Below are 57,671 nucleotides of genomic sequence, written 5' to 3'. Positions count from 1 at the left end.
ATATGTACAAGGCTCTACCATAGAATCATCTGGAAGTGTTTATGTACAAGGGAAAGGTCAATATAATTCTAATATAAAATCATTAAATAATATAGAATTTACTAATGAAAATGCTGTTTGTAGAGGCGGTGTATTAACTGCGGGCTCTGAAATAAAAATAAAAACAGTAGGAAGCGAAGCTGGAATAATTACAGTTTTAAAAGTACCAGCAAAAGGACGTATAACAGCTGATGTAGCTTATAATAATACAGTTTTTTGTTTTGGGGAAAAGAAAATTGTTTTAGATGTTTCATCTAAAAATATAGAGGCTTATGTCGATGAATTTGATGAAATAACAATTGATAAATTTATTTTGTAGGAGGGTAAATAGTATGGCAAGTAATGACGTTAAGATGCTGATATTTGGATTGAATGGAGAACATTATGCAACAGATATAAAGGAAGTTGAAAGGATTTTAGGTTATCAAGAACCAACGATTCTTCCAGAATCACCTGTATTTGTAAAGGGAGTAATAAATTACGAGCAGAGTATACTACCAATAATAAGCTTATCAAGAAAATTTAAATTAGGTGAAGATAAGGAGGATGAAAATAGAAAAATTATAGTTATAAAGAGAGAAGAAAAGAAATTTGGTATTATTGTTGAAAATGTGTATGAAGTTAGAGATGTTAATAGTGATTCGATAGAAGTTACACCATCAATAACAAGTACAATAGAAAGAGAATATATTAATGGATTAATAAAATTAGAAGATAATATAGTTATATCATTAGATTTAGAAAAGATTTTATCTTCAGAGGATGAAGATAAAATCTTTTAGGGGGTAAAGGATGGTAGGTACAGAAATAAAAGTTGGAATAGCTGATTTGAATTTAGTGCTAGATCCAGGAACTATAATGACAATAGGTCTTGGTTCCTGTATAGGAATAGGATTATATGATAAAACCACTAAAGTAGCAGGACTAGCACATATAATGCTTCCTGATAGTACTCAATTTAAAGCCGCTACAAACCCTATGAAATTTGCAGATTTAGCAATTCCTATCTTGATCGAAAAAATGAGTAAGAAAGGATGTAATAAAAGAAATATAATAGCTAAAATTGCAGGTGGAGCATCAATGTTTAATTTTTCTGATAAGAGCATTATAAGTGATATTGGAAAAAGAAATAGTGAAGCAGTAAAGAAAGCGTTGAAAAATGAAGACATTCCAATAATAGCTGAAGAAACAGGTGGCAATAAAGGAAGAACTATGATTCTTAATGCTAGTGATGGAAAAGTAATTCTTAAAGTTGTAGGACAGGGAATTATTGAATTATAAAAGGGGTGATATGGATGGATAAAATTAAAATTATAGTGGTTGACGATTCGGCCTTTATGAGAAAAGCTATTTCGGATATGATTGAATCTGAAGAAGGTTTTGAAGTTGTAGCTAAATTTAGAGATGGACGAGAATTGATTGAGAAAGTAGATAAATATGATCCAGACCTTATCACATTAGATGTACAGATGAAGGATTTGGATGGGCTTTCAACACTTAAACAATTGAAAAGATTAGGTAAAAGTTATCCTGTAATTATGCTTAGTAGTGCAACAACTGAGGGGTCAGAGATTACGTTAGAGTGTTTGGATAACGGAGCTATTTCTTTTGTAACTAAGCCATCAGGAAGTATTTCATTAGATATAATAAAAGTCCAAAAAAATTTGATAGAACAAATAAAAAGTATAACAAATAGTGCGAAAATTAAACTAGCTACTAGTAAAACAAGGAATAATATGATATATGAAACTAGTTATAAAAATATAGACAAAGAGATTTATATAAGAAAAGAAGTTTCTATAGATATACCTAAGAATAAAAAGATAGATTCAGTTGTTATTGGAGCATCAACAGGAGGTCCTAAAGCACTTCAAGAAGTTTTGACTAAATTACCTGCAAATTTAGGGGTTCCGGTTTTTGTTGTGCAACATATGCCAGAGGGATTTACAAAAGTGTTTTCAGAAAGATTAAATAAGTCTTGTAATATGAGAGTAGTTGAAGCTGATGAGGGAATGAAAATATGTAAAGATACAATATATATTGCAAAAGGTGGAAGGCATATGATTGTTGGAACTAATAATTTAATTCATTTAAATCAAGAGCCAGCTATATGGGGAGTAAGACCAGCAGTAGATAAATTATTCAATTCAGCTACAACAGTTTATGGCGGAAATCTGCTATCTGTAATCCTAACAGGCATGGGAAAAGATGGTGCAGATGGTACTAAGAACATAAAAGATAATGGCGGGATAACAATTTCAGAAGATAAATCTACATGTACAATTTATGGCATGCCAAAAGCCGCATTCGAAACAGGAAAAGTAGATTTTGTAGTTCCGCTTGATCAAATAGCTAATAAAATAATACAGATAACAAAAGGGGTATAAGGAGGAAATATGGAGTTTAATGAATTTCATAAATGGGTACATAGAGAGCTTGGAATAAATTTATCAGCATATAAGCCTGAACAATTAAATAGGCGAATAAATAGCTTAATGACAAGAGTTGGAATAAAATCATTAGATGAATATACAAGGGTAATAAAGGCAGACTCAGAACAAAGACAAAAGTTTTTGGATTTCATAACAATAAATGTTACTGAATTCTTTAGAAACCCTGAATTATTCGTTGAATTAGAAAAGCAAATTCTAAAAGAATTATTGCCAAGTAATTCAAATTTAAAAATTTGGAGTGCAGCATGTTCAATTGGATGTGAGCCATATACTTTGGGAATAATATTAAATAAAATAGCACCATTAGGAAGACATACTATAATTGCAACTGATATAGATAATACTATACTTTCGAAGGCTAAAATTGGAGAATACACAAAAAATGAAATAAAAGGCATGTCAACTTCAGATTTGGGTAAATATTTTAGCGTAAGAGACGATAAGTATTATATAGACTCAAAGATAAAAAGTATGATAACATTTAAAAAACATGATTTAATATTAGATTCATATGATAATGGTTTTGATCTAATTGTATGTAGAAATGTAGTTATATATTTTAATAACGACACAAAAAATGAAATTTATAAAAAATTTAGTAATTCATTAAAAAAAGGTGGGCTTTTATTTGTAGGAGCTACAGAGAGCATTTATAATTATAGAGACTATGGATTTGAAAAAGCATCAACCTTTATTTATAAAAAACTATAAAGGAGGAAGAAAGATGGATACATCTCAATATATGTCAATGTTTTTAGAAGAGTCATTAGAGAATTTACAAACATTAAATGAATCACTTCTAGAATTAGAACAAAATCCAGAGGATACAGATAAAGTGAATGAAATATTCAGAGTTGCTCATACAATCAAAGGAATGGCAGCAACTATGGGGTTTACAGATCTTGCTGAACTTACACATAAAATGGAGGACGTATTAGCTGAGTTTAGAGAAGGAGAGTTAAAAGTAACTCAAGATGTAGTAACAGTATTATTTGATTGTCTAGACACATTAGAAAAGATGGTTGATAATGTTCAAGAAGGTTCAGATGAAAAAGTTGATATAGAAGGAATAATGGCAGCGTTAGCAGATATTAAGAATAATGGAAATAAACAAGCTGACAACAATGTTTCCGAGTCTACAACAGAAACTTCAGAAAATAATGTTATAGCAAATAAAGATTTAAGTTTAGAGTTAAATGAATATGATATATCAGTAATCAAACAGGCAGCACAAAAAGGATTTAATTCAATTGAATTAAAAATAACTTTAAGTGAAAATACTTTACTTAAATCGGCAAGAGCATTTTTAATTGTTAAAGATTTGGAGGATAATGGAGAAATATTAAAGTCAGATCCATCAACTGAAGACATTGAAAATGAAGAATTTGAATTTGAACTAAAATTTGTTTTAGTAACAAAAAACACTGTTGATGAAATAATATCTATTGCAAATGGCATTTCAGAAGTTGCCAAAGTAGAAGCTACATTGATTGAATTAGAAAGTGTAGAATTATCAGAAAAAGAAGCAGAGACAAAAGTTGAAGCAAAAGTAGTTCAAAATGAGCCTAAAGCATCTAAAGTTGAAGCAAAAAAGGCTGATACAAATAAAAAGCCATCCCAAAAGAAAGAAATGAAGAAAGCACATCAATCTGTAAGAGTTGATTTAGAAAGAATAGATAATTTAATGAACATGGTTTCTGAGCTTGTTATTTATAGAACAAGACTTGAACAAATAGTTACAGCTCAAAAATCACAAGAGTTAAATGAAACACTAGAACAGGTTGGAAGAACAACATCAGATTTACAAGACTTGGTAATGAAAATCAGAATGTTACCATTGGATACTGTATTTAATAGATTCCCTAGAATGATTAGAGATGTATCAGTAGAATTAAATAAAGAAATTAACTTTATAATAGAAGGCGCTGATACAGAACTTGATAGAACAGTTATAGATGAAATTGGTGAACCATTAATTCACTTATTAAGAAATGCAGCTGACCATGGAGTTGAATCTAAAGAAGAAAGAATTGCAGCTGGTAAATCACCTGTTGGTACAGTTAAATTAGTTGCATATCAAGAAGGTACTAAGGCGCTAATTAAGGTAATCGATGATGGTGCTGGAATAAATGTTGAAAGAGTAAAAGCAAAGGCTGAAGAAAGAGGAATAAATACAGAAGGTCTTTCTGATAGTGATATTAAGAATTTAATATTTGCACAAGGATTTAGTACTAATGAAGTAGTAACAGATATTTCAGGTAGAGGAGTTGGAATGGATGTTGTTAAGACAAAAATTGCAGCTTTAGGTGGTACTGTAGATTTAATCAGTGAAGAAGGTAAGGGATCAACATTTGTTATTAAACTTCCACTTACACTACAAATAATACAAGCATTACTTGTAAGAGTTGGTGAAGAAACACTTGCTATATCATTAGGCTTTATAGATAGAGTTATTGATTATAAAGAAGAACAGATAAAGAGAAGTAATGGAAAAGAAGTAATTATTTACAGAGATGATGTAATTCCATTAGTAAGATTAAATGAAACTTTAGATATAGAGGCTAGTAAAACAGATAAAAAATTTGTTATAATAGTTAACGTAGGAGATAAGACTATAGGATTATTAGTGGATTCATTACTTGGACAACAAGAAATTGTAATTAAGCCTTTAGGAAAAACATTAAAGAATTTAGATCAATATATTGGTGCAACAATACTTGGAAATGGTCTAGTAACATTAATATTAGATGTAGGAGCATTATTATAACTACGAACTATAAAGGAGGGGGTATAATGGAGTATTCTAGTTTAAGTGGAGTACAATTAGATGCACTTAAAGAAGTGTCTAACATAGGTGCTGGAAATGCAGCAACTGCTCTTTCTATGCTGCTAGGGAAAAAGGTAGATATGAGTGTACCAGCAGTAAATGTTATAAAATTAGAAGAGATACTAAGTTTGAATGGCGAACAGGAAGTGGCCGGTACTGTTGTTAGAGTACTTGGAGATATTGCAGGAAATATTTTGTTAGTATTTGAAAAAGGTACTGCTGAAAATATAATTGGAAAGTTAATGGGGGGCAAACAATCTCCTGAAAGTGAAATGGGAAAGTCTGTGCTATGTGAGATAGCTAATATAATATCAGCTTCCTATATGAATTCAATAGCACAATTAACTAATCTTGCTATTGCGCCTTCTGTACCAGCAGTTGCATACGATATGTTGGGAGCAATATTGACAACAACTTTTATAGAATCCAATCAATATGATGAATATATACTAGATATTGAAACTGTATTCTTAGATGATACAAGGGAGAATATAGGAGGGCATTTTTATTATATCCCAATGCCAGGGTCATTAGAAAAAATATTAAAATCAATAGGAATAAATTAATTTTGGAGGTAAAAAAACATGGCGAAAGTTTTAATTGTAGATGATGCAGCATTTATGAGAATGATGATAAAGGATATCTTAGAAAAGAATGATTTTGAAGTAGTAGGAGAAGCAAACAACGGTATAGTTGCAGTTGACCTTTATAAAAAAGAAAAACCAGATGTTGTTACAATGGATATAACAATGCCTGACATGGACGGGATTGAAGCAGTTAAGCAAATAAAAGCATTCGATCCAAATGCTAAAATAGTTATGTGTTCGGCAATGGGACAACAATCAATGGTAATGGATGCTATAAGAGCTGGAGCTAAAGATTTCATAGTAAAACCATTCCAAGCAGATAGAGTTTTAGAAGCAATTAAGAAGGTTATAGGTTAATCAATTTAGAATACACAATTCATAGATCAGAGGAAAATTCTTTTGAGTTTTTTAAATACATATTTTTAAATATTTTTATTAATAATTAAAAGTGGTATTGGTATTTAAAATTGATTTGGCAAGTTAGTTAACTAAATCATTAATTTACAGTTTGCAATATTTGTTAATGAAGTATTATCGTATTCGATTGTGAGAAATATACTAAATTAATTTATAATTGATTATTGTAAACTGTAAATTAAAAAGGGGGAGTAGAAGTGCAAATAGTAGTATTCAAATTGGGAGACGAGCATTTTGCAGTAGAAACGGATAGAGTTCAAAGCATCAATGATATAATGGGAATTACAAGGGTTCCTAAAGCACCAAGTTATATTAAAGGATTAATTAACTTACGTGGAAGCATTAAATCACTTGTTGATATAAACTTATTGCTAGATGTTATGCCTGGAACAGAACAAAATAACATAATTATATTGACTGTTGAAGATGAAGAAATAGGAATATCTGTTGATGAAGTTGAAGAAGTTTTAGATATAGATGAAAAAGATATACAAAAATTAGAAAAGGGTACTGAAAAGGATCAATCTTACATAAAGGGTATATTAAATTACGAAGAAAAGCTTTTAACAATAATAGATATTGATAAATTATTAAACTAAGTATTGAAATGAGGGAAGAATATGGCAGACGTTTTATCACAAAATGAAATAGATGCCTTGTTGTCTGCTTTATCTACAGGTGAATTAGAACCAGACGAATTAGGTAAGGATGACGAAAATCATAAAGTAAAACTTTATGATTTTAAAAGTCCTCAAAAATTCTCAAAAGAACATATAAGAACTCTTGAGTTGGTTCATGATAATTATGCGAGAATTATCTCTAATTATTTAACTGGACAAACAAGACAGAATATTAAGGTGAAAATTGAGACTGTAGAACAGATAACTTATGAGGAATTTATACATTCTGTACAAAACCCTACTATTATTACTATGTTTAGGATGCCACCACTATCGGGTTCAATAATATTTGAAACAAATCCTCAATTTTCACTTCAAGTGATAGATATTTTGCTTGGTGGAGATGGAACAAGGAAGGTGCAAACTAAAGAATTTTCAGATATAGACAAAAATATAATGAAGCAAATAACCAGTGGAATGATAAATAATTTAAAATTAGCATGGGAATCTATATTGGATGTTGAACCTGAAGTTGAAGGAATTGAAACAAATCCATCAATCAATCAAACTTTGGCACCAAATGATCCTGTGGCTTTAATTACTTTTTCGGTCGAAATGAACAAACGTAGTACTTTTATAAATATGTGCATTCCATATTTAAGTATAGAAAAAATCTTAGATAGATTAGTAGTGCAATATGCATTCCAAAATACAGATGAAAAGTTGATAGCTGAATCAAGACAGAAAATTGAAGATGGCATTAATAAGGTAGATGTTGATGTTATAGCTGAACTTGGAAGTACTAATTTAACTGTTGATGAATTCTTAAAATTAACAAAAGGTGATGTAATTAAGCTTAATAATAGGAGCTCATCCCCAATAAAAGTATATGTAGGAAACGAAGAATGTTATTATGCTAAACCAGGTATAATAGGAAAGAGTACAGGTGTTATGATATTAGATATAACGGATAAGGAAGTGAATGGGTATGAGCAATAACTTTTTATCTCAGGATGAAATAAATGCATTGCTTGCAGGAGAAAATGTTGAGAGTAATGAGGATAAAACAGAAGAAGCAGGAGATATAGTAACTGAAACAGATAAGGACTTACTTGGTGAAATAGGAAATATTTCCATGGGGTCTGCTTCTACAGCATTGTATCAATTAATTAATCAACAGGTAAATATAACTACACCAGTAGTTTCAGTGACAACTTTAAATGAAATAAAAAAAGGTTTTGAAACGCCGAATCTTGTTCTAGATATTCAATATATTGCTGGAATTGTAGGAAGAAATATATTAATTATAAAAAATGCGGATGGATTAGTTATATCTAATCTTATGATGGGTGGAGATGGCAATATATCACCTGATGATCATCAATTATCAGAAATAGAAATTAGTGCAGTATCTGAAGCGATGAATCAAATGATAGGATCCGCAGCTACATCAATGGCAACTATGTTTGGAAGAAAGGTAGATATATCGCCACCAACAGCTAGAGTGATTGAAAGTGAAGAAACACCAATTTCTGATTCAATACCAGAAGATCAACCAATAGTTAAAGTATCGTTTAGAATGACTATTGGAGACCTTGTTGATAGTAATATAATGCAAATTTTTCCAATAGAAACAGCCAAGAATATTGTTTCAATAATGACTGGGGAAGATAAAGAGAAAGAAGAGCCTAAAATAGAGCAAAATACAACTTATGATGAGCCTATTGTTAATAATATAACTGAGCAGCCAGTTAATACTTCACCAGTTACACCACAACAACAATATCAGTCACAACCTCAGCAGCAATACCAACAACAATATCAACAACCATCACAACAACAATATCAACAACCAGTAGAAGTTCATCAAGCTGCATTTGAACCTTTAATGCCACAAAATGATGTTCCCCCAATAAGAAATATAGATTTGATTTTAGATGTTCCATTAGATATATCTGTAGTTTTAGGTAGAACTAAAAAGAGCATTCAAGAAATATTGAATTTAGGAACAGGTTCGTTGATAGAATTAGATAAGCTTGCTGAAGAACCAGTAGAGATACTAGTTAATGGTAAGCAGATAGCTCTTGGAGAAGTTGTTGTAATTGATGAAAACTTTGGAGTGAGAATAACTAACATAGTCAGCGGTGCTGAAAGAATAAAGACATTGAGATAAGAAATTATTTTAAGTTTTGTGTATATAATAAAAGTATAAGGCACAATTAAATTTTTACTATGACTAATTAAAGAAAGTTTTGAAGGAGTTGTATCAAAATATAAATTTAGTATAATGTATTAATTGTTTTATGTTTTAAATTATCAATATATTATATTTAAAATTTATTTTGATACAGCTCCTTCTTTTTATAAAAATTATATTATAATAATTTTATAAATAAATCAAAGAACGTTATATAAATTATGAGAGAATAGTCTCTCTATTTTTTTTGTAGTAAAATAGTGTAAACTTAATTAATTAACATACGATAATAATAATAAGGAATGTGAATGTGGAGGAAAAAATATGAGTATTGAAAGAATAAATAGACAATCATATATAAATGCATATAATTCAAATAGTAAAAAAACAGTTGATAAAGTAAGCAAATCTAAAGAAGTTGATAGAATAGAAATATCAAGTCTTGGAAAAAGCATAAAAGACTATTGTTTAGATACAAATGTAGATAATACAAAAAAGATAGCAGATATTAAAAGTAAAATAGACAACGGCACATATAATGTAGATGCAAGATTAACTGCTAGAAGTATATTAAATGCAATGAAGGAGAATAAATCATAGTTATGGTAAATGAATTGATTGAATTAATAAAGATTCAAAGTGAAGATTTGAAGAAATTGTTAATGCTATTAGAGATTCAATACAAAATGATAATGAATAAAGATGTTTTTGGATTAGAAGGCTTGGTTGATAAAATGAATGAATGTGGCAAAAGAATTGCACAGGAAGAAGTTCAAAGAAGAGAATTAATAGGTAATGAAAGCATTAAAGAAATTGTTAGTAACTCTAATGATGAAGTGTTAAAAGAAGTGTATGGCAATATTAGAAAAATATTAGAAGAAGTGAAATTAAAAAAAGATACTAATGATATGCTGTTAAAACAAGAAATAGTTTTTAATAATAAAATGCTTGCTATAATGAATCCAAGCAAAGAGATTAAAACCTATAATTCATATGGAAGTTTATCTAGATAACTTTTATAGCTAATAATGAATAATTAAGTGATGAATTTTTCTTAAGATAATTGAATTAATAAGACACAAAATCTTCAAAAGAAGAGTTCGTATAGATATGGAAGTCAAAATATACACACACGGAAGTTGTAAAATCAGAGAGGCAGGATCAAAAAATATGTCGGGATTATTTGATACTTTTACGATAGCTAAAAGGGGATTAAATGTAAATCAAGGTGCAATAAATACAACGTCGCATAATATAGCAAATGCAAATACAGAAGGATATTCAAGACAAAGAGCAGTAGCAGAAACTACAAAACCTTTTGGGGGTATGTCAAGGTTTGATACTTGTTCAGTAGGACAAGTTGGTACAGGGGCAGAAATAACATCTATACAAAGGATTAGAGATTATTTTATAGATTACCAAGTAAGAAGTGAAACGGGAACTTCGGGATTTTATACACAGGCTAGTGAAACTTTATATAAAGTAGAGGATATTCTTGGAGAGCCATCTGATAAAGGGATACAGCAACTTACAAATAATTTTTTTAATGCATTTCAAGAAGTGTCTAAAAATGGGAATAAGGCAAATGTGAAAACAGTAGCTATTCAAAGTGCTGCATCACTTGCGGATGCTATAAATTATGCTTATAATCAATTGGAAAAAACTCGAGATGATAGTCAAAAGCTTTTGCAAACTAATGTTATAGATGTTAATAGCTATTTAAATCAAATTAATGAATTAAATAAGCAAATAAAAGGTATTTCAGCAGTAGGACAAGTTCCGAATGATTTGATGGATAAAAGAGATCTTCTTGTAGATAAATTAAGTAACAAGTTTGGAATAAAGCTTGATAGAGATAGTTTTGAAACAATAAATCTTTCATCAACAGAATATCCAAATGCGTCTTTAGTTAAATCAGATCCAAATGATATTAATTATAATAGATTATCATATGTTAAAGGTGCAAAAGTGGAAAGTGATGGAGGTGCCTTTAAACTTACAGTAGAATATTATCCACTTGGAAATGAGCAAGCAGCAGTAAAAAGTTTTACTGTCAAAGGTACTAATAAAAGTGATTTAGATGAAATTAAAGATAGTATGCTACAAAATAGAATTTTACTAGCGGATAAAGATGGAAATGCAATGACAGAAACAGTAGCAACTAAAGCAACTTCAACAACTCCTGGAAGATCAATTGTGGAAATTCCTGCTTTAGCAGATGGTTCACATACAGTGGATACTAAGGTAACCGAAGATGGTGCGATAGCAATAACGATAGGGTCATCAACAATAAGTAGAGATAAAGATGGAGTTATAACAAATTCAACTAGTTATAGTGTTACAAATAATTCAGATGGTACAATGTATATAAAACTAAATTCTGATTTGACAATTAAAGTTGAAAAAGATGGTTCAATAGCAGTGCCGGCAGAAAGTTTTACAGCAGATATATCAACAAATGCACAGGCAAAATTAAGTTTAAAAAAAGCTATATTTCAAACTTACAAATATGATAGTGATAGAGACTCAGAAGGAAATACTGTTAATAGTGTAGACAATAAGAATGTAAAAGGAGATATAGCTGCTAATCAGTCAGTGCAAGATAATATAAAAGAATATATGGATAATTTAGATAGACTTGCAGCAGGGTTAGCTTATTCTGTTAATGCAATTCAAACAGGTAGTATTAAAGGAACAGATGCTTCAGGAAATGTTATTACCTCACAAGGATTATCAGGAAATCTTATATTTGTTACATATGATGAATCTACTCAAAAAAATAAAAGTATAGACGATGGAATTACAGCTAAAAATATAAGAATTAACAAGGATTTAATAACAGATCCTCAAAAGTTAAATTGTAGCACAACTTCTACTAGTGGTGAAGGTGATGCACTTAGAGCAAAAGCAATTGCTAACTTAAATATTTTGAAAATGAATTTAAGTAGCGTAGCTAACACAGAAGATCTAAGCACGTGGGATAGAGAAAAATTCTTGAAGCAAATAGGTATAAATACAACTTCAACAGCATCTGGATTTACAGATTCTACTTGTTTAAGTTTAAATACAGGAACTGATGGATCAACAGTAGATTCTTATTATAAAACTATGGTTAATAACATTGGAGTAATTAAACAGGAATCTGATAGAATAGCGGCTAACCAAGAGACTATATTAGCGAACCTACAAGAACAAAAATCAGAAGTTTCAGGAGTTTCGTTAGATGAAGAAATGACTAATTTAATACAGTTTCAACACGCATATCAAGCAAATGCAAAAATTATATCAACAGTGAATGAACTGTTGGATGTAGTAATAAATGGATTGAAGAGATAAGAGGTGATTATATGCCAAGTAGAATAACAAGTAATGTGTTAACTTCTAATTATTTAAGAAATATGAAAAGAAATTTAACTAATATGAAAACATTGCAAAATCAGTTAGCGTCAGGAAAGGAAATCAATAAGATTTCAGATAATCCTTTTAAAGCATCAAGAAGTATGCAGCTACATACTGAGATTTCTTATAATAAACAGTATAATGAAAATATAAAGGATGTATCAAATTGGCTTGATACAACAGATACAGCGCTATCACAAATGGGAAATGTTTTTGGAAGAATAGAGACTTTGTTAGTAAGTGCAGGAAACGCATCATATGAGAAAGATGAGCGAACTGCGATACAAGATGAAATAAAAGAAAAAGTTAATGAGTTATCACAAATTTTTAATACAAGCTTTGATGGATCTTATATATTTGGAGGAACAAAAACTGATTCGAAACCAACAACTGTTGTAAATGGTGTCTTAGAATATGCTGATAGATCAGGAAGTGGAGTTGCGATTACTGCATATAAGGATTCAACTGGAAAAATTATAAATGAGACTGGTGCTCCAACTAATACGCTTGTTACACCTACACCTACACTAACTGATGCAGATAAAAAAACATTAATTGATGAACGAAATCTTTCAACTACAAGTGTGGAGAGAAAAGAAGATATAACAAAAGTATTACAGGAAAATGCAAAAACACCACCAGGAATTTTGTATCAAGATACATCAGTAGTACCATCTAAGTATACTTCGGAACCTTATACAGGAAAAACTACAATTAATTTAAATGCGACAGATATAACTAATCTTCAAAATGAATTAAAAGGTTTAGATTATACTGATTCAACTAATACTGGAAGAATAAATGAAATAAATAGCTTATTATATAATACTAATACAGCCACAGGAGGATTGGCACTTTCCGATATAGAAAGTTATCAACAAAAAGTAAAGTTAGGAACAGCAACAAAACCTGAAATTGATGCTTTAAATAAATCAAGTAAGGTAACACAAGTTAATCAAATTAATTCAGAGCTTAAGGCTGATATATCTCAAGGAGTTCTTAACACATATAATAAAACAGCGGTAGAAGTTATGGAGTTTACGGATAAGAATGGGAAAATGATAGATGTATCAAAACTTTTAACTAATATAATAGCTGATTTGGGGCAAAATGGAAATATTAACAATTTAACTACTGTTCATTTAAAAGATATACAATCTGTAACGGCTAATTTATTGAAACAGAGATCAGAAGTTGGAACATATCAAAATAGAATGGAAGCAGCACAGACAAATAATGAAACTCAGAATTATAATATGACAGACATCTTATCTAAAACAGAAGATATAGATCTTGCAGAAAAGACGATGGATTATTCTATGATGCAGACGGTATATACAGCAGCACTACAAACTAGTGCTAAAATATTACCAATGACGATATTAACTTATTTAAATTAGGAGAGTATATGGTATGAAATTTTTATCTAAAGTTCACGGGGAAATGCAATATGAAGAAAATAATGTAATTACATTTGCTAAAGGGATTCCAGGTTTTGATGAATTGAAAAAATTTATTCTTATAAATTTAGAAGAATATGAACCTTTTAAATTAATGCAATCTTTAGAAGATGATGATATTTCGCTAATAGTAACTTCACCATATGAATTTTTTGGAGATTATGAGATTAAATTAAGTGATGAAACAACAAAAAATCTAGAAATCAAGCATCCAGAGGAAGTAATGGTACTAACAACAATAACATTGAATTCAGATGTGCAAAAAATTACTACTAACTTGCAAGGACCTATAATAATAAATACTTCTAATAATTTTGGGGAACAAATAATATTAGATAATTCTAAATATAGAGTTAAAAGTCCTTTAATGTAAGGAGGTAGAAGATGCTAATTATAACTAGAAAAAAAGGCGAATCTCTTATGATTGGAGAGGACATTGAAATTGTTGTGAGTAAAATAGACGATGGAAGTGTTAAAATTGGAATAAATGCTCCTAAAAATATGTCGATATTAAGAAAAGAATTATATGATGAAGTGGAAAAAGAAAATAAAGCAGCAACAAAAATTGATATTTGTGCTTTAAGTAAGTTAAAGAAAAAATAAGCTTGCGTTAGCTTAGATTAATGACTTGATACGAAACTAAATTATAAAGTTGAGAGCCCCTTAAAATGTAAAATTAAGATAATTTGGTTGTTTTTTTAAATTGAAAATTAAGTTGGAATTTTTATATTATTCTATGATATAGAAAAACAAGGAGGTAACAGAGACATGGATGTTAATAATATAGGACAAAGTTCAGTTAATCTAAATTCATATAGTGCAAATGTATCAGAATATACACAAAAAAATACTGAGGTGGCAGTTCCTAAAATTCAAGAGGTTACAACTCAAATTAAAGATGAAAAAGATAATAAAAATCAAGAGTATACAACAAAAGAGCTAGATAATGCAATGAAAAAAATTAATAATTTTTTAAAAGATGAAAAAACACGAGCAGAATATTCTTTCCATAAAGATTTTGGAACTTTAATGATAAAGATAATTGATGAGGATACCAATGAAGTTATATTAGAAACACCACCAAAAAAGATTTTAGATATGGTTGCTAGTATGTGCAGGCAAGTTGGTTTATTTGATAGAAAAGCTTAATTGATGAAAAATTAAAGGAGGCATTTTTATTGGAATTTAAGTTAAATAAGATTGATACTGATATTAGATTGAAGATGCAAGAAGAAATCAAAGATGATAAAGTTCATGCTGGAAAAAGTATTAGTGTTAAAAAAGATATAAAAGAAGAAAAAAGTAACGAGCAAATAAAAAGAGATGCTACAGAGGAAGAAAATAAAAGATATATTACTATTGATGGGGTGAAAGAAAGTCAAGAAAATATAAGCGTTGAAGCAGAGAAAATAGAAAAAATAAATTATGAAAATTCAAAAGGAAGAATTTTGGATAAGAAAAAATAGGAGGGTTTACAAATGAATTCCAATGGGTATAATGTATATAAAAATAATTCAGTAAATTATGCACCAAAAGAACAGTTGTTGTTAATGTTGGCAGAAGGAGCAGTTAAATTTTGCAAGATAGCTAGACAAGCTATAGTAGATAATGATATAAAAAAATCTCATGATGCATTGACTAGAACACAAGATATATTTACAGAATTAATGGTGAGTTTAGATACAACAGCAGGTGAGTGGGCTGTGCAATTATTCAGAGTATATGAGTTCATTAAGCAAAGGCTATTTGATGCGAATATGAGCAAAAATATAGAAATTGTAGATGAAATTCTACCTTTAATTGAGGATATCAATGAAACGTGGAAGGAAGCCTATAAGAGATCTAAAGTATAAAGATTAGTTTTATATAAAAATTGAAATTAAATAATTAGAAAATAAAATGAAAGTAAATGAGGTGTTAAAAATGAGTAGTAGTAGTGTAGCAGCAGCGAGTAGTAATTCAGGAGGACAAAAGTTAAGAATAACAGGGATGGCTTCAGGCCTTGATGTAGATGGAACAGTAAAAAAAATGATATCTGGTGAACAGGCTAAAGTTGATAAAGCACAGCAGGATCAACAAATAATTAAATGGAGACAAGAAGCTTATCAAGATATAATCAAAGATGTTAAAGATTTACAAAGTGCTTTTTTTGATTCTACAAGCGCAGATAAAAATATTTTATCTTCTACTAATTATTCGGCTTTTGACGTTACAGGTGGTACTAGTTCTGTAGCAACGATAACGGCAGGAGTTGGAGCTAAAGCTGGAACTTATAAAGTTAGTGTATCATCAGGGAATTTAGCATCAAAGGCATCAGTAACAGGTTCAAATATTGTTCGGGATACAAGTAATGGATATTCTGCTGGAAGTTGGTCGGGCGAAGGGATAGGATTTAGTATTAATGGTGGTACAGCTGTAAAAATAACTCTAACCACAGATACGACTATGTCTATGGCTGATAGAGTGAATGATATAAATAACCAAATAAATTCAAATAGTAATTTAAAAGGAAAAGTGCAAGCTGTAGCTTCAGGCGGGAATATACAATTTCAAGCATTAAGCGATAGTAGCGTTAAAATAGATAGCGCAAATACGACAGTAAATGGTGAATTGGATAATTTAAAAGATAGAGTAATAAATCCGAGTACTTCAACAACATTAGGTGATTTAGGACTATCAGATACTACTGATTCTTTTGATATAACTTTTAATGGAACAACAAAAACAATATCTGTTAAAAATACTGATAAGTTAAGTGATGTTATTAGTAATATTTCAACAGCAACAGGTGGATCGGTAACAGCTTCATTTAGCCAATTAACAGGAAAATTTACTATTGAAAGTGCAAATTCAGGAAGTTCACAAAGTATTTTAATTGCAAAAGGTACAGGTACAGGAAACACTCTTAATGCATTAGGAATAACAGATGGAACTAGTAAAACAGGTACTGATGCAACAGTAACTGTTACTCCACCAGGTGGAAGTCCAACAACTGTTACTAAATCAACAAATAATTTCGCTATAGATGGGGTGAGTTACAATTTAACAGGAGAAGGAGACTCAACTGTAACAGTGGCAACCACTAACACTGATAAAGTTTATGATAAAATAAAAACTTTTATAGATAAATACAATGCTATAGTTGATAAAATTCAAACAAAACTAACAGAAAAACAAAGTAGTACTTCTGCTTACAAGCCTTTAACGGATTCACAGAAGGAATCAATGACGGATTCTCAAATTACTAGTTGGGAAACTAAGGCTAAAGTTGGTCTTCTTAGAAATGATGAAAATCTTCAAAATATGCTTAGTAGTCTACAATCTGCGTTTACTACAGCAGTTAGTGGAGTTGGGTTGACAATGGGTAAGTATGGAAGTGGAAGTATAGGGTTAGATATGTCTGTTGATTATAGTAAACCGGCCCATGTAGATATAACGGATGCTTCGAAATTAAAGGCAGCTATAACTTCTAATGGAGAACAAATTTTAAAAATGTTTACCAATGTATCGACTTATACAGATACAGATGCAGAGAAACAAAAAAGTGTTAAATATAGTCAAAATGGTATTTTTGCTAGGATAAAAGGTATTTTTGAAGATAATGTTGGTTTTACTAATACTACGCTTAATAGTGCTACACTAACAAAATATGCAAACAAACAGGATGATTTCAGTAGTACTGGTAGTACAGGAACGAATACTTTACCGAATCAAATATATCAGAAACAATTATTAATAGATAAATTAAAACAAACTTTAAGCGATAAGTCTGAAGCTTATTATGAGAAGTTTTCTAAATTAGAAACTGCTATGAATACTTTAAATTCTCAACAATCGTATATATCACAAATGATGGGATAATTAAGAATTGCCTTTAAAGGCAATTGAGTGGAGAAATAGAATGGATGAAGAATTACAAAAATATTTAGAGTGCTTAAAAAAATATACTGTACAAATGATTTTTGCTTTAAAAAATGATAATATAGATGATTTTGAAATTAATTTGAATAAAAGAACGCAAACAATTAATGAAATACGAAGTTTTGATTTTGAGAAAAGTGAATTTAAAAAAAAGTGTGAGGAATTAGATATAATAAGTATTAATAATGAATTGAGCAAAATAACAAATGAAAAGAGAGAAGAAGTAAAAGTTAAAATATTAGAATTAAAAAAAGCTCAAAATGCTAATAATGCATATCAAACAAATTTTAATGTGAGTAATATATTTAGTAAGAAAGTTTAAAGAAGCATAAAGATTTAAAATTAATCATCAGGATTAATTTTATGTTGTGTGAATTATATATACATAATTCTATATTTATTTTATTAAAACCATGTATATTACAAAAAATGAAAAATGTAATTGGTATGAAAATTATACATGGGTAGTTTTTATTATGATTTATATTGTAATAAAAAAATAAAAAAATTATGAAAAAAGTATAAAGTATATATATTAAACAACGATAAATAAAACATAAGGGTTGAATAGTAAAAAAATAATGAATATATGATTGTACAATCGAGTGAATTAAAATTTCTATTAACTCTAAATAATAAGGTTAGTGAGCTTAATAAGCTTAGCTATAAATAAAAAATAGTGGACAAGGATGGCCACTTTAAAAATCAAGGAGGAATTTTTATGATAATTAATCACAATATGAATGCTATGAACGCTCATAGAAACATGGCTGCTAACACTGCAGCATCAGCAAAGTCAATGGAAAAATTAAGTTCTGGTTTAAGAATCAACAGAGCAGGAGATGATGCGGCTGGTCTTGCAATCTCTGAAAAAATGAGAGGACAAATCAGAGGATTAGATCAAGCTTCAAGAAATGGACAAGATTCTATATCGCTTATTCAAACAGCTGAAGGCGGTTTAAATGAAACTCACAGCATTCTTCAAAGAATGAGAGAACTTTCGGTTCAATCATCAAATGATACTAACACTACAACTGATAGAACAGCTATACAAAGTGAAGTTAATCAATTAACTAGTGAAATAAATAGAATAGCTAATACTACAGAATTTAATACTAAGAAGTTATTAAATGGAGATTTAGTTGGTGTACAAGGTGCACAAGGTGGAACTTTAACAACAGCTGGAACTTTTGGAAATGGAAATGTTGCTATATCGACTGCGACTAATTTCTCAACTGCTGTGAATACTGATGTTATAAGAGTAAATGTTGTAAATGTAAGTGGATCAGCTTATGTTACTAATGGTAATTTATCAAATATGACATTATCTATTACTACTGTATTAGGAAATATTGTAACAAACGGTATTTTAATTTCTGGTAATAACATTGTTATATCTGGTGGAGGAAGTGATGGAGCAGCTTCTTATGATTTGACTTTACAAATACAAAATGCAGTTGCAATAAATTCAGGTGACACAATAACATTAAATGTTCAAAAGCAACAAGCAGCTCAAACAGATTCATCTAAGCAAATAAGAGCTCAAATTGGAGCTAATGATGGTCAAGAGTTAGGAATAGGAATAAATAGAATGGATTCAGTAGGTTTAGGAATTCAAACAACTGGTGGGGCAGCACTAGATGTTACTTCTCAATCTAAAGCATCAGGAGCAATATCGCTTATAAATAGTGCGATAGAAAAAGTTTCAAGTGAAAGATCAAAACTTGGTGCATTCCAAAATAGATTAGAACATACAATTAATAACTTAAATACTTCAAGTGAAAACTTACAAGCTTCAGAATCAAGAGTTAGAGATGTAGATATGGCTAAGGAAATGACAAATTATTCTAAGAACAATATCTTAACTCAAGCTGCACAAGCTATGCTTGCACAAGCTAAATCAGCTCCAGAAGCAGTATTACAATTATTGAGATAGTATAAAATGATCTAAAAATGATTATAATAAATAATGTGGCTGATCTTAAAATGATCAGCCATATTTAATATATATTATATTTTAATGAGGTGAAGATATGAGTAGTACTAAAATTTTCAGCAAAAATTTGGAGTCTTTGAGTAAATTTAATTTTGCAATTTATCCTTATATAAACGAATTAGATTTTGATAATATTAAAGATATATATGAAGAAAAAACAAAAAACAATTTAACAACTATTAGTTTTAAGAGAAATGAAAAAAAGTATTTGTTACATAGTAAGTATGATCCAATTCAAGAAGCGGAAAGGCTTGTTAAAAATGTTGATTTTGAAAGAGATAGCTTAATTGTAGTTTTTGGAATAGGATTAGGATATCATTTGTCTGAAATAAAAAAAAGAATATCTGAAGATACAAGAGTTTTTATTATAGAACATAACATTGATGTGTTAAAGTATGCACTTAAAAATGTTGATTTTTCTGAAATTTTTAATACACCTCAGTTTTTTTTAATTTTTGGCAATGAAGATGTGATGAAACAACAAATATTAACGCAAGTAAGAGCAAATTTCTATAATATGAGTTTAAATACGCAATATATGTTGTTGCCAAATTATCATATATATGGAAAAGCAAATGTAATGGCTATGAAGCAAATAGCTGAAAGATTGAGTAATAATATAACGATGTTTGGAAACTCTATACAAGATATGTTTAATGGATTTGCACATAATTATTTAAATATAGATGCTATAATGAAAAGTAATTGTCTGGATGAAATTAAAGACAAATATAAAAATAAACCGGCTATAATAGTAGCATCAGGACCTTCATTACAAAAAAATATTCAGTATTTAAAAGATGCAGAAGGTAATGCACTTATTATTGCATGTGATGCAAGTTTAAATGCTTGTAAATTGCATGGAATTAAGCCAGATGCGATTGCTAGTATTGAAAGAGATGAACCGACATATGAACTTTATTATAAAGACCAAGAAATTGACAAAGATATTGTTTTACTAGGGCCAGGATTGTTGTGGCCTAAAATATTAGAAGAATACAATGGTAAAACAATTATTATGTCTAAAATGCATGATGGTGTTGAAAATTGGTGGCATAGTCATTTTGAAAATATTAGATACACAAATCAAGGACATTCATGTGCTACAGTTGCATTTGCAGTTGCAAAAGAAGCAGGGTGTAATCCTATTATACTAATAGGTCAAGATTTAGCATATACAAATGGGAAAAAACATAGTGATATTACTCATAATGTAGAGTATGAAGGTGAGAATGATGATAGGGAAGCTGAAGATGGAAATGAGGTATATCTTGAAGATTATGAGGGAAATCTTTTAAGGTCGCATTGGGCATATCAGATATTTAAAACTTGGTATGAATATCAAATAATTTATTATCCTAATATTGAAGTAATAGATGCAACAGAAGGTGGAGCATATATTAAAGGATCTAAAGTTATGACTTTAAAAGAAGCCGTTAATAAATATTGTAATGAACCAATTGGTGAAAAAATGGTAGAGCATTTAAAGAATGTTACTGTTAGCCAAAAAGATAAAATGATAAAATATAATGAAATTATTAAAGATACACATAGTGAAATTAAAAAACTAAAAGATATTAAAGAAATGGCTAATAAACATTACGATATATTAAAGAAAATAGATAAAGAATATAATTTTGATAATTGTAGTGATGATCAACTAGAGAAAATTATTTTAAAAATGCAACCAGGTGATAAAATAATTCAAAAAATATTGCATTCGGAAGATTCAATCAAAACTTTTTATTTGCAGATTATTACGCAGACAATTATATTTGTAAAACAAATAGGGAATTTAATAACAATTGAAAATGTAAAAAGAAATTATGAACTTCAATTAAATCTTATGTATATTATAGCAGAAAGTACAGAATACATTATTGATGAATATAAAAAGTTATTAGACTTCATAAATAGTAAACATGATCAGTTAAAGGAGGAAATGTATGAAGATTAATATTTTAGATAACGTATTTGAATTTGATAACACAATTGAAGATGTTGAAATAAATTTAAAAAAAGTTGACGAAATTATAGATTTATCACAATTAAGGTTAAGTTATATAACTATTAATAAAGTTCAATGTTATGATAATTTTTATGAAAATATAATTAATAATTTAAAAGAAATAGAAACAATTAATATAGTTTTAAAATCAGAAGAAGAGATAATAAATGAAGTATGTCAATCAATATTTAACTATTTAAAAAGTGGAATACCACAATTAGAAGAGTTGATTGATGCCTTTTATTTGAAAGATGGAGCAGAGTTGTGGAACAGATTTGTGACTTTTTTAGATGGTTTGGAGTCAATTGTAGAAAAAGTTCACTTTTTGCTAGAAAATTTTAGGGAGAGTTCTGCTTTTAAAATTCTTGGAGAAACTGAAACATTTCTTTCGAGTTATATAAAAGAGTTAGGAAAAGCAATTGAAATAGATGATAGAGTTTTTATAAGTGATTTGATTATGTATGAAATTAAACCAATATTAGAAAATTTATATAATGAATTAAAAATAACATTTTCAGAATAATTATATCAAATAGTTTGATTTTTTATGTTATACATTAAATAAACAATTTAGTAAAGTAGGTGTATCTAGTGATTAATAACAAGAGGATTTGTGCTACTATTGAAGCAAGAATGACTTCATCAAGGCTTCCTGGTAAAGTACTTATGGAGTTTTGTGGTAAACCGAATTTACAGCATATAATAGAAAGATTAAAAAGAAGTGAATTTTTAGATGAAGTAGTTGTTGCGACTACAGTAAATAAAGAAGATGATGAAATTGTTCAGTTATGTGAAAGAATTGGTTGCAGATATTACAGAGGTAGTGAGGAAGATGTTTTGTTAAGAGTGTTAGATTCGGCAAAATCTATTGAGGCAGATATTATTGTTGAAATAACAGGTGATTGCCCAGTTATTGATTGGAGACATGTGGATGAAGTTATACAAATATTTTTTTCTGGGCAATATGATTATGCAGCAAATGTAATTGAAAGAAGTTTTCCAAGGGGATTTGATACTCAAGTATTTCCAGTAAGTGTTTTAGAAGAAGTAAATGAAATTACTAAATCTCCAGTAGACCATGAACATGTATCGTTATATATTTATACACATCCTGAAAAATATAAATTAATTAATTTGAGAGCTAAAGAAAAAATGTATCATCCAGAATTAGAAATTACTCTTGATACAAAAGAAGATTATGATTTTATAAAAATTATATATGAAAATCTTTATTCTATAAATCCAGAATTCTCAGGAGAGGATGTAGTAGAATTTATTTTAAAAAATAAGCAATTAACCAATATATTAACTGATACTCATAGAAAAAATCCTTTTCAGGAGCAGAAAGAATGGAACGAGAACAATGGGAAAAAGTTATAATGTATTAATTATAGGTGCCGGAAACATAGGAGCTTTTTTTGATATGCCATACTCTAAAAATGTATTAACACATGCTCACGCTTTTTCAAAAGTAGAAGGATTTAATTTATTGGGGTTTGTTGATGTGGATAATAAAAAAGCAATCGAGGCAGCAAATATTTGGAATGCAAAAGCTTTTGAAAGTATAGAAGAAGCTTTTACCAATAATACTATAGATATTGTAAGTATATGTGTACCAGATGAATACCATTATAAAATATTGGACGAAATATCGATTTTTTCGGTGAAAGTAGTATTTACAGAAAAGCCTTTAACTAAAAATTTAATAGAGGCAAAAAAAATAATTCAATTATATAATGAAAATAATATAAAGTGTATGATAAATTATTCAAGAAGATTTGTGTCACAATTTGAACAGATAAAGAATGAAATTGAAGAAGGAAAATATGGAGAACTTTTGTGTGGTAGCGGATATTATGGAAAAGGTATCTTGCATAATGGCTCTCATTTAATAGATTTGTTAAGATATATTTATGGAGAAATTAAATCAACTCAGACTTTGAGTTATAATTATGATTATTATAAAGATGATGCTAGTGTTTCAGCAATTTTAACATTTAACAATAACAGTAATTTTGTTATTCAAAATATACCAGCTAGCAATTATACAATTTTTGAAATAGATTTATTATTTGAAAAGAAAAGAATTAGGATAACAGATTCTGGTTTTAAAATTGAAATACAGGAAGTGTTAGATAGTAATGTGTTTAAAGGCTATAAAAATATAGTTAAAACTTCAGAAAGAAAGACGGAATTAGGAGAAGCTTTAGAAAATGCAGTTTTGAATATTTATAATCATTTGAAATATGGAGAAAAATTAAAATGTAATATTCATGATGCTTATGAAGTAATAAAAATATGTGAAAATTTACAAAGTGGAAGACGATTATAAAATAATAAAATAGTTTTTAAATAAATTTAATTAAAAAATAGGTTAAAAGATTTGCTTGAAATATAGCAAGTTGCAATCGAAAAGGGAGGGGCTTTATGTCAAAATTAGCAATAAAGGGTGGGAGTAAAGTAAGAGAAAAATTATTTCCAGCATATAATCCTATTGGAGAAGAAGAAAAAATAGCAGTTGAGAAAGTTCTTGAAAAAGGTAAACTTTCAAGATTTTTAGGAAGTTGGCATGAAGATTTTTATGGTGGTGAGGAAGTAAGAGCTTTGGAAAAAGAATGGGCTGAAAAGTTTAATGTAAAGCATGCTATATCAGTAAATTCGGCTACTTCAGGTTTATATTGTGCTGTTGGAGCGACAGGAGTAGGTCCTGGAGATGAGGTAATAGTATCACCTTATACAATGGCTGCATCAGCAACAGCACCATTGATTTATAATGCTATACCTGTTTTTGCTGATATTGAGGAAGATTATTTTTGTTTAGATCCAAAATCAATAGAAGAAAAAATAACTGAAAGAACTAAAGCAATAATTGTTGTAGATATTTTTGGGCAACCTTATGATGTGGATACGATTAATGAGATAGCAAGAAAACACAATCTTATTGTTATTGAAGATGCTGCACAGGCACCAGGTGCCATGTATAAAGAAAAATATACTGGAACTTTGGGAGATATAGGGATTTTTTCTTTAAATTATCATAAACATATTCATTCAGGAGAAGGAGGCATTATTGTAACAGATAATGATGAATTAGCTGATAAATTAAGGTTAATAAGGAATCATGCTGAAGCAGTAGTTGAAGCGAAAGGATATAATAGCCTCGTTAATATGCTAGGATTTAACTATAGAATGACAGAAATAGAAGCTGCTATTGCTAGAGAACAGTTAAAGAAATTAGATAATTTAAATGAAATTAGATTCGAAAATGTAAAATACCTATCAGAAGGATTAAAAAAATTGCCTTGCATAGAATTGTCGAAGGTGAGAGAAAATTGTATACATGGTTATTATATACATTCATTTAAATTTAAAGAAGAAATAGCAGGGGTATCTAGAGAAAGATTTATTAATGCAGTTAAAGCAGAATTGCCTTCTTTTGAAATGAGAGAAAATGAAGGCGTTAAACTATCGTTTGGATATGTTAGACCTATTTATCTTCAACCATTATTTCAACAACAAATTGCTTATGGTGAAGCAGGATGTCCATTTAAGTGTCCAAGGTATAACGGACATCTAAACTATGATAAAGGCACTTGTCCGGTTTGTGAAAAAATGCATTTCGAAGAATTAGTAATTAATGAATTCATGCTTCCATCAATGTCGAAAGATGATATAGATGATGTAATAAATGCTTTTAATAAAGTTTGGAAGAATATTAACGATATAAAAAATGAGTAGAATTTTTTAATAATATTAGGAACAAGTGGTGGTTATATGTTAAAAAAAAGGTTAATACCTGTATTACTTTTAAAAGATGGTCTTTTGGTGAGAAGTGAAAACTTTTCAATACATCAGATTATAGGGAATCCTATACATGAAGTTGAGAGATTTAATGAATGGAATGTTGATGAATTAATTTATTTGGATATAAGTGATAGAGATTCTGATTATAATCAACGATTAGATACTAAGGTAAAAAAGCAAAATGATATTTTAGATATTATTGAACAAATATCTAAAACTTGTTTTATGCCATTAAGTTTTGGTGGCAGAATAAGGACAATTGACGATATAAGAGAACGGATTAAAAGAGGGGCAGATAAGGTAGTTATTAATACAGCAGCTTTTGAAACTCCTGAATTAATAACGAAAGCAGCCGAGATGTTTGGAAGCCAATGTATTGTTATTTCTGTTGATGTTAGAAAAAAGTCTGATGGAAATTATGAGGTTTTTTATGATCACGGTAGGAGATCTACAGGATTAAACCCAGTAGATTGTGTGAAGAAAATGGAGGAATTAGGAGCAGGTGAGATTTTTTTACATGCTATAGATAGAGATGGTATGGCTGAAGGATATGATATTGACTTAATAGAATTAGTATGTAAGTCGACTAAACTCCCGGTAATTGCTTGCGGGGGAGTTGGTCGAATGGAGGATTATGCACCAGCAATAATTAAAGGTGGAGCTTCAGCGGTAGCGGCTGCGAATATTTTTCATTTTAGTGAGTTAACTGATAGACGTGGAAAGCGAGCGCTCAAAAGAGCAGGAGTAAATGTTAGATTATAATTTTTATATGAGGTGATTTTTATGCAATACTGTACAAAATGTGTTTATCCAGCGGTTTCTGCAACTCCGCTTACATTTGATGAGAATGGAGTTTGTTCTGGTTGCAGAACTGCAGAGGAAAGAAAAAAAATTAATTGGGAAGAAAGAGCAAAAAAACTAGGAGAATTGTTTGAACAGTATCGTTCTAAAGGGAGTAATTATGATTGTATAATTCCAGTGAGTGGCGGTAAGGATAGCTATTTTCAAACTCATGTTGCAACTAAGATTTATGGATTAAAACCATTACTTGTAACATATTATCATGATAATTTTCTTCCAGAAGCTGAAAGAAATTTATTTAGAATGAGAGAAGTATTTGATGTAGATCATATTATTTTTAGACCAAGTAAAAGTACTTTGCAAAAATTAAATAGATTATGTTTTAAAAAAATGGGAGACATGAATTGGAATTATCACACAGGAATATATACATATCCAGTTAGAATTGCATATGAACATAAAATTCCATTAATATTATGGGGAGAACATGGGTTTATGGATCTTGGTGGTATGTATAGTTATAAAGATTTTATTGAAATGACTGCAAAATTTAGATTGGAACATGCACAACGTGGTTATGACTGGTATGATATGATTGATGAAAAAGAGGGAATAACTGAAAAAGATTTATTATGGGCAAAGTATCCAACAGATGAAGAATTAGATGAAGTAGAAATAAGAGGAATATATCTAAGTAATTATTATAATTGGGAAGCAAATGATCATACAAAGCTTATGATTGACTTGTATGGTTGGGAAGTAGCTCATGATCCATTTGAAAGAACTTATAGAAATTTTTCTAATCTTGATGATATTTACGAAAATGGAATTAAAGATTATTTGAAATATGTGAAATTTGGATATGGAAGAGCCACAGACCATGCGTGTAAGGATATTAGAGCAGGAATAATGACCCGAGAAGAGGGCATAGAGATGGTAAAGAAATATGACCATGTAAAATCTAGTGATATTTATAAATGGTTACAATACTCAGGAATGACTGAGTATGAATTTGATAAAATTGCAGATACATTTAGAGATCCAAGAGTTTGGAGTAAAGATGAAAATGGAAATTGGGTAAAGGAAAATATTTGGGATGAAAAGCATGCAAGAAAATAAGATTTGTATAATTGATTATGGAATGGGTAATTTAATGTCTGTTTTTAGGGCTTTTGAAATGCTTGGTGAAAAGCCAATAATATCAAATAAAAAGGAAGAAATTTTAAATTCAAATAAGATTATACTACCTGGAGTTGGAGCATTTTCAGTAGCTATGAATAATTTATGTGATTTAGATTTAATTGATACTCTTAGTGAAAAGGTAATTAAGCAAAAAACACCTTTTCTTGGCATCTGTCTTGGAATGCAGCTTATTGCGGAAGAAAGTTATGAGTTTGGACATCATAAGGGACTAGGTTGGATACCAGCAACGGTAAGGCCCTTTGAAATTTCAGAAGATTTAAGAATTCCGCATATGGGTTGGAATGATATAGAACCTATTAGCAAAAATAGTTCGCTTTTTCAAGGATTAAGTGGTGATTTATCATATTATTTTGTTCATAGTTATCATGTAGAATGCAATGATAGTAAATATATTGGTTCAACTTGTGAGTATGGTGAAAAATTTGTATCAAGTATACAATATGAAAATATTTATGCGACTCAATTTCATCCAGAAAAAAGTCAAAAAAACGGAATACAATTGTTAAGAAACTTTATTAGTGTTTAGTTTAGGAGGGCTAGGATGAGGAATGATGGTACTCATATACAATCCAACATACAAACTGAAACTATAGTAAATCGAATTCAACGGATATATCTTAGAATAAGGACTGAATTTTATACTTTTTGGAATAAGAGACGTTTTTATAAAGTAGGAAAAAATTTTAAATCATCAGGACCTATACATGTAGTAAATGGTAAGTGTATAACAATTGGAGATAATGTTTTTTTAGGAGACCATTGTCAGCTGTATGCATATCCTTCTGGTAAGATAAAAATAGGTAATAATTCTTCTGTTGATCGATATGTTGAAATAAGAGGTGGAGAAAACATTATAATAAAGGACAGTGTTAGAATAGTTAAAGGTGCTACGATTAAAGCACCTGATACAGCTACAATTATTGTAGGAAATAGGACACTTATTTCACAAGGATGTATTTTTGATGGTGATATTAGAATTGGAGATGACGTTATTTTTGGCCCAAATGTATTTATTAATGAAGTAGATCATGGATTTTCGAAAATGGATATTCCTATGAATCAACAAGAAGGTGCTTCTGGTACTATAGTAATTGAAGATGATGTTTGGATTGGTTATAGTGTAGCAGTTTTAAAAGGGACCCATATTGCGAAAGGTTCTATTATTGGGGCTCAAGCAGTTGTTAATAAAGATGTATCACCATATTCTATTAATGTCGGTGTTCCCTCAAGAATTAAAAGTTACCGAAATTAAAATGAAGATTAATTTCTTTAATAATTTTAAATAGCACATTTCTAGTTGATAGGTTATAAAAGATTGGTATTAGCTGGAAAGGTGCTATTACATTATGGAGGTTAGGTTTATGAAGAAACTAATTTTTTATGCTCATGATCCAGGAAGTTATGATGTAGTGTATCCTGTATTCAAGGAATTTAATAGTAAAGATTTATTTGATTGCGAGTTATTTTGTGAAGGCCCTGCTGGAAAAATAAATAATAAATATAAGTCAAACTTGGGATATGTAGTTAATAAGGTTAATGAATATATAGAAAAAGGTATATTATTAGGTTTTATATCAGGAAGAAATTGGGGAATTGATTATGAATTACAAGCAATCAATATCTGTAAGAAATTTGATATAAAGACTTTTGTTATTTTAGATTATTGGAATAGTTACGTATTAAAACTTAATAATTCATCTAGAGATGTTATATCTCCTGATTTTTATATTATGATGGATCAAATTGCTAAAAATGAGGCTATTGAAGAAGGTATCTCGGAAAAAATTATTAATATTCTTGGACATCCAGGTTTGGATAAGTTTGTATCATACAATATGGAAAATAATGCAAACAGAGAAACAAATGGCAAGATATTAGTAATATCTCAACCTTTATCTAAAATTTATGGTGACACCCTTGGTTATACAGAGGAAAAAGTTATAGAGGATTGTATCAAAGCTAAAAACTGGGTGAATGGAATTACACTTGATATTAAATTTCATCCTAAAGATGACTTGATGTTTATTGAAAAGTATAAGAAGGAAGCTATTGAGGGCGATTTAACTGAAATAATACCTAATTATGATTTGGTGATAGGTATGAGTAGTATGGGATTGCTGCACGCAGTTTTAATGGGAAATACAGCAATAAGTTATCAACCTAATCTTAGGAATAAGGATTTTTGTATAACAAATAAACTTGGGATAACACCTTTAATTACAAAGTATGAAGATTTAGTAACTTTGTTTGAAAATTTAAATAATAGAAGTGTGTCTGGAAATAATAATATTTTAAAAAGATATATATGGTCTGATGGTAAATCTACGAAGAGAGTATGCGATTTTATTAATAACAAATTACAGTAATTTTAGAAAGTAGTGATTAAATGAAAGTAGTGTGTATAATACAAGCTAGAATTGGATCTATTAGATTGCCAGGAAAAATTTTAAAAAAAATATGTGATAAAACAGTTTTAGAACATGGGATTGATAGAGTTCGAAGAATAGGGAATATAAATGACATAGTAATTGCTACAACAACATTAGAAAGAGATAATTTAGTTGTTGAAGAAGCTGAGAAATTGCATGTTAAGTACTATAGAGGTGATGAAGAAGATGTTTTATCAAGATATTATTATGCAGCAAAAGAAAATAATGCAGATGTTATAGTAAGGATTACTAGTGACTGTCCACTTATTGATTACGAAGTAAGTAAAAAAATAATTCAGTATTATATAAGTAATATGGATAAATATGATTATGTGAGTAACACTATAGATAGAACTTATCCAAGAGGTTTGGATACAGAAGTTTTTAGTTTTGGAGCATTGGAAAAAGCATTTTTTCAGGCAAGTAGTGTAATAGAGAGAGAACATGTTACTCCGTATATATGGAATAATCCTAATATGTTTAAATTAACACAATATAAAAATGATATTGATTATTCTAAATTAAGATGGACATTAGATACTAAAGAAGATTTTGATTTAATAAATAAGATCTATGATGCTTTATATTTAAAGAAAAACAATAATTTTAATATGATTGATGTACTTAAATTATATGACTTACTTCCTGAGTTATATACTATTAATAGTGAGATAGAACAGAAAAAAATATAAGAATTGGTTAGGAAGAAGGGATAGTTTGGAAATAGAACTTAAACAAGCATCAAAAAAGGATTGTGATTTATTATTTATATGGGCAAATGATATACAAGTTAGAGAAAATTCTTTCAATAGTGAAAAAATAATGTATGAAGATCATTTAAATTGGTTTAACAATAAGATTAGTTGTGATGAATGTGTAATTTTTATATTATATTTTGATGAAATTCCAATTGGACAGGTAAGGGTCGACATAGAAAATGAGAACGGCTTAATAAGTTATAGTATTGATAGAAATTATAGAGGAAAGGGTTTATCTATAGCTATGTTAAGTAAATTAGAAATTGAAATAAATAAAAGTGAAAATTGTATTAGAAAACTAGTTGGAAGAGTTAAATTTACTAACATAGCATCTCAAAAGGTTTTTGAAAATCTTAAATATAGAAAAATAATTCATACTAACTTTTTGGAATATAATAAAACTATTAAATAAATATTGTAGTTGAAAAATAAGCAAAATTAAATAAGTATTTAATTTATTAAGATATATTGAGGGGGAATATTATGTTAACAAAAATGAAAATTGATAAAAAAGTGATTGATCAAAATAGCAATACGTTCATAGTGGCTGAAATATCTGCAAATCATAATGGGCGCTTTGAAAATGCAGTGAACTTAATTAAAAAGGCAGCAAATGCAGGAGTAGATGCTATAAAACTTCAAACTTACACTGCGGATACTATAACTATTGACTGTAATAATGATTATTTTAAAATAAATCAGGGTACATTATGGGATAATCGGAAGCTTTATGATTTATATAAAGAGGCATATACTCCTTGGGAATGGCAGCCTAAGTTAAAGAAAATTGCAGAAGAAGAAGGCTTAATTTGTTTTTCTTCACCTTTTGATAAAACTGCCGTAGATTTTCTCGAAGATATGAATGTACCAGCATATAAAGTAGCATCTTTTGAAATAACAGATATACCATTAATTGAATACATGGCATCTAAAGGTAAGCCTATGATTTTGGCAACAGGAGTATCTACATTGAATGATATAGAAGAAGCAGTAAATGCTTGTAGAAGAGTTGGCAATAATGAAATAGCGATATTAAAATGTACGAGTGCCTATCCAGCACCTTTTGAAGATATGAATTTAAAAACTATTCCTAATATAGCAGAAACTTTTGGAGTTGTATCTGGTTTATCAGATCATACATTGGGAATCACTGTTCCGATAGCAGCTGTGTCGTTAGGGGCGAAGATTGTTGAGAAACATTTCACATTATCAAGAAGTGATGGTGGACCAGATTCAGCATTTTCTTTAGAACCAGAAGAGTTAAGATTAATGGTAAAATCTATAAGAGAAACAGAAAAGGCATTAGGTGAAATTTCTTATAATTTAACAGAGAAAATGAAGAATAGTAGAGAATTTTCGAGATCTTTATTTGTAGTGAAAGAGATTAAAAAAGGAGAACTATTCACAGAGAAAAATCTTCGTTCCATAAGGCCTGGTTTTGGAATGCATCCTAGGAATTATGTCGATATAATAGGAAAGCACGCTAAATTAGATATAAAGAAAGGGACACCTATGTCATGGGGATTAATCGAGTAGGTAAAGTGAAATAAAATGCTTAGTTTATGTATGATAGTAAGAGATGAAGAAAAGAATTTAGAAAAGTATCTTTTACAAGTTAAAAATCTTGTAGATGAGATAATTATTATTGATACAGGATCTATAGATAATACAAAAAAAATAGCTTTGTCGTTTACAGATATGGTTTTTGACTTTAAATGGTGTAATGACTTTTCAGTTGCTAGAAACTTTAGTATTTCAAAGGCTACAAACGATTGGATTCTAGTATTAGATGCTGATGAGTTTATAGAAAGCTTTGATAAGGCAAAAGTTTTAGAATTTATAAGTTCTAAAGATAATATGAAAACTGTAGGAAGAATAAAAAGAATTAATTTAATAGAAGACCAATTAGGAATTAAAAAAGGTACGGAGTTAATAAGCAGATTATTTAATAGGAAATACTTTCGTTATGAAGGAACTATTCATGAACAAATAGCTCATAGAGATGGAGAAGTTTATTCAATAAAGCCTGTAGATATAACAGTAAATCATATAGGTTACACAAAAGAAGAAGTAGATAGAACAAATAAGTTGGAGAGAAATATATCGTTATTGAAGAAAGCTATAGAAGAAAAATCTAACGAGCCTTATTTATATTATCAGCTTGGTAAATCCTTTTATATGATGAAAGATTATATTGAAGCATATAAATGTTTTGAAAAAGCAATATCATTTCCAGTGGATTGTAGGTTAGAATATGTTGAAGATTTAATTGAAACATATGGATATGCTTTAATTAATGCAGAAAAGTTTGGTGAAGCTATGGAGATTCAAATTTATAGAGAATATTATAATAGTGCTGATTATAATTTTCTAATGGGCTTAATATACATGAATAATGCTAAGTTTGATCTTGCAGTTCAAAGTTTTCTTAAATGCAATGAATATGATGATGGTAAGATGGAAGGTATTAGTACATACTTGCCTTATTATAATATAGGAGTCATATTTGAGTGTTTAGGGTATAGGGACGAAGCAATAAGTTACTACAGAAAATGTGGAAATTATGATCTTGCAGTTACTAGATTAAAATCAGTACTAAATTAAAATTTAAAAGCTGTTGCTGAAATTAATGTTGGAAATTTAGTAATTGATTATAATTAAATTAATGATAATTTTGAAATTTTTTAAAATATTCAATCAAGTAAATTAGTGGGAAACTGCTAATTTTTTTCTTATGTAAACTATTTTAAAAAGTATTCGATTATATTAATATAAAGATAAATGAAAAGTTCTTTTTATTTAGACATATGAACGGAGGATAACTATGGGATATTATACTGGAAAAAAGATTCTTATTATTGGAGGAACAGGAACTATAGGGCAAGGGTTAGTGAATGAATTACTAGAACATGATCCAGAAGTAATAAGAATTTTTAGCAGAGATGAATATAAACAATTTATTATGGAAAATCATATCAATAATAAGGAAAAGCTTAGATTTTTAATTGGTGATGTAAGGGATTGTGAAAGAGTAGAGAGGGCAATGAATGATATTGATATAGTATTTAATTTAGCTGCTATGAAGCATGTACCTGCTTGTGAATATAATCCAACTGAAGCAATAAGAACCAACATTACTGGGATGGAAAATGTTATTAGGGCAGCAATTGACAATAACGTTGAAAGAGTTCTTTTTACAAGTTCTGATAAAGCTATTAATCCATCTAATTCATATGGTGCTACAAAGCTTCTTGCCGAAAAGCTTGTTCAAGCTGCTAATTTTAGCAAAGGTAATGTAGAAACAAAATTTGTTGCTGTTAGATTTGGAAATGTTATGGGATCAAGAGGATCTGTAATACCATTATTTAAAGAACAAATTGAAAAAAATAGAAAAATAACAGTCACAGATCCAGAGATGACTAGGTTTATGATGACATTGAGTCAAGCAGTAAAATTAATTATGGATGCAGGAGAAAAAACTTTAGGTGGAGAGGTATTCATTTTAAAAATGCCTGTTATAAAATTATATGATCTTGCAGAAGTAGTGGTTGAGGAAATTTGTTCAAAACTTAATATTGAAAAAGAAGAAGTTGATCTTCAGACAATTGGTTTAAGGGCTGGAGAGAGAAGATTTGAAGAACTTATGACTAAGGATGAATCAGAATGTGCTTTTGATTTAGGAAACATGTATGCAGTAGTCTCTGCAATGAATTCGGAATTTTTACGTGAGTTTTATGAAAAATATGAAAAAGTTAGGGTTGGAAGTTACAACTCAAGTGATGAAACAGTATTAACTAGGGAAGAAGTTAGAAGTTTGGTTAAAGCTGAGGCGTTATTATAATAGAAATAAAATGACGAAATAGTATAGCGGGTGATTATATGAAAATAGCTATTCAAGCAGATGGTGGTACTGAAATAGGTATGGGCCATGTTATGCGAACTTTAGTATTAGCTAAGGAATTTTTAAAAGAAAATGATGTTTTCTACATATGCAGAGTTGAAAGTAAAGATGGCTGCAAGCAATGTATAAAAGTAAGTGATAATGAAGTTAATTCCTTAGAGAAACTTGAAAAGTTTGAAATAAATTATAGTAAATATAGCCAAGGAATTAAAAAAATACTGTCTGAAGGTTTTACAGTTAAACTTATTAATGAAGATAATTTAATTAACGAACTGAAATGGATTAAGACAGATATGTTAATAACAGATAGTTATTCTGTTAATGAAGATTATTTTCATGAGACTAAAAAGATATTTAGAAAAACAATTTACATAGATGACACAAATAAGTATTATTTCGATGTGGATTTTTTAATAAATCAAAATATTGATGCTATTGATTTTGAATATAAGGTTAATGATGATACAAAATTATTACTCGGTACTAAATATTTATTATTAAGAGATGAGTTTAAAAAATTACCTAATAAAACTATTAGAGAGAAAATTCAAGATATAATTATTACTGTTGGTGGAGCAGATCCGTATAAGCTGACAAAAAAAATTTTAAATTATATTGGTGAATTAAATTATAATTTTCATATAGTAATAGGACCATCTTTTGTTGATACTTCCTTTGTGGAAGAATTTAATAGTGATAATGTAAAGTTCTATTATAACGCAAATATGTGTGAAATAATGAAGAAATGTGATATGGCTATATCAGCATGTGGTAGTACTTTGTATGAATTATTAGCTTGCAGTGTTCCAGCCGTAGGCATTATTATTGCTGAAAATCAAAACGGAATTGCTAATAAATTAGATGAAATGGGTATTATAAAGAATCTAGGATGGCATGATAAAATAAGTAAAGAGGAGTTATTGAATAATATAAATAAATTGGCTAATGACTATGAATTAAGAAAATCGTTAAGTAAGAAAGCATCTAAATTAGTTGATGGTAAAGGTGCAGAAAGAATAGTAAAAGTATTATGTGAAAAGATTTAAAATATTATTAATTTCAAAGGAGATAAAATATGAATATATTAGTAACAGGTGGAGCAGGATTTATTGGAAGATGGGTTGTTAAAAGATTATTAGATGATAATCATAGAGTAGTAGCTTTAGATAACTTATCAAACGGACAAATTGAAAATATAGAAGAGTTCACTGGAAGTAACTTTAAATTTATAAAAGGCGATATAAAAAGTGAAGCAGATTTAGATGAAGTATTTAAAGAAAAATATGATATTATATATCATTTAGGGGCATCTATAAATGTACAAGATAGTATTGATGACCCAACTACTACTTTTTATAATGATACGGTAGGTACCTTTAATATTCTTGAAAAAGCTAAAATTCAGATGTTTGGAAAGAATGCTAAGATGGAAGGAGAACAATGGGTATTAGATACAAATGAAGATACACATCCTTGCAAAGTGGTATTTATGAGTACTTGTATGGTTTATGATGTAGCTGGTGAAGAAGGTATAAGTGAAAAGCATCCAACAAAACCTGTCTCACCTTATGGTGGAAGTAAGATAGCAGCAGAAAATATGGTGCTTTCATATTACAATGCATATAAACTTCCAACAGTTGTTATAAGACCGTTTAATACATATGGACCATTCCAAAAGACAGGTGGAGAAGGTGGAGTGGTAGCAATATTTATCAATAACTCTATCTCAGGTAAAGATATTAATATATATGGTACTGGAGATCAGACTAGAGATTTATTATATGTAAAAGATTGTGCTAGATTTGTAATTCAATCAGGTTATAGCGAAAATGTAAATGGTGAAATTGTTAATGCAGGAACAGGAAGAGATGTTACTGTTAATGAGCTTGCTGAAATAATATCTAAAAATAGAGTGAATATAAATCACGTTAAGCATATTCATCCGCAAAGTGAAATAATGAAGCTAAAATGTGATTATGGTAAAGCTAAAAAATTAATTGGATGGGAGCCAGAATATACTTTAGAAGAAGGAATAAAAGAAACTGAGGAATGGATAAGTAAAGGTGGTATTTAGTTAAGCTGCAATAAGTTATAGATAGAAAAGATAAGAATTAAGATACAGATCTTTATATCTAAAGATACTTTGATTTTTTACGATAATATAATATTAATAAATGAAAAGAGGAGGTTATCAAATGAGGCTTGCACATAATATGTTTTCGTTAAGTATATATAAAAACTATAAAAGTAGACTTGAGGAAACTTCTAAAGCTGTAAATAATGCTAGTACGGGAAATAAATTAAATTCGGCTAAAGATAATCCGGGTAGAATTGGGAAAAATGAAACTTTAAAGATACAGGTGTTGACTAATGACGCAGCTAGTAAAGATATTCAAGATACTAATTCAATGATACAAACCTTTGATGGTGCACTTCAGGAAATAAACAATAGCTTAAATAGAATGAAAGAGTTAACAGTTAGCGCTGGAGCGGGAAGTTTGAATGATGGAGATAAAAAAGTGATTCAAAATGAAATTGATAGTATTAAGGCAGAAATTGATAGTTTTGCAAATAATACTGAATTTAATGGGATTAAGTTATCAGATTCTACTCAAAGTGGAGAAGCGACAAGTTTATTAAAAGCGACTGTTGGCAATATGGATGATGAAAGCATGCAAATACCATTTTTTAATGTAAGCGCACAAAATATTGGAGTTGGAAGTTTAGATGTAAATGATGTTGGTTCATCTCTTGATTCTATTGATAAAGCAACTCAAATGATAAGTAAAGTAAGAAGTAAATATGGTTCAATACAGATTAGACTAGAAGGAACTGCAGATTATTTAAGTAATAAAGATTTAGGTATTCAAACAGCTCAAAGTAGAATTGGTGATGCAGATATGGCAGAAGAAGCTATGAATTATTCAAAAGGACAGTTGTTAGTTAACTCTTCGATTGGATTAATGGCTCAAAGTAACAATTTCCCAAAAGATTGCTTGAATATTTTGGCTAATGTTAAATAGAAGCGTATTTTGAATTTGAATGTTAAGATTTATGTTGATACAGAAAAGTTTGCATTAAAATATTGTTTATCAATTTTGAAGAATTGCAAAAATTGTTGATAGGGGGCAAATAAATGGATATAGCTGAATTATCAATGGTGATGAGTCAATCAAGAATTGGAGAATTAGCTGGTATATCAGTAATGAAACTAGCCATGAATACTGGAAATGAAAATTCTCAACAAATGATTGAAACGATTAGAAATGTTGCAGTTGATCCTGATAGAGGAAATTATATAGATGTTAGTATTTAAGATAAAACAAAAATAGGTACCAATATAGGAAATCATCTTAGGGGTAACAGGTAAGATAAATTAAAGTCTTATCTGTTTTTTATTTATTGCTATGGCATATAATATATAACATAGGGATCAGACATGGGTATGAGATAGATGAAATAATCTCATACATTCTTCCTTCGCAATGCAACGTTCTATCTGGTGCGGTTATAGATAAAATAGAAAAATTGAGATGATTTATGCGAGATGCTAGAAATCATTTGTGAAAAAGTGGATTGGACAAGAAAAATTAAAGATATTTCTTTTACTTACGATAATAAATTATGATTATGAAGTGATAAAAGATGAATCAAAAGGAATAAATAATATAAGTAGTAGTAGTAGATTGAATTCTGCTATTGGTTTAGTGGCATAGAGTAATAATTTTCCTAAAGATTGTTTGGAAATTTTAGGAAATGTTAAATAAGTGACATGAAAATAAATAACACGTTCAATTTGCTATGGATATTTTTTTGAATGTGCCTAAATATAGCATCACAAGTAAGCACCAGTAACTAAATGGATAGTTATTGGCGCTTATTTATTTAGAAGATGAAAGTGAAAATTCTTAGACATTTAATAAATTTGATTATATAATATTTATTAGAGTTTAAGATAAATTACTACAAAATATTACATGAAAGAAATTGTTTTTTTATGTGATGCATATGTTGTGTTGCAATAATTATCGTTTCTAAAAATAAAATTTATAATGGAATGAAAGGTAGGGATAATTGAAATGGATGTACTAAGTAATGATTTTAAGTTAGAATTTACAGCTATTTGTAAAATGTTACAAAGTTATAATGAAAGTTATTCTTATTTAGAAAATAAACAAATTAATGATATTAAGAATTTTATTAATTCTGATTTTTTAAAGTTTATTGAAAGCGAGCATTTCTTAAATAAGAAAGAATTAGTTGATAAATTTCAAAAAGAACTTGATAAATTTTATATGTATACAGCTTGTAGTTCTCTTGCTAATAAAACTATGATTGGTATTGGTGGAGCTTTGAATAGTGGGAAATCAAGTTTTTTAAATAATTTATTTGATATAAATATATTACCAAGTATGATAACACCAGCAACAGTGGTACCTACATATGTGCTTCAAAATGACAATAGAAAAATATCTTTATTAAATACGTTTAATAAAATAATAGATGTAAATGAAGAAGAGATGAAAAATATATATTATGAATTCGAAGATACTTATAATTTTCCTGTTTCGAATGTTTTGAATAAGATTTTTATTCAAATACCGGAACAAATATATTCTAATTTATCTTTTTTGGATATTGCTGGATATAGTCTTTTTGGAAAGGAGGCTTATAATGATAACAACGATTGTAAGCTCATAAGTGAACAGTTAAATTATTGTGATTATATTTTATGGTTTGTTGATTCCGAATGTGGAACTATAAAACAAAGTGATATTGATTTTTTGGAAAACTTAAGAAAAGATATACCTATCTTAATAGTAATAAGCAGGGCGGATAAAAAACAAATTGAGGATATAGAGAAAATTGAAAATGAGATTAGAATGAGTTTGAAAAAAAGGGGAGTTGGCGTTTTAGACATAATTCCATATTCATCAAAGAATTCAGATATGTATTCTATAAATAAGATAAAAAAATATTTAGAAAAGTGGAATATGAATGATGTCAAATGTACAATTTCAAGAGATTTTCAAGTACTTTTTGATAAATTTGGAGAGTGCTTTTATGAAGAAAGAAAAAGGGAAAAAGCAAATTTAAGTATTATAACTTCATTACTACTTAATATTCATCAGGCAGAAGAAATAAAAAAATTAGAGTTAATTCAAGAAGAAATTGCGTATAAGATGGATAGAATCAAGCAAAGCGAAAAGAAACTTAAACAACTAAATATGAAATTTTTAAGTTTATTAAGAAAATGTGCTGAAGAAGTTGAGATAGATATTTATGAGAGTTTGAAAGATGAGCAAAATGGTAATATAGTTAATTTTATTAAAGAATATAAAAAAGAAAATGGAATTAAAGATAAGAACTATAAAAATTTAATTAATATACGATTATATTATAGTAATAATGAAAGCTTAAAAAATAAGGTATTATTTTCAAATGATAATAACTCTATTATATATAAAGAAATAATAAATAGAAAATTAAGTTGCATGAATAGAGGATGGTTATTGCATCATAAAAGAAGCATAAAAAATATTATTAAAGGTTTTTCTAATTCAAGTTTTAAATTACCAAAAAAGAAAAAGAATAATAATATTTTAATTAAAAATAAAGTGAGAAATTTGAAAACTAATGATATATATTGGATAAAGATAAAAGAAGTTTAAATTAGGAAGGGATATATTGATGGAGCAAAAAGGTAAAAGTGTATTAGAATTATTAAAAGAATTTAAAAAGGATTTAAAAGAATTAATTGGTCATCCTGTAATATATAAAGATTTATATTATAAAGACTTATATTTAATTATGCTATCAGCATTAGCTTTTGCTAATGGAAATGTAGATAAAATTGAAGTGAAATACTTGATGTGTTTTCAAAATGCATTTGAATTAGAAGGAGAAATAATTAGTTATTTAAATAAAGTTTCTGATATAGATCAAGAAAAAGTAAATGAGTTTATAGAATTTATAGAGGAAGAGAATTTAAAATATAATTTTTTGTTAGATGGGTTAATGTTAATTGGGGTGGATGGAGAGTTAAAAGAAGATAAAGTTAATATTGTTGCTGAATTTGCAGAAATATTTAATGTTGAATCGGAAGAAATAGAATTTTTGTGTGAAGTTGCAATGTCAATCCTTGAAGAAAATGCAAAAAAATTTAATATTTTAGTAAAAAAAATACCTAAAAAAATAAAGGCAGGGTGTTTTAGACCATATGTTATGGGATTTGTTGATGTATTTTTAATAGATGATGAAATTCTAGACGGAATAAATGATTTAAAAGGAAACTTTTTTATAAATACAACTGTAATTGTAAAAGGAATATTGAGAATTAAAGATTCACAAATAAGATTTGGAAGTAATGGCAAATTGATATGTAAAAGTGGGGTCGAACTTTCTATTCAGGATTCAGAATTTATTAATGGACAAATAATTTGTGAAGACATGGCAAGTTTAAATGTAAAGAAGTCTATTTTTAAGGATTGTGAAAATAGAAGACCTTTACTTATATATGAATGTCATAATGATGTTAGTATTAGTGATTGTAAATTTGACAATATTGCATTTGGTAATGAAAGTGATGGTGGGGCGATTTCAATCATTGATTCTAATGTTGAACTCAGAAATTTACAATTTAATAATTGTAGTGTAGGTGGAAATGGAGGAGCATTATACATAAAAGAAAGTGATGATTTCTATAAAACAGTTGAATTTAATAATCTACAATTTAATTTTTGCAATGCTCAAAATGGAGGGGCGATATATTTGACAGGAAATCATAATAAATCTTTTTGTCAATACATAATGAGTGAAAATATATTTAACAACTGCAAAGCTCTTGAAAATGGAGGAGCTGTAAATATAAAAAGTAATGAATATTATAAAACACTATTGTTAAAATCTGAATTTAATAATTGTGAAGCAGCAATAGGTGGTGGAATTTATTCAAATTTAGGTAATGTAGAAACTAGTGTAGTAAATTGTATTTTTGATAGTTGTAGATCAAGAGAAGTTGGTTCTGCAATATATTATAATGAATTTGCAATTGGCGATGACAATAGTTCTAGCAATGTAATATCAAATTGTAGTAACCCGTATAATTTTTAGTGAATTATTATAGGAGCAAATGTTATGAATACTGAATTTACTAAGCTTAGTCACGAAAATATATTTTATAAGGTTGATAAGTTAAGAGAAGAATTAAGTGGTCTTGAGAGTTTGTTTGAGACTGAGATGAATAAACTTTCGAGCGTTATGGAAATATATAATAATAAAAAAGATGATGATGATTGTGAAAAAATAAAACTTAAAATAGGAATAATGGGGCAGGTTAATTCAGGAAAATCTTCTTTTTTAAATGCATTAATTTTTAATGGTGAAAATGTTTTGCCTAAAGATTGTATTTCTAAAACCAAAATTATAACTAAAATTAATTATTCGGATACAAAAAGAATAGAAATTGAGTTTTATACCAAAAAAGAGTGGAAAGAAATTAAAAATGCATTAATTAAAGAAGGGGAGATAAAAGGGGCAAAGTTTGTAAAAGAAGTTTTTGAATTTATAAATGCTTCTGAATATGATGTGGAAAAATATATAAATAGAGATAATGAAATTTTTAATTTTCAAGATTATGATGAGTTATTAGAAAAAATTAAAGAATGTGATGATAAGTATAATAATTATAGGTTTCCAATTAAAGCTATGAATATATATGTAGATGATGAAAGACTTAAAAATATTGAAGTCCTTGACACACCAGGGGTGAATGATTCGAACTTTGTAAGAAAATACACTATTGATAAATGCTTCAAATATGTGGATATAATTTTTTTTATAAGTCAAGCTGCTATATTTCTTGATAATTTAGATGTGAGCTTGATTTCAAATCAAATTCCTGTAGAAAGTGCTGGAAATGTATTTCTTGTTGCTAGTAAATACGATAATGTAATTATAGATGAAGGCTGGAAGTTCAAAAGTTTAGTTGAAACTGATAAATATATAAAATCAAGACTTACTAATAGAGTCAGGAAATATGTATTAAATTATGTTAGTAATAGTACTCCTATATTTATGTCAGCTATGGCAAATAATTTAGCTTTGAAGAAAAAAGATAAGTATACAGATGAAGAGAACTATATAATAAAGCAATTAAATGATTTATGGGATGGTTTCATATTTAATAAGGAAAAATTAATGTTTATTGGTAATTTTGAAAATGTAAAAAACAAAATAAGTGATAAATTAGATGTTAAAGAAAATTTGATGGTTAAGTTAAAAGAAGAAGTTGAAAGAATATTACTTGACATAGAAGATAAATCAAAGCAAAAAATATATATTATAGAAAATACAGATATAAAATATATTCATCTTGAACAAGAAAAAATAAAATTAAAATCACAAAAAATATATAAAGGCATTGAAGAATTAATTGAAAAGACTAAAGATTCGGCTGTCAATAAGAAAAAGGAAATGGAAAAACAGTTAGAATTTGATTTTTTAACATTATCGGAAATTAAAGTGAAGAAAAAAACTATTAGAATAGAGAGCGAAGAGTCTAATGATAATATTAAATGGTATGAAGGCTTGTTTAAGAAAGCCAATAATGAACAAATAGATTATAATTTTGTAGACTATGAGTATGTAGAGATTGATGAAGTTATTAATGATATTAATAGTTTTGATAGTAATACTGATATATACTTGAAAAAGATGATAAGTGATATTATGAATTTTAATATTTTATCGGAAAATATAATAAAAATAATATTTGAAAATCTAGATGAAAATAATGAAAAGTTTAAACTTAATTATGTTAAGAAATTTGTTGAAAGTTCCATATATAGTATAAAACCTCCAAGTATAAATATTAATGTTGGGGAATATGTTGATATTATTAAAAGTAAATTTAGTGATGAAACTACTGGAGAGTCAATAGAAATTTTAAAGTTACATTCCAAAGCGATAATGAAGAAAATATATAATGAAATTATGGAAAAAGTAGATAGTGAATTACAATTGTTTATGTTTGAGTTGGATAAGTCTTACATAAGTATTGTTAAATATATTTTAGAGATTATGAATAATAGGATAGAAAGTTTGAAAAATGAATCCTATCATTTAGAAAGAAAATTAAAATATTATAAAAAAATAATAAGCATTATTGAAGGTAATATCATGGAGCCATAAGTTTTAAAAAGAAAATTTTAAGACATTGAATGCGGTAGCTATACAGATTAAATAACTAGATTAATAGAATAGAAGATAGAAAAGTGATTGAATGAGCATCAATGGCTGAAGTAATAGCTGTTGATGCTTATTTTTATCTAAATTAATTTTACATTTGATAAATTGATAACCAATTTTAGAAGGCAAGGTAGCTAGAATAAAAATAATTATCATAAAAACAATTAAATATTATTAATTAGACAAATTTCAAAAAAAATATGGCGAAAAGTTTCATATTATTCTATAATTAGAGTAGAAATGCGCTTATATAAAAAATAATATACAAAAGTGTAAAAAAGTGTAAAAAAATTATGAAATGATTGTAGAAATACAATAAAGTGAATATGTGAGGGAAGTGAATTTATGGGAATACAATCTATTAGTTCAGATGGGGTTTATGATTTAATCAAAGAAGGACTTAAGGCATCAAATGTCAGAGCTAAAACAATAGCTAATAATATGGCAAATATCAATACTAAGGATTATAAGAGATTTAATGTGGTATTTGAAGAAAATTTGAAAAAGAATATTGATTCTTCAGAATTCAAGCTAAAGAGGACTAGAGATGTTCATTTTAGTGATGATAATTCGACAAATGATAATATATCTATTGAACAAGATAAAAGTACAAGTATGAGAAGTGATGGCAATAATGTTGATTTAGATATAGAAAAAGTAAATCAAGCAGCTAATACACTTAAGTATAATGCTTTGATAACAAATATAAATAATAAATTTAATAATTTAAAGACAGTTATGAAATAAGGGGGATTATAGATGAATGCATTTAATTCTATGCAGATAAGTGCAACAGGTCTTGCAGCAGAAAGATTAAGGATGGATACTATAACTTCCAATATAGCAAATGCAAGTACAACAAGAAGTGCAGATGGAAGTGGTCCTTATGTTAGAAGAGTAGCAGTATTTCAAGAGGCACTTGATGCTAACAAAAATATGGCAGGAGTTAAAGCAGTAAAAATTGATAAGGACAAGTCACCACTGAGAAGAGTATATGATCCAACGAATCCAGATGCAGATGCATCAGGATATGTTACTATGCCGAATGTAAATGTATTGAATGAAATGGCAGACATGATGGTAGCTCAAAGGTCTTATGAAGCAAATACAGATACTTTTAATGCTTTAAAGGGTATGTTTTCAAAAGCTTTAGAAATAGGTAAATAGGGGGGATGAGATATGAGAATAGGAGATAATTTCGCAATAAAAGAAGCATTATTTAATTCTAAATTTCAAACTGATGGAAATGATAAAAAAGTAGAGAAGAAAGGTGATAGTGTTAATTTTGGGCAGGTATTAAAGAATTGTATAGATGATACTAATAACAAACTTGTGAAATCTGACTCAGCTACAACAAGTTTTATTAAAGGTGATGATGTTAATATTGATGAAGTGATGATTAGAAATCAGGAAGCAAGTTTAAGTCTTCAATTTTTAACTCAAACTAGAGATAAATTACTTGATGGTTATAATCAATTATCAAAGCTGCAATTGTAGTAGGGTGAGGAGAGCTAAATAATGAACCGACTTTTAGAAAAAGTTAAAGGGTTTTGGGAAAAATTTAAATCTCAAAGCAAGAAAATAAAAATAGCAGTAGTGATATCAATAATAGCAATTATTGCAGCTATTGCAAGTGCAATTATATATTCGTCTTCAAATAAATATGAGATTTTATTTTCTAACCTTGATCCAAATGACACACAAACTATAGTGAAGTCTTTGAATGATGATAAAGTTCAAACCAAAATAGATGGTAATACTATTTATGTTCCTAGTAATAAAGTAGATGAACTTAGATTAAAGTATGCGCCAAATCTAACAGCTGGAGGAAGTAAAGGCTATGAGCTTATGGATAGTGGAAGTTCCTTTGGTATGACTGATGAAGAGTTTAAGATTAAAAAGGTTAGAATGGAAGAAGGAGAACTAGAAAAGACAATAAAGAGTTTTCCTCAAATCCAGGAAGCAAGAGTACATATTACAGAATCTCAGGATTCTGTCTTTGTTAAAGAAAAAACACCTGGATCGGCAGCAGTTTATTTAAAGATTAAGCAAGGAAATTCTATTAATGAAGATCAGGTAAAATCAATAGTAGCATTAGTATCAGGAGCTACTGAAAAGATACCAAAAGAAAATATACAAGTTATTGACGACAAGATGAATTTACTTACTAAGGATATTAATAGTGATGAGACAGATCCAGTAAATTCAGAAGCGTTAACAAAACAGCAAGATGCAGAGAAAAAATATGAAGATAAACTTCAAAAAGCAATTGTTAGTTTATTGGAACCTACAATTGGACAAGGCAAAGTTAAAGCAACAGTTAATGTCAACTTAGATTTTGATTCTAAACAGAAGACGCAAACAGTAGTTGATCCTAATAAAGTTATTGTAAGTCAAGAAAATTCAAAGGAATCAAATACATCAGCTGGAGGATCAACAACCAGTCAAAGTCCTGTAGATAATAATATGAGTAATCAAATAACAAGCGCAAATACTAATAATGGAAATAATTCCACATCAGCTAAAGAAGATCAAAAAACAAACTATGATACTGGAAAAACAGAATCTAAAGTTATAAGTGCACCAGGAGAAGTTAAGAGGCTTACAGCATCAGTTATTGTAGATGGCCAAGTAGACGCAGCTACTCAGGCTACTCTTGAGAATATTGTTAAAAATGCTATTGGTTTAGATGCAAATAGAGGAGATCAAGTTACAGTAGCAGGAATGACATTTGATACAAGTAGTCAAGATGCAGCTAAGGCTCAAATTGATGCTATGAATGCGCAAGAAGCAGCAAGCAGCAAGAATAAGATGATGATTATTGGTGGAATTTTAGGAGCAATACTTCTAGGTACAATAGCATTCTTTATAATAAAGAGAAGAAAGAAGAAGCAAGAAGAAGAAGATCAATTATTAGATACATTAGTTGATGACACAATAATACCTAAAGAACCAGAAGAATTTGATCCAATAGAATTTGAAGTTAAAACTAAGAATTCTCATCTAGAAAATGAAATTAAGAAATATGCAACTGAGAAACCAGAGCAGGTTGTTGAAATAATTAAGTCATGGTTGACTGAAGATGAGAGGTGATAGCTATGGCAAATGATGAAAAAAAATTAACAGGAGTACAAAAAGCAGCTATATTGTTTATTACACTTGGACCAGAAGCATCCTCTGGCATATTAAAAAAATTGCCAGAGGCCGAAATTCAAAAAATAACTTACGAAATTGCTAATATTACTTCTGTTACATCAGAACAAAGAGAAGAAATATTAAATGAGTTTTTACAAATAAATAAAGCTAGGGATTATATAATTGAAGGTGGCATGGATTATGCTAAGCAATTATTATCAAAGGCATTAGGATCACAAAGAGCAAATGAAATCTTGGATAAGGTATCAGAAGCTACGGCTCAATACAGACCTTTTTCAATTGCAAGAAAGGCGGATTCTCATCAATTATTAAATGTAATTATGTCAGAACAACCGCAAACTATTGCATTAATATTATGTTATTTACAGCCGGATAAAGCAGCACAAGTAATGGCGGAATTACCAGAGGAAATACAAACTGAAGTAGCTTATAGAATAGCAACTATGAGCAATACTTCCCCTATGGTAATCAAGGAAATTGAAGCAGTACTTGAAAGTAAGTTATCTTCAGTAGTAAGAACTGAAATGACAACTTTAGGTGGAGTTGAAACATTAGTTGGAATATTAAATTCAGTTGATAGAACAACAGAAAAGAATATTACTGAAGGATTAGAAAGAGAAGATGCAGAACTTGCTGATAAAGTTAAGGGGTCTATGTTTGTATTTGAAGACATCGTTTCTCTGGATGATGTATCTATTCAAAGAATTCTTAGAGAAGTTGATTCAAGTCAGCTTTCTCTTGCACTTAAAGGATGTTCTGATGAAGTTGCAAACTGTATTTATAGAAATCAATCTAAGAGAGCTGCTGCAGCTTTAAAGGAAGATATGGAATTCTTAGGACCAGTAAGAATTATGGATGTTGAAAAAGCACAACAAGGTATTGTCTCTATTATTAGAAGATTAGATGATGCTAATGAAATCATCATTTCAAGAGGTGGAGAAGATGCAATCATCGTATAGGTTAATAAAGAATGAATTTGCAAAGCAGGGAGAAAGTAAACTTATTTCAACAGAATATGTTAGTAAAAATCCTAAGGTTGAAGAAGAACTAGAAGAAATTGAAGAAGAAATAAAAGCGCCTGAAATTGACCCAGAAGAGCTTTTGAAAAGATATGAAGATATTGGACAAAGAATATTGCAGGATGCAAATAATGAGAAGCAAGCTATTATTTTAAGAACACAGATGGAAACGCAAGCTGCAGAAAAAAAAGCATATAAGGAAGGTTATGAGCAGGGTCTTCAAAATGGTTATGAAGATGGCTATAAAAAGGCTTATGAAGAGACTATCGAACAAGCAAAAGTAGAAGCTGAAGAAATTATTGAGAAAGCAGAATTGCTTTTGAAATCTGCTCATGAAAATTATTTTAGATATCTGGATGATAAAAAGTCTGAAGTCATAAGACTAGCGTTAGAAATAGCAGAAAGTATTGCTCGTAAGGAGCTCAGTCAAGCAGAATCAATGAATTCAATTATTGAAGAAGCTTTTAAGATTTCAAAGGGTGAGGATAATGTTATTTTAAGAGTTAACTCAATTCATGCAGAAGAATTAAAATCTCAATCTGAAAGATGGAAGATATCCTATGGAATAAAGAATGATATTTTTATTCTTACAGATGATTCAATGGAGCCAGGAAATGCAATTTTAGAAAAACCTAGTGGCATGGTTAATGTAGGTGTAGATATTGGAATGAAGCAAATAGAAAAAGCGATATTTGGTTAACTGAAATTGTATCTCATGAACATAGGGAGGCGTTCTATATGCTAGATTTAAATTTAGATTTTAATAAATTGATTAAAAAAGTTAATAGTACATCTGCTATATATAGTGAGGGTATTGTTAAAAAGGTAATAGGACTTACAATTGAAGTTCAAGGAATAAAAGCCTTTGTTGGTGAGCTTTGTATAATATATAACGAAAAAAACATTCCTGTAAACTGTGAAGTTGTAGGCTTTAAAGATGAATCTGTAATTCTTATGCCACTTGATGAACTTACAGGTATTGCACCAGGATGTAAAGTTGTACCTCAACATAAACCTTTAAGTGTACATTGTTCAGAAAATTTGCTTGGTCATATAATTGATGGTCTTGGCAATCCACTTGATTGTGACAGTATTATAAAAGATGGTGAAGATTATCCTTTAGAAAATGAAGCACCGGATCCTTTAAAGAGAAAAAGAATAAAGGACATAATGCCAACAGGAGTTAGAGCAATAGATGGATTTTTAACTGTTGGAGATGGACAAAGAATTGGTATTTTCGCTGGTAGTGGTGTTGGTAAGAGTACAACTCTTGGAATGATTGCCAGGGAAGCTGAGGCAGATGTTAATGTAATTTCATTAATCGGGGAAAGAGGAAGAGAGGTTCTCGAATTTATAGAAAAGGATTTGGGACCAGAAGGTATGAAAAAATCTGTTGTAGTTTGTGCTACATCAGATAAACCTGCCTTAATAAGAATGAAGGGTGCATTGACAGCAACAGCTATTGCTGAGTATTTCAGAGATCAAGGAAAAAAGGTAATACTTATGATGGATTCAGTTACAAGATTTGCTATGGCTCAAAGAGAAGTTGGACTTGCTATAGGAGAACCACCAGCAACTAAAGGATACACTCCATCAGTATTTGCTAAGCTTCCTAGACTAATGGAAAGAGCAGGTACATCCATAGATGGATCAATTACTGCATTTTATACAGTTCTTGTTGATGGTGATGATTTTAATGAACCAATAGCGGATGCTGTTAGAGGTATATTAGATGGACATATAGTTTTATCAAGACATTTGGCACATAAGAATCATTATCCAGCAATAGATGTGTTAAATAGTGTTAGTAGACTTATGAGCCAAATAGCACCAAAGGAACATAAAGAAGCAGCATCTTTTGCAAGAGATTTATTAGCTACATATAAGGATTCTGAGGATTTAATCAATATAGGAGCATATGTTAAGGGAAGTAACAAGAAGATTGATATGGCAGTTAATTATAATGAAATGCTAAATCAATTTTTATGTCAAGGAATTGATGAAAGATCAGACTTTGAAGCAACAAAAAATTCATTAATTTCAATGTTTAATTAGCAATGCAGGAATTTAATTTTTAGCTACTATTATTAACAGATTTTAATTTAACTGTATCTATCTTCAACTGCTAAGTGTTAACGAAAAAAGGGAGGCTTTAACTTTGGCACAGAGATTTCAATTTGGTTTGGATAAACTTCTTGAAATGAGAAAAGAAAAAGAAGAAGAAAGTAAAAGATTATTTAATGAAAGCCAGAGGGCAAAGAAGCAAATAGAAGAAAAGTTAGAGGAGCTTAAGGGAAATTATCATAAATATAAGGGAATAAGTCCGAATGAAGATGTAGTATATCAAAAATTAAAGAGGTATTATCTTCAAGGATTACAGAGTGGAATAAAGTCAACAGAAAATGAGTTGGTTTTAAAAAATAATGAAATTGATAAGAGAAGAAAAGAGCTGACAGAAAAACAAATAGAAAGAAAGACTGTTGAAACTCTAAAAGATAAAAAATATATGGCATATATAAAAGAGCAGGATAGGGTTGAACAAATTAATAGTGATGAATTAGCACTGTATGCGTATATGCGTGGTGGACAAGTATAATTTGAAAGGAGGTGAAAATGTATGGCAGGTACAAATACAACTAATTATTTAGTAAGTAATATGAATTTTTCTACTCAAGGTTCTAAATCTAATGTAACAAATAAGTCTGAATCAAATTTATTTGTTAATAAAACCAATTTTTCAAAATCTACAGAATATAATAATGAGTTTAAGAAAGTTTTAAATTCAAAAACTAATTCTAAAGATGAAAGTGATGAAAAATTAATATATAAAAATGAGGAAAACAAGCCTTCAAGTGATGTTGATAATAATGAAATAAATGAACTTAAGGATAAACTTAAACAATTAGAAGAAGATAGTAAATCTGATTCTAAAGATGATGTTAATGATATATTGCAGTCATTACTAAATTTACTGAAGAAGTTTGAGATTAAAGAAGAAAAAGGAGACGTTAATTCAGAAAATTTAAAATCCACTATATTGAATAAAATTAATGAAAATGGAGCTTCAGATAAACAATCAACAATCTTAAATCAATTGCTTGAATTATTAAAAGCAGATTCAGTACAAAAAAAATTAGATAGTGATTCATTAGGATTAATGAACAAGATATTAAATCAGTTGGGTATTAAATCTAAGGATAATAAAGAACTTTCAAGTGGTATTAAGGATTTAATGTCAAAGATATCTAATATTATCGATGATAAGGATAATCAAGGTGAAAAAGTTTTGACTCTTAAAGATATATTGAATAATGGTTGTTCACAAAATAAAGATAGTTCACTTGAAAATGGAAACAATAATAATGCACAAACTGAAACGCCAAAAGAAAGTAAAAAAGTCACAAAAGAAGATAAATTCTTAAATTCTTTAATTGATGATAAGAAAGATAATTCTTTGGATAAGATAAATTTATTTGCATCAAGAACTCAAGTTATCCAAGGACAAGAAGTAGAAACGACTAGAGGACTTACAATTAATAAAGCTACATTTGCTAATGATTTAATAAAAGATATTAAATTTATGAGTAATAATGGATTAAAAGAATTAACTGTAAAAATTAATCCTGGAAATCTTGGAGAAATAACTATAAATCTAAGCCAAGAAGATGGAGTGATGAAGGCTAATTTAAAAGCAAACTCTAAAGAAACAGTAGCGTTACTTTCACAAAATTTGGTTGATATTAAAGAAAAATTAACTGAACAAAATATTAAGGTGACAGATGTTAATGTTGAACTTTACCAAGATGATACGACTTTCTTTAATGGAGAGGGATTTGGTAATCAATTTGCACAAGAACAAGGGAAAAATAATAACAGCAACATCATTAGTAATAGAATAACTGTTGAAGAAGAGTCAATGGAAAACATAGAAACTAGTATTGATAATAATTTAGATTTTCTAGCATAGGAGGTGAAAATATATGGCGATTATACCTTCAATAAATGAAGCATTAGGAAAAACAACTCCAAAAACGCAAAATACTTCTATACCAACAAGCAGATTAGGTAATGAAAGTAATGCAGGTGCCACTCAAACTGCTACTACAACTTCACGAGGAACAAAGATTACAACTTCAGATCAGAGCTTTGATAAAAATTCTTTTTTAAAGATTTTATCAGCTCAATTAAGTAATTTAGATCCAAGTTCAAATCAAGATTCAACTGCATATGTTACTCAAATGGCTCAATTTGCATCTATGGAACAAATGCAAAACTTAAATAATACAATGAATGAATCATCTCTTAGAAATTTGCTTGGAAAGCAAGTAGTCGTAGATGTTACAGATAGTCATGGTGATCGTTATGTTGGAACTGTAAATAGCGTATCAAGAAGCAATGGAAAAAATTATATACGATTGAATATTGTTGAGAATGGACAACTTAAAGAGTTAGACAAGAATATTGATGCGGATAAAATACTATCAGTAGTTAAAGATAATGATAGCACAAGTACAGTTACAGCGATTAATTCTCAATTTTTAGCAGCTTCATCTTTAAATAATAAGAGAGTTATTACTGCAGATAAGGATAGTTCTAATAAAGATATATTGGTAAAAGGTACAGTCGAAGGTGCATATATAAGTGGGGCAGATGTTAAGTTAAGAGTTAAAGTTTTAGATGATAATTTGAATTCAACCGGAGAAACAAAGGTATATTCATATTCAGACATAGTAAGAGCAGGAGATTTAAATGATGAGGATATGAAACTTACTATAGATCAAGTTCTTAAGGAAAATGGAATAACAACATCATCTATAAGTACAACAAACACAGGAGATTCATCAACATCTACAAATAATAGCAGCTCAAATAATACAGGAAGTTCGTCAAGTAATAGTAGCTCAAATAATTCATAAGACTTTAATACATAAATATTATTTAGGATGTTTTAATGAGTTATAGAATTGTTAATGGACGAGCTTATTCTGTAGGAAATATTGTACCAAATGAGAATTTATCTAAGAACATAAGTACTAAAAATACACAGGATAAGAAAAGTTTTAAAGATATATTAAATGAAGTTACATATAAGCATAATGGTTTTATTGTATCTAAGCATGCTGCTTTAAGGCTTAATCAAATTAATTTTACAGAAGAAGATATGAGACAGATAGAAAAAGGATTTAAAATGGCGGAAGATAAGAACTCTAAAAATACTGTCATGTTATATAAAGATATTGCATTGGTAGCAAGTGTTAAAAACAAGACGTTAATAACAGCCGTTGATAAAAATAGAGCAAAAGATAATATATTTACAAATGTAGATAGTGTAGTAATATTATAGGCTGGACGAGAATCAGTTAATAGTTAGTTACAAAATGTTAATTTTCAATTGTTAACTATTAACTATATAAATCGGGGCCAAAACTTGTGGAATGACAGAAACAAGTTAAATAAATTATGGTATGGAGGAATTTATATGTTAAGATGTATGTATTCTGGAATAAGCGGAATGAAAGTTAATCAAACAAAGTTGGATGTAATTGGTAATAATATAGCCAATGTAGGTACTACAGGATTTAAATCTTCAAGAGCAGAATTTACTGATATGTTATATCAAAATTCAGCAGAAGCAACAGCGCCTACAGCAACAAAAGGTGGAACTAATGCTAAACAAATAGGGCTTGGAGCAAAATTGTCAAGTATTAATAAAGTAATGGGTCAAGGTAATGCATTATCAACAGGAAGAACACTTGATGTATGTGTTGATGGTGATGGATATTTGGTTGTAGGAAAAGGTGCATTAACTGGTTTAATTAATGTAGGTACAGATTCAGCAGGTAATACAAGTGGTATTACTAGTGGAACTATGGAGGATACATTATATACAAGAGATGGGAATTTAACACTGGATAAAGACGGAAATCTTTTAACGGCTGATGGATATAGGGTTATGGGATATTATGCAACAAATGCGTTGAAGATTAATTCTAAAGGAGCATTAGATGCAACTTATGTGGATGCGGATACAGCAAAGTTCGATAACGCTAAATTACAACCATTAGCAATACCTGATTCGGTGATGAACGGATCAACAAAAGACCCAATTAAAAAATTTGAAATAGGAAAAGATGGAGTAATTACAGCAGTACTTGGAAGTGGTAGTAGAACTGCTATAGGACAAGTGGCTTTGGCGAGTTTTAAAAATCCAGAAGGGTTAACAGGAATTGGTGGAAATTTACTACAGGTTTCTTCTAACTCAGGAAGTCCAATAATAAAAAGTGCTAAGGGCGTAACAACTAATAGTAATAGTTCAGGGTTTGGAGATTTAGTTCAAGGAGCGCTTGAAGGATCAAATGTAGATTTAACAGAACAATTTACAGATATGATAACAGCAAGCAGAAGTTTTCAGGCTTCATCAAAAATGGTAACAACAGGAGATGAAATTTTACAAACTATTACTGGCTTGATAAGATAATTTTAAACTTAAGGTTTTACAATGCACAATTAAGGAAGGAAAATTTCTGTACAAGTTTATGTAATATTGTTGTTCGAAGTATAATTGGAATTTTCCCCACCAATTGTGCATTGATTAAAATAATTATCTTTGTTATTTTTAAAATGACTTTATAATTATATATAAGTTTTAATTAACAAAATTTATAATTAGTAAGATTACTAATTGAATATTTATAAAAGTAGAAGTTTAAGTTTGATGAAAAATATTTTTAGAATTTATATATTAAAGAGCGTTATTTAAATTTTTAATTAATGGAAGTGTTAATAAAAATTTTCAATGCATAATGCAGAATGCACAACTAATTTAAAAATTATAATATATAATTTTATAAAAAATTAGTTATCCTAAGTTGCGCATTGTGACCTGTACATTGTATATTTTACTGGCACATACAAAAAATACGAGTTGATTATATATATGTTTTTAAGTGTATATGGTTGACTTTGAAATAAGAAAGGGTGAGGATTTTATGATAAGGGTAACAGGGATGGACAAGAAAAGATTCATGCTTAATGCAGATCATATTGAAAAAATTGAAGAAATGCCTGAAACAATAATTACATTAACAAATGGAAAAAAATATATAGTTTTAGAGAGTATAGAAGATGTAAGAAATTCTGTTTTAGAATATAAACACAAAATTTTCACATATGACATTTAGAATGTTTTAAATTAGTGCAGGTCTAAATGATAATAGTTAAAAAGTTTCTGTTTCAAAGAATTAGGAGGAATAATAATGGCTAAAAAGGAAAAAAAAGAAAAAAATGAGAATGAAGAAGTAGTACAAAAAAGCAATAAAGGAATCATGATAGTCTTATTTATTTTAGGATTATTAGTATTAGGGGCAGCAACATTTGGTGGAGCATATCTATTCATGAAAAATAAATCAACAGTAGAAGCACAGGAAGTTGTTGTAGAAAATGAATATATGGACTTAACTGAGTTTACAGTTAATTTGGGTGATGAAGGTGGAAAAAGATATTTTAAAGGAGAAATAGCTATAGGTTATGACAAAACAAAATCAAAGCTAAAAGAAGAATTGACAGCTAATCAAGTTGTTGTAAGAGATGATATTATTTTTTACCTAAAAAGTCAAAAAGCTGACTATATAAATAATGTTGCAAACAGAGAGGCTATAAAAAAATCATTAATTGATGCTATTAATAAAGATTTAACAAAAGGTAAGATTTCAGATATTAGATTCAAAAGTATGATAATTCAGTAAGGATGAGAGAATGAATTTAGAATTTTTTAAAATATGTGTGCAATTAATCGTAGCTTTAGGTATAACTTTAGGTTTAATGTTTTTAACATTTAGAGTTTTTGGAAGTAAAATCAATGATATTAATAATAACAAGTATGTTAAAGTTATAGAACGAGTACAAGTGACAAAAGAAAATTCTATAATAACAGTTAAGATTGGGAAAAAGGGATATGTAATGACTACTGGTGCAGGCCATATGGAAAAGTTGTCAGAATTGTCAGAAGATGAAATTAATAATATTGAAGAAGAAAAAAAGAAAACTACTCAAGAGATGACTCAAAACTATTATGAATTAATTTCAAAGATAAAAAAGATTTATTCTAATATAGTTAAGAATACAAGATCAAAGGAAGAGAAGCATGAAAAATAATAAAAAAACAATAATGTTTACACTCATGATGACTTTTGGGATTATTATGTTTTGCACTGTAAATGCATATGCTGCTCCGAGTAGCACAAATTTACCTAATTTAAACATATCTGTTGGAGATGGAAGTGGAACACCACAAGACTATGTATCAAACATTAAAATATTAATATTTTTTACAATTTTATCATTATTGCCATCAATAGTGATAATGGCAACAAGTTTTACAAGAATTGTTGTTGTATTTTCATTTCTTAAAAGTGCAATGGGAGTACAACAAGCTGTTCCTAATCAGATTTTAACAGGACTAGCTATATTTTTAACATTGTTTATTATGAATCCTGTTTATAGTGAAATGAATACTAAAGCTATTCAACCATATTTACAAAATTCAATAACCCAAGAACAAGCAATTGATGAAGCATCAAAGCCTCTAAAGGAATTTTTGTTAAAGCAAACACGAGAAAAGGATTTACAATTATTTATTGATATAAATAAGGTCGATCAACAAAATTTAACTAAAGAAAATGTTCCATTTACAAGCTTGATTCCAGCATTCGCCATAAGCGAATTGAAGACAGCATTCCAGATAGGGTTCTTAATTTATCTGCCATTTTTAGTAATTGATATGGTAGTATCAAGTGTATTAATGGCTATGGGGATGTTTATGTTACCGCCAACGATGGTATCATTGCCTTTTAAATTAATTTTATTTGTAATGGTTGATGGATGGTATCTATTAGTGAAATCTCTGATACAGAGTTTTATGTGAGGTGAGAGGTTATGACACAAGTAATGCTTAGTGAAGTTGTTAAAGATACAATAGTAACAGCGGCAAAGGTATCAGCTCCAATATTAATAGTGGTGCTTGTATTAGGATTAGTTATAAGTATTCTACAAGCAACGACTCAAATTCAAGAGCAAACTTTAACTTTTCTTCCTAAATTAATCGCAGCAGCAGTTGTTGGAATATTCTTAGGAAGCTGGATGCTTCAAACGGTTATGTCTTTTACAACAAGAATATTTGATTTGATTGCTAGGATTACTACATAAGGAGGTAGCACAGATTGATAGATGTAGCCTACTTTCTTTCCTTATTTTTAATAAGTTTAAGAATAACAGCATATTTTTTTGCTGTTGAAATATTATTTCCAAGTGGAACACCACAAATTTTAAAAGGTGCATTTTCGTTAATACTTTCATTTGGAATTATATCGGGAATAGATTATTCCACAATAGGAAACATAAACAACAATTATTTATTATTATTTTATTC

The 57,671-nt window shown here is 28.8% G+C and carries 64 protein-coding genes (2 of these 64 running past the window's edge); all 64 read left to right on the top strand.

The window, feature by feature from the left end; all coding sequences use genetic code 11:
- On the top strand, positions 1-358 hold the 3' end of the coding sequence (locus CLSA_RS19160) for a DUF342 domain-containing protein (RefSeq protein WP_022749340.1). Its footprint begins 1,601 nt before the window's first position; 358 of the gene's 1,959 nt are visible here — the last part of the coding sequence; its start codon lies off the left edge, out of view; the stop codon is at positions 356-358.
- Between the two features lie 13 nt (positions 359-371).
- Positions 372-821: a chemotaxis protein CheW gene (locus CLSA_RS19155; RefSeq protein WP_022749338.1), complete on the top strand. Its 450-nt coding sequence runs from the start codon at positions 372-374 to the stop codon at positions 819-821.
- A gap of 10 nt (positions 822-831) precedes the next feature.
- Complete coding sequence (locus CLSA_RS19150; protein WP_022749337.1) at positions 832-1,320, top strand: chemoreceptor glutamine deamidase CheD; 489 nt, start codon at positions 832-834, stop codon at positions 1,318-1,320.
- 14 nt (positions 1,321-1,334) lie between these two features.
- Positions 1,335-2,426, top strand: a complete 1,092-nt coding sequence (locus tag CLSA_RS19145; RefSeq protein WP_022749335.1) for a protein-glutamate methylesterase/protein-glutamine glutaminase — start codon at positions 1,335-1,337, stop codon at positions 2,424-2,426.
- Between the two features lie 9 nt (positions 2,427-2,435).
- A complete protein-coding gene (locus CLSA_RS19140) occupies positions 2,436-3,203 on the top strand; it encodes a CheR family methyltransferase (RefSeq protein ID WP_022749333.1) in 768 nt (255 codons plus the stop codon).
- Positions 3,204-3,216: 13 nt separating this feature from the next.
- A complete protein-coding gene (locus tag CLSA_RS19135; RefSeq protein WP_022749331.1) occupies positions 3,217-5,259 on the top strand; it encodes a chemotaxis protein CheA in 2,043 nt (680 codons plus the stop codon).
- Between the two features lie 26 nt (positions 5,260-5,285).
- Positions 5,286-5,885 (top strand): chemotaxis protein CheC, encoded by a 600-nt coding sequence (locus tag CLSA_RS19130; protein WP_022749327.1) that lies wholly within the window; start codon positions 5,286-5,288, stop codon positions 5,883-5,885.
- A gap of 18 nt (positions 5,886-5,903) precedes the next feature.
- Entirely contained in the window at positions 5,904-6,263 is a 360-nt protein-coding gene (locus tag CLSA_RS19125) for a response regulator (RefSeq protein WP_022749323.1), read from the top strand.
- A gap of 257 nt (positions 6,264-6,520) precedes the next feature.
- Entirely contained in the window at positions 6,521-6,922 is a 402-nt protein-coding gene (locus CLSA_RS19120; RefSeq protein ID WP_022749319.1) for a chemotaxis protein CheW, read from the top strand.
- A gap of 21 nt (positions 6,923-6,943) precedes the next feature.
- Positions 6,944-7,942, top strand: coding sequence for a flagellar motor switch protein FliM (gene fliM / locus CLSA_RS19115; RefSeq protein WP_022749315.1), 999 nt, complete (start codon positions 6,944-6,946; stop codon positions 7,940-7,942).
- Complete coding sequence (gene fliY, locus CLSA_RS19110; RefSeq protein WP_041716372.1) at positions 7,932-9,116, top strand: flagellar motor switch phosphatase FliY; 1,185 nt, start codon at positions 7,932-7,934, stop codon at positions 9,114-9,116. The genes fliM and fliY overlap by 11 nt, the downstream gene beginning before the upstream one ends.
- Before the next feature lie 348 nt (positions 9,117-9,464).
- Positions 9,465-9,740, top strand: a complete 276-nt coding sequence (flgM, locus tag CLSA_RS19105) for a flagellar biosynthesis anti-sigma factor FlgM (RefSeq protein WP_022749306.1) — start codon at positions 9,465-9,467, stop codon at positions 9,738-9,740.
- 2 nt (positions 9,741-9,742) lie between these two features.
- Positions 9,743-10,153: a flagellar protein FlgN gene (locus CLSA_RS19100; RefSeq protein ID WP_022749302.1), complete on the top strand. Its 411-nt coding sequence runs from the start codon at positions 9,743-9,745 to the stop codon at positions 10,151-10,153.
- Positions 10,154-10,250: 97 nt separating this feature from the next.
- Positions 10,251-12,476 carry a flagellar hook-associated protein FlgK gene (gene flgK, locus CLSA_RS19095; protein ID WP_022749298.1) on the top strand — a complete coding sequence of 742 codons (2,226 nt, stop codon included), beginning with the start codon at positions 10,251-10,253 and terminating at the stop codon, positions 12,474-12,476.
- Between the two features lie 11 nt (positions 12,477-12,487).
- Positions 12,488-13,939, top strand: a complete 1,452-nt coding sequence (gene flgL / locus CLSA_RS19090; protein WP_022749295.1) for a flagellar hook-associated protein FlgL — start codon at positions 12,488-12,490, stop codon at positions 13,937-13,939.
- Between the two features lie 13 nt (positions 13,940-13,952).
- The gene (fliW, locus tag CLSA_RS19085; RefSeq protein ID WP_022749291.1) at positions 13,953-14,372 is read left to right on the top strand and encodes a flagellar assembly protein FliW; all 420 of its coding nucleotides are present in this window, start codon (positions 13,953-13,955) and stop codon (positions 14,370-14,372) included.
- An 11-nt stretch (positions 14,373-14,383) separates the two neighbouring features.
- On the top strand, positions 14,384-14,602 hold the full coding sequence (gene csrA / locus CLSA_RS19080) for a carbon storage regulator CsrA (protein WP_022749287.1): 219 nt from the start codon (positions 14,384-14,386) through the stop codon (positions 14,600-14,602).
- A 165-nt stretch (positions 14,603-14,767) separates the two neighbouring features.
- On the top strand, positions 14,768-15,148 hold the full coding sequence (locus CLSA_RS19075) for a flagellar protein FlaG (RefSeq protein ID WP_022749285.1): 381 nt from the start codon (positions 14,768-14,770) through the stop codon (positions 15,146-15,148).
- Positions 15,149-15,177: 29 nt separating this feature from the next.
- Complete coding sequence (locus CLSA_RS19070; RefSeq protein WP_022749284.1) at positions 15,178-15,465, top strand: hypothetical protein; 288 nt, start codon at positions 15,178-15,180, stop codon at positions 15,463-15,465.
- Positions 15,466-15,477: 12 nt separating this feature from the next.
- A complete protein-coding gene (gene fliS / locus CLSA_RS19065; RefSeq protein WP_022749281.1) occupies positions 15,478-15,852 on the top strand; it encodes a flagellar export chaperone FliS in 375 nt (124 codons plus the stop codon).
- 46 nt (positions 15,853-15,898) lie between these two features.
- Complete coding sequence (gene fliD / locus CLSA_RS19060; RefSeq protein WP_041716371.1) at positions 15,899-17,860, top strand: flagellar filament capping protein FliD; 1,962 nt, start codon at positions 15,899-15,901, stop codon at positions 17,858-17,860.
- A gap of 40 nt (positions 17,861-17,900) precedes the next feature.
- On the top strand, positions 17,901-18,242 hold the full coding sequence (locus tag CLSA_RS19055; RefSeq protein WP_022749274.1) for a flagellar protein FliT: 342 nt from the start codon (positions 17,901-17,903) through the stop codon (positions 18,240-18,242).
- 399 nt (positions 18,243-18,641) lie between these two features.
- Positions 18,642-19,856 carry a flagellin N-terminal helical domain-containing protein gene (locus tag CLSA_RS19050; RefSeq protein ID WP_022749271.1) on the top strand — a complete coding sequence of 405 codons (1,215 nt, stop codon included), beginning with the start codon at positions 18,642-18,644 and terminating at the stop codon, positions 19,854-19,856.
- 97 nt (positions 19,857-19,953) lie between these two features.
- Complete coding sequence (locus CLSA_RS19045; RefSeq protein ID WP_022749268.1) at positions 19,954-21,873, top strand: motility associated factor glycosyltransferase family protein; 1,920 nt, start codon at positions 19,954-19,956, stop codon at positions 21,871-21,873.
- Complete coding sequence (locus tag CLSA_RS19040) at positions 21,863-22,447, top strand: hypothetical protein (protein ID WP_022749265.1); 585 nt, start codon at positions 21,863-21,865, stop codon at positions 22,445-22,447. Before CLSA_RS19045 ends, CLSA_RS19040 begins: the two co-directional genes overlap by 11 nt.
- 68 nt (positions 22,448-22,515) lie before the next feature.
- Positions 22,516-23,304, top strand: coding sequence for a cytidylyltransferase domain-containing protein (locus CLSA_RS19035; protein ID WP_022749262.1), 789 nt, complete (start codon positions 22,516-22,518; stop codon positions 23,302-23,304).
- On the top strand, positions 23,288-24,256 hold the full coding sequence (locus CLSA_RS19030) for a Gfo/Idh/MocA family protein (protein ID WP_022749258.1): 969 nt from the start codon (positions 23,288-23,290) through the stop codon (positions 24,254-24,256). Before CLSA_RS19035 ends, CLSA_RS19030 begins: the two co-directional genes overlap by 17 nt.
- A gap of 95 nt (positions 24,257-24,351) precedes the next feature.
- Positions 24,352-25,662 (top strand): DegT/DnrJ/EryC1/StrS family aminotransferase, encoded by a 1,311-nt coding sequence (locus CLSA_RS19025; protein ID WP_022749254.1) that lies wholly within the window; start codon positions 24,352-24,354, stop codon positions 25,660-25,662.
- A gap of 36 nt (positions 25,663-25,698) precedes the next feature.
- Positions 25,699-26,490, top strand: a complete 792-nt coding sequence (gene hisF / locus CLSA_RS23655; protein WP_022749250.1) for an imidazole glycerol phosphate synthase subunit HisF — start codon at positions 25,699-25,701, stop codon at positions 26,488-26,490.
- A gap of 21 nt (positions 26,491-26,511) precedes the next feature.
- The gene (locus CLSA_RS23650) at positions 26,512-27,648 is read left to right on the top strand and encodes an N-acetyl sugar amidotransferase (RefSeq protein ID WP_022749246.1); all 1,137 of its coding nucleotides are present in this window, start codon (positions 26,512-26,514) and stop codon (positions 27,646-27,648) included.
- Positions 27,635-28,258: an imidazole glycerol phosphate synthase subunit HisH gene (gene hisH, locus CLSA_RS19010; RefSeq protein WP_022749242.1), complete on the top strand. Its 624-nt coding sequence runs from the start codon at positions 27,635-27,637 to the stop codon at positions 28,256-28,258. Before CLSA_RS23650 ends, hisH begins: the two co-directional genes overlap by 14 nt.
- A gap of 15 nt (positions 28,259-28,273) precedes the next feature.
- A complete protein-coding gene (locus CLSA_RS22275; RefSeq protein WP_022749238.1) occupies positions 28,274-28,984 on the top strand; it encodes an acyltransferase in 711 nt (236 codons plus the stop codon).
- A 109-nt stretch (positions 28,985-29,093) separates the two neighbouring features.
- On the top strand, positions 29,094-30,098 hold the full coding sequence (locus CLSA_RS19000) for a hypothetical protein (RefSeq protein WP_022749235.1): 1,005 nt from the start codon (positions 29,094-29,096) through the stop codon (positions 30,096-30,098).
- A gap of 20 nt (positions 30,099-30,118) precedes the next feature.
- On the top strand, positions 30,119-30,853 hold the full coding sequence (locus tag CLSA_RS18995; RefSeq protein WP_022749231.1) for a cytidylyltransferase domain-containing protein: 735 nt from the start codon (positions 30,119-30,121) through the stop codon (positions 30,851-30,853).
- A 25-nt stretch (positions 30,854-30,878) separates the two neighbouring features.
- Positions 30,879-31,331 (top strand): GNAT family N-acetyltransferase, encoded by a 453-nt coding sequence (locus CLSA_RS18990; protein ID WP_022749228.1) that lies wholly within the window; start codon positions 30,879-30,881, stop codon positions 31,329-31,331.
- A gap of 71 nt (positions 31,332-31,402) precedes the next feature.
- Positions 31,403-32,455, top strand: coding sequence for a pseudaminic acid synthase (gene pseI / locus CLSA_RS18985; RefSeq protein WP_022749224.1), 1,053 nt, complete (start codon positions 31,403-31,405; stop codon positions 32,453-32,455).
- Positions 32,456-32,485: 30 nt separating this feature from the next.
- Positions 32,486-33,523, top strand: coding sequence for a glycosyltransferase (locus CLSA_RS18980; RefSeq protein ID WP_236903274.1), 1,038 nt, complete (start codon positions 32,486-32,488; stop codon positions 33,521-33,523).
- 220 nt (positions 33,524-33,743) lie between these two features.
- Entirely contained in the window at positions 33,744-34,760 is a 1,017-nt protein-coding gene (locus CLSA_RS18975) for an SDR family NAD(P)-dependent oxidoreductase (protein WP_022749218.1), read from the top strand.
- 38 nt (positions 34,761-34,798) lie between these two features.
- Positions 34,799-35,866: a UDP-2,4-diacetamido-2,4,6-trideoxy-beta-L-altropyranose hydrolase gene (gene pseG / locus CLSA_RS18970; RefSeq protein ID WP_022749216.1), complete on the top strand. Its 1,068-nt coding sequence runs from the start codon at positions 34,799-34,801 to the stop codon at positions 35,864-35,866.
- Between the two features lie 29 nt (positions 35,867-35,895).
- Positions 35,896-36,894, top strand: a complete 999-nt coding sequence (locus CLSA_RS18965; RefSeq protein WP_022749212.1) for a dTDP-glucose 4,6-dehydratase — start codon at positions 35,896-35,898, stop codon at positions 36,892-36,894.
- Positions 36,895-37,015: 121 nt separating this feature from the next.
- Positions 37,016-37,843: a flagellin gene (locus CLSA_RS18960; protein WP_022749208.1), complete on the top strand. Its 828-nt coding sequence runs from the start codon at positions 37,016-37,018 to the stop codon at positions 37,841-37,843.
- Between the two features lie 113 nt (positions 37,844-37,956).
- The gene (locus tag CLSA_RS18955; RefSeq protein ID WP_022749207.1) at positions 37,957-38,136 is read left to right on the top strand and encodes a YjfB family protein; all 180 of its coding nucleotides are present in this window, start codon (positions 37,957-37,959) and stop codon (positions 38,134-38,136) included.
- A gap of 247 nt (positions 38,137-38,383) precedes the next feature.
- Positions 38,384-38,536, top strand: coding sequence for a hypothetical protein (locus tag CLSA_RS23240; RefSeq protein ID WP_022749203.1), 153 nt, complete (start codon positions 38,384-38,386; stop codon positions 38,534-38,536).
- A gap of 363 nt (positions 38,537-38,899) precedes the next feature.
- The gene (locus CLSA_RS18950; RefSeq protein ID WP_022749200.1) at positions 38,900-40,492 is read left to right on the top strand and encodes a dynamin family protein; all 1,593 of its coding nucleotides are present in this window, start codon (positions 38,900-38,902) and stop codon (positions 40,490-40,492) included.
- A gap of 16 nt (positions 40,493-40,508) precedes the next feature.
- The gene (locus CLSA_RS18945; protein ID WP_140395298.1) at positions 40,509-41,933 is read left to right on the top strand and encodes a hypothetical protein; all 1,425 of its coding nucleotides are present in this window, start codon (positions 40,509-40,511) and stop codon (positions 41,931-41,933) included.
- Positions 41,934-41,957: 24 nt separating this feature from the next.
- The gene (locus tag CLSA_RS18940) at positions 41,958-44,012 is read left to right on the top strand and encodes a dynamin family protein (protein ID WP_022749193.1); all 2,055 of its coding nucleotides are present in this window, start codon (positions 41,958-41,960) and stop codon (positions 44,010-44,012) included.
- Between the two features lie 402 nt (positions 44,013-44,414).
- Positions 44,415-44,816, top strand: coding sequence for a flagellar basal body rod protein FlgB (flgB, locus tag CLSA_RS18935; protein WP_022749190.1), 402 nt, complete (start codon positions 44,415-44,417; stop codon positions 44,814-44,816).
- Between the two features lie 12 nt (positions 44,817-44,828).
- Entirely contained in the window at positions 44,829-45,236 is a 408-nt protein-coding gene (flgC, locus tag CLSA_RS18930) for a flagellar basal body rod protein FlgC (RefSeq protein WP_022749186.1), read from the top strand.
- A gap of 12 nt (positions 45,237-45,248) precedes the next feature.
- The gene (gene fliE, locus CLSA_RS18925) at positions 45,249-45,566 is read left to right on the top strand and encodes a flagellar hook-basal body complex protein FliE (protein WP_022749182.1); all 318 of its coding nucleotides are present in this window, start codon (positions 45,249-45,251) and stop codon (positions 45,564-45,566) included.
- A 21-nt stretch (positions 45,567-45,587) separates the two neighbouring features.
- Complete coding sequence (gene fliF / locus CLSA_RS18920) at positions 45,588-47,162, top strand: flagellar basal-body MS-ring/collar protein FliF (RefSeq protein ID WP_022749179.1); 1,575 nt, start codon at positions 45,588-45,590, stop codon at positions 47,160-47,162.
- Between the two features lie 5 nt (positions 47,163-47,167).
- The gene (gene fliG / locus CLSA_RS18915) at positions 47,168-48,184 is read left to right on the top strand and encodes a flagellar motor switch protein FliG (RefSeq protein WP_022749175.1); all 1,017 of its coding nucleotides are present in this window, start codon (positions 47,168-47,170) and stop codon (positions 48,182-48,184) included.
- Entirely contained in the window at positions 48,168-48,944 is a 777-nt protein-coding gene (locus CLSA_RS18910) for a FliH/SctL family protein (protein WP_022749171.1), read from the top strand. Before fliG ends, CLSA_RS18910 begins: the two co-directional genes overlap by 17 nt.
- 38 nt (positions 48,945-48,982) lie before the next feature.
- Positions 48,983-50,299, top strand: coding sequence for a flagellar protein export ATPase FliI (gene fliI / locus CLSA_RS18905; protein ID WP_022749168.1), 1,317 nt, complete (start codon positions 48,983-48,985; stop codon positions 50,297-50,299).
- 103 nt (positions 50,300-50,402) lie between these two features.
- Positions 50,403-50,840: a flagellar export protein FliJ gene (gene fliJ / locus CLSA_RS18900; protein ID WP_022749164.1), complete on the top strand. Its 438-nt coding sequence runs from the start codon at positions 50,403-50,405 to the stop codon at positions 50,838-50,840.
- A 21-nt stretch (positions 50,841-50,861) separates the two neighbouring features.
- Positions 50,862-52,211 (top strand): flagellar hook-length control protein FliK, encoded by a 1,350-nt coding sequence (locus tag CLSA_RS18895; RefSeq protein WP_022749161.1) that lies wholly within the window; start codon positions 50,862-50,864, stop codon positions 52,209-52,211.
- 13 nt (positions 52,212-52,224) lie between these two features.
- Positions 52,225-53,160: a flagellar hook capping FlgD N-terminal domain-containing protein gene (locus CLSA_RS18890; protein WP_022749160.1), complete on the top strand. Its 936-nt coding sequence runs from the start codon at positions 52,225-52,227 to the stop codon at positions 53,158-53,160.
- Between the two features lie 35 nt (positions 53,161-53,195).
- Entirely contained in the window at positions 53,196-53,588 is a 393-nt protein-coding gene (locus CLSA_RS18885; protein WP_022749157.1) for a TIGR02530 family flagellar biosynthesis protein, read from the top strand.
- A gap of 135 nt (positions 53,589-53,723) precedes the next feature.
- A complete protein-coding gene (locus CLSA_RS18880; RefSeq protein ID WP_022749153.1) occupies positions 53,724-54,722 on the top strand; it encodes a flagellar hook-basal body complex protein in 999 nt (332 codons plus the stop codon).
- A 511-nt stretch (positions 54,723-55,233) separates the two neighbouring features.
- The gene (locus tag CLSA_RS18875) at positions 55,234-55,425 is read left to right on the top strand and encodes a flagellar FlbD family protein (RefSeq protein ID WP_041716369.1); all 192 of its coding nucleotides are present in this window, start codon (positions 55,234-55,236) and stop codon (positions 55,423-55,425) included.
- 75 nt (positions 55,426-55,500) lie between these two features.
- Positions 55,501-55,989 (top strand): flagellar basal body-associated FliL family protein, encoded by a 489-nt coding sequence (locus CLSA_RS18870; RefSeq protein ID WP_022749147.1) that lies wholly within the window; start codon positions 55,501-55,503, stop codon positions 55,987-55,989.
- 10 nt (positions 55,990-55,999) lie between these two features.
- Positions 56,000-56,398, top strand: a complete 399-nt coding sequence (locus CLSA_RS18865) for a flagellar biosynthetic protein FliO (protein WP_022749144.1) — start codon at positions 56,000-56,002, stop codon at positions 56,396-56,398.
- Positions 56,388-57,167, top strand: coding sequence for a flagellar type III secretion system pore protein FliP (fliP, locus tag CLSA_RS18860; RefSeq protein WP_041716368.1), 780 nt, complete (start codon positions 56,388-56,390; stop codon positions 57,165-57,167). The genes CLSA_RS18865 and fliP overlap by 11 nt, the downstream gene beginning before the upstream one ends.
- An 11-nt stretch (positions 57,168-57,178) precedes the next feature.
- Positions 57,179-57,448, top strand: coding sequence for a flagellar biosynthetic protein FliQ (locus tag CLSA_RS18855; RefSeq protein WP_022749138.1), 270 nt, complete (start codon positions 57,179-57,181; stop codon positions 57,446-57,448).
- Between the two features lie 14 nt (positions 57,449-57,462).
- Positions 57,463-57,671, top strand: partial view of a fused FliR family export protein/FlhB family type III secretion system protein gene (locus CLSA_RS18850; protein ID WP_022749135.1) — the start only. It continues 1,633 nt past the right edge of the window; 209 of the gene's 1,842 nt are visible here — the first part of the coding sequence; its start codon is at positions 57,463-57,465; the stop codon falls past the right edge of the window.

Source organism: Clostridium saccharobutylicum DSM 13864 (assembly GCF_000473995.1).
Lineage (GTDB): Bacteria > Bacillota > Clostridia > Clostridiales > Clostridiaceae > Clostridium > Clostridium saccharobutylicum.
This window is presented reverse-complemented; position numbering and strand designations above follow the sequence as displayed.

Coding starts and splice junctions, on each gene's coding strand:
- flgM (WP_022749306.1), top strand. CDS start 9,465: ATGAGTATTGAAAGAATAAATAGACAATCATATATAAATGCATATAAT.
- hisH (WP_022749242.1), top strand. CDS start 27,635: ATGCAAGAAAATAAGATTTGTATAATTGATTATGGAATGGGTAATTTA.
- CLSA_RS18980 (WP_236903274.1), top strand. CDS start 32,486: ATGATAGTAAGAGATGAAGAAAAGAATTTAGAAAAGTATCTTTTACAA.
- fliY (WP_041716372.1), top strand. CDS start 7,932: ATGAGCAATAACTTTTTATCTCAGGATGAAATAAATGCATTGCTTGCA.
- CLSA_RS19135 (WP_022749331.1), top strand. CDS start 3,217: ATGGATACATCTCAATATATGTCAATGTTTTTAGAAGAGTCATTAGAG.
- hisF (WP_022749250.1), top strand. CDS start 25,699: ATGTTAAAAAAAAGGTTAATACCTGTATTACTTTTAAAAGATGGTCTT.
- flgL (WP_022749295.1), top strand. CDS start 12,488: ATGCCAAGTAGAATAACAAGTAATGTGTTAACTTCTAATTATTTAAGA.
- CLSA_RS19050 (WP_022749271.1), top strand. CDS start 18,642: ATGATAATTAATCACAATATGAATGCTATGAACGCTCATAGAAACATG.
- CLSA_RS18955 (WP_022749207.1), top strand. CDS start 37,957: ATGGATATAGCTGAATTATCAATGGTGATGAGTCAATCAAGAATTGGA.
- fliE (WP_022749182.1), top strand. CDS start 45,249: ATGAGAATAGGAGATAATTTCGCAATAAAAGAAGCATTATTTAATTCT.
- CLSA_RS19130 (WP_022749327.1), top strand. CDS start 5,286: ATGGAGTATTCTAGTTTAAGTGGAGTACAATTAGATGCACTTAAAGAA.
- CLSA_RS18910 (WP_022749171.1), top strand. CDS start 48,168: ATGCAATCATCGTATAGGTTAATAAAGAATGAATTTGCAAAGCAGGGA.
- fliP (WP_041716368.1), top strand. CDS start 56,388: ATGAAAAATAATAAAAAAACAATAATGTTTACACTCATGATGACTTTT.
- CLSA_RS19030 (WP_022749258.1), top strand. CDS start 23,288: ATGGGAAAAAGTTATAATGTATTAATTATAGGTGCCGGAAACATAGGA.
- CLSA_RS22275 (WP_022749238.1), top strand. CDS start 28,274: ATGAGGAATGATGGTACTCATATACAATCCAACATACAAACTGAAACT.
- CLSA_RS19025 (WP_022749254.1), top strand. CDS start 24,352: ATGTCAAAATTAGCAATAAAGGGTGGGAGTAAAGTAAGAGAAAAATTA.
- CLSA_RS18880 (WP_022749153.1), top strand. CDS start 53,724: ATGTTAAGATGTATGTATTCTGGAATAAGCGGAATGAAAGTTAATCAA.
- CLSA_RS18875 (WP_041716369.1), top strand. CDS start 55,234: ATGATAAGGGTAACAGGGATGGACAAGAAAAGATTCATGCTTAATGCA.
- CLSA_RS18895 (WP_022749161.1), top strand. CDS start 50,862: ATGGCAGGTACAAATACAACTAATTATTTAGTAAGTAATATGAATTTT.
- CLSA_RS18855 (WP_022749138.1), top strand. CDS start 57,179: ATGACACAAGTAATGCTTAGTGAAGTTGTTAAAGATACAATAGTAACA.
- fliW (WP_022749291.1), top strand. CDS start 13,953: ATGAAATTTTTATCTAAAGTTCACGGGGAAATGCAATATGAAGAAAAT.
- fliF (WP_022749179.1), top strand. CDS start 45,588: ATGAACCGACTTTTAGAAAAAGTTAAAGGGTTTTGGGAAAAATTTAAA.
- fliD (WP_041716371.1), top strand. CDS start 15,899: ATGAAAGTAAATGAGGTGTTAAAAATGAGTAGTAGTAGTGTAGCAGCA.
- csrA (WP_022749287.1), top strand. CDS start 14,384: ATGCTAATTATAACTAGAAAAAAAGGCGAATCTCTTATGATTGGAGAG.
- fliI (WP_022749168.1), top strand. CDS start 48,983: ATGCTAGATTTAAATTTAGATTTTAATAAATTGATTAAAAAAGTTAAT.
- CLSA_RS18995 (WP_022749231.1), top strand. CDS start 30,119: ATGAAAGTAGTGTGTATAATACAAGCTAGAATTGGATCTATTAGATTG.
- CLSA_RS19100 (WP_022749302.1), top strand. CDS start 9,743: ATGGTAAATGAATTGATTGAATTAATAAAGATTCAAAGTGAAGATTTG.
- CLSA_RS19125 (WP_022749323.1), top strand. CDS start 5,904: ATGGCGAAAGTTTTAATTGTAGATGATGCAGCATTTATGAGAATGATG.
- CLSA_RS19000 (WP_022749235.1), top strand. CDS start 29,094: ATGAAGAAACTAATTTTTTATGCTCATGATCCAGGAAGTTATGATGTA.
- pseG (WP_022749216.1), top strand. CDS start 34,799: ATGAAAATAGCTATTCAAGCAGATGGTGGTACTGAAATAGGTATGGGC.
- CLSA_RS19055 (WP_022749274.1), top strand. CDS start 17,901: ATGGATGAAGAATTACAAAAATATTTAGAGTGCTTAAAAAAATATACT.
- CLSA_RS18870 (WP_022749147.1), top strand. CDS start 55,501: ATGGCTAAAAAGGAAAAAAAAGAAAAAAATGAGAATGAAGAAGTAGTA.
- CLSA_RS18890 (WP_022749160.1), top strand. CDS start 52,225: ATGGCGATTATACCTTCAATAAATGAAGCATTAGGAAAAACAACTCCA.
- CLSA_RS18885 (WP_022749157.1), top strand. CDS start 53,196: ATGAGTTATAGAATTGTTAATGGACGAGCTTATTCTGTAGGAAATATT.
- CLSA_RS19155 (WP_022749338.1), top strand. CDS start 372: ATGGCAAGTAATGACGTTAAGATGCTGATATTTGGATTGAATGGAGAA.
- CLSA_RS19040 (WP_022749265.1), top strand. CDS start 21,863: ATGAAGATTAATATTTTAGATAACGTATTTGAATTTGATAACACAATT.
- CLSA_RS19075 (WP_022749285.1), top strand. CDS start 14,768: ATGGATGTTAATAATATAGGACAAAGTTCAGTTAATCTAAATTCATAT.
- CLSA_RS19045 (WP_022749268.1), top strand. CDS start 19,954: ATGAGTAGTACTAAAATTTTCAGCAAAAATTTGGAGTCTTTGAGTAAA.
- flgB (WP_022749190.1), top strand. CDS start 44,415: ATGGGAATACAATCTATTAGTTCAGATGGGGTTTATGATTTAATCAAA.
- fliG (WP_022749175.1), top strand. CDS start 47,168: ATGGCAAATGATGAAAAAAAATTAACAGGAGTACAAAAAGCAGCTATA.
- CLSA_RS18965 (WP_022749212.1), top strand. CDS start 35,896: ATGAATATATTAGTAACAGGTGGAGCAGGATTTATTGGAAGATGGGTT.
- flgC (WP_022749186.1), top strand. CDS start 44,829: ATGAATGCATTTAATTCTATGCAGATAAGTGCAACAGGTCTTGCAGCA.
- CLSA_RS18950 (WP_022749200.1), top strand. CDS start 38,900: ATGGATGTACTAAGTAATGATTTTAAGTTAGAATTTACAGCTATTTGT.
- CLSA_RS23650 (WP_022749246.1), top strand. CDS start 26,512: ATGCAATACTGTACAAAATGTGTTTATCCAGCGGTTTCTGCAACTCCG.
- CLSA_RS19140 (WP_022749333.1), top strand. CDS start 2,436: ATGGAGTTTAATGAATTTCATAAATGGGTACATAGAGAGCTTGGAATA.
- flgK (WP_022749298.1), top strand. CDS start 10,251: ATGGAAGTCAAAATATACACACACGGAAGTTGTAAAATCAGAGAGGCA.
- pseI (WP_022749224.1), top strand. CDS start 31,403: ATGTTAACAAAAATGAAAATTGATAAAAAAGTGATTGATCAAAATAGC.
- fliS (WP_022749281.1), top strand. CDS start 15,478: ATGAATTCCAATGGGTATAATGTATATAAAAATAATTCAGTAAATTAT.
- CLSA_RS18865 (WP_022749144.1), top strand. CDS start 56,000: ATGAATTTAGAATTTTTTAAAATATGTGTGCAATTAATCGTAGCTTTA.
- CLSA_RS18960 (WP_022749208.1), top strand. CDS start 37,016: ATGAGGCTTGCACATAATATGTTTTCGTTAAGTATATATAAAAACTAT.
- CLSA_RS18940 (WP_022749193.1), top strand. CDS start 41,958: ATGAATACTGAATTTACTAAGCTTAGTCACGAAAATATATTTTATAAG.
- CLSA_RS19150 (WP_022749337.1), top strand. CDS start 832: ATGGTAGGTACAGAAATAAAAGTTGGAATAGCTGATTTGAATTTAGTG.
- CLSA_RS19145 (WP_022749335.1), top strand. CDS start 1,335: ATGGATAAAATTAAAATTATAGTGGTTGACGATTCGGCCTTTATGAGA.
- fliM (WP_022749315.1), top strand. CDS start 6,944: ATGGCAGACGTTTTATCACAAAATGAAATAGATGCCTTGTTGTCTGCT.
- CLSA_RS18975 (WP_022749218.1), top strand. CDS start 33,744: ATGGGATATTATACTGGAAAAAAGATTCTTATTATTGGAGGAACAGGA.